General features: G+C 45.9%; 43 protein-coding genes and 2 pseudogenes (1 of these 45 running past the window's edge). 16 read left to right on the top strand and 29 right to left on the bottom strand.

The window, feature by feature from the left end:
- The 6 genes and pseudogenes from yfcE to ACL9RM_RS23960 form a co-directional block, all read right to left on the bottom strand.
- Positions 1 to 336 carry the 5' portion of a phosphodiesterase gene (yfcE, locus tag ACL9RM_RS23985; RefSeq protein ID WP_061830162.1) on the bottom strand. 216 nt of this gene lie to the left of the window's left edge, so only the first 336 of its 552 coding nucleotides appear in the window; the start codon lies at positions 334 to 336; the stop codon falls past the left edge of the window.
- Positions 337 to 489: 153 nt separating this feature from the next.
- Positions 490 to 911 (bottom strand): annotated as a pseudogene (locus tag ACL9RM_RS23980) (sugar O-acetyltransferase).
- A gap of 22 nt (positions 912 to 933) precedes the next feature.
- Positions 934 to 1,314 (bottom strand): VOC family protein, encoded by a 381-nt coding sequence (locus ACL9RM_RS23975; protein ID WP_023988486.1) that lies wholly within the window; start codon positions 1,312 to 1,314, stop codon positions 934 to 936.
- A 317-nt stretch (positions 1,315 to 1,631) separates the two neighbouring features.
- Positions 1,632 to 3,047, bottom strand: a complete 1,416-nt coding sequence (locus ACL9RM_RS23970) for a glycoside hydrolase family 1 protein (protein WP_025721091.1) — start codon at positions 3,045 to 3,047, stop codon at positions 1,632 to 1,634.
- 202 nt (positions 3,048 to 3,249) lie between these two features.
- Positions 3,250 to 3,858 (bottom strand): DUF1349 domain-containing protein, encoded by a 609-nt coding sequence (locus tag ACL9RM_RS23965; protein ID WP_069291866.1) that lies wholly within the window; start codon positions 3,856 to 3,858, stop codon positions 3,250 to 3,252.
- 35 nt (positions 3,859 to 3,893) lie between these two features.
- Complete coding sequence (locus ACL9RM_RS23960; RefSeq protein WP_081330751.1) at positions 3,894 to 4,802, bottom strand: ROK family protein; 909 nt, start codon at positions 4,800 to 4,802, stop codon at positions 3,894 to 3,896.
- A gap of 313 nt (positions 4,803 to 5,115) precedes the next feature.
- Here ACL9RM_RS23960 and ACL9RM_RS23955 point away from each other — a divergent pair, with 313 nt between their 5' ends.
- The 3 genes from ACL9RM_RS23955 to ACL9RM_RS23945 all read left to right on the top strand — a co-directional run bounded on the left by ACL9RM_RS23955 (position 5,116) and on the right by ACL9RM_RS23945 (position 7,226).
- A complete protein-coding gene (locus ACL9RM_RS23955; protein WP_069291864.1) occupies positions 5,116 to 5,451 on the top strand; it encodes a ribosomal protein L7/L12 in 336 nt (111 codons plus the stop codon).
- Positions 5,452 to 5,467: 16 nt separating this feature from the next.
- Positions 5,468 to 5,947, top strand: coding sequence for a Cys-tRNA(Pro) deacylase (ybaK, locus tag ACL9RM_RS23950; RefSeq protein WP_250268915.1), 480 nt, complete (start codon positions 5,468 to 5,470; stop codon positions 5,945 to 5,947).
- 88 nt (positions 5,948 to 6,035) lie between these two features.
- Positions 6,036 to 7,226, top strand: coding sequence for an oxalate decarboxylase family bicupin (locus ACL9RM_RS23945; RefSeq protein WP_250268914.1), 1,191 nt, complete (start codon positions 6,036 to 6,038; stop codon positions 7,224 to 7,226).
- Positions 7,227 to 7,246: 20 nt separating this feature from the next.
- On the opposite strand, the gene ACL9RM_RS23940 is transcribed toward ACL9RM_RS23945, so the two are convergent.
- The 4 genes from ACL9RM_RS23940 to ACL9RM_RS23925 all read right to left on the bottom strand — a co-directional run bounded on the left by ACL9RM_RS23940 (position 7,247) and on the right by ACL9RM_RS23925 (position 10,244).
- Positions 7,247 to 8,101, bottom strand: a complete 855-nt coding sequence (locus ACL9RM_RS23940; RefSeq protein ID WP_235306298.1) for an NAD(P)H-binding protein — start codon at positions 8,099 to 8,101, stop codon at positions 7,247 to 7,249.
- A gap of 74 nt (positions 8,102 to 8,175) precedes the next feature.
- Positions 8,176 to 8,604: a nuclear transport factor 2 family protein gene (locus ACL9RM_RS23935; protein ID WP_250268234.1), complete on the bottom strand. Its 429-nt coding sequence runs from the start codon at positions 8,602 to 8,604 to the stop codon at positions 8,176 to 8,178.
- 165 nt (positions 8,605 to 8,769) lie between these two features.
- A complete protein-coding gene (locus ACL9RM_RS23930) occupies positions 8,770 to 9,354 on the bottom strand; it encodes a TetR/AcrR family transcriptional regulator (RefSeq protein WP_250268233.1) in 585 nt (194 codons plus the stop codon).
- Positions 9,355 to 9,524: 170 nt separating this feature from the next.
- Positions 9,525 to 10,244 (bottom strand): YebC/PmpR family DNA-binding transcriptional regulator, encoded by a 720-nt coding sequence (locus ACL9RM_RS23925; RefSeq protein ID WP_013310214.1) that lies wholly within the window; start codon positions 10,242 to 10,244, stop codon positions 9,525 to 9,527.
- 236 nt (positions 10,245 to 10,480) lie between these two features.
- Here ACL9RM_RS23925 and ACL9RM_RS23920 point away from each other — a divergent pair, with 236 nt between their 5' ends.
- Positions 10,481 to 11,227, top strand: a complete 747-nt coding sequence (locus tag ACL9RM_RS23920) for a spermidine synthase (protein WP_250268232.1) — start codon at positions 10,481 to 10,483, stop codon at positions 11,225 to 11,227.
- On the opposite strand, the gene ACL9RM_RS23915 is transcribed toward ACL9RM_RS23920, so the two are convergent.
- The 3 genes from ACL9RM_RS23915 to ACL9RM_RS23905 form a co-directional block, all read right to left on the bottom strand.
- Positions 11,224 to 12,963, bottom strand: a complete 1,740-nt coding sequence (locus ACL9RM_RS23915) for a proline--tRNA ligase (protein ID WP_250268231.1) — start codon at positions 12,961 to 12,963, stop codon at positions 11,224 to 11,226. The two genes, ACL9RM_RS23920 and ACL9RM_RS23915, sit on opposite strands and share 4 nt — an antisense overlap.
- Positions 12,964 to 13,611: 648 nt before the next feature.
- On the bottom strand, positions 13,612 to 14,655 hold the full coding sequence (locus ACL9RM_RS23910) for a carbohydrate kinase family protein (protein WP_250268230.1): 1,044 nt from the start codon (positions 14,653 to 14,655) through the stop codon (positions 13,612 to 13,614).
- A 257-nt stretch (positions 14,656 to 14,912) separates the two neighbouring features.
- A complete protein-coding gene (locus tag ACL9RM_RS23905; RefSeq protein ID WP_250268229.1) occupies positions 14,913 to 16,202 on the bottom strand; it encodes a glycoside hydrolase family 27 protein in 1,290 nt (429 codons plus the stop codon).
- A 210-nt stretch (positions 16,203 to 16,412) separates the two neighbouring features.
- On the opposite strand from ACL9RM_RS23905, the gene ACL9RM_RS23900 reads away from it, so the two are divergent.
- A complete protein-coding gene (locus ACL9RM_RS23900; RefSeq protein WP_250268228.1) occupies positions 16,413 to 17,306 on the top strand; it encodes a rhodanese-related sulfurtransferase in 894 nt (297 codons plus the stop codon).
- 209 nt (positions 17,307 to 17,515) lie between these two features.
- A complete protein-coding gene (locus ACL9RM_RS23895) occupies positions 17,516 to 18,442 on the top strand; it encodes an AEC family transporter (RefSeq protein WP_250268227.1) in 927 nt (308 codons plus the stop codon).
- A gap of 18 nt (positions 18,443 to 18,460) precedes the next feature.
- On the opposite strand, the gene ACL9RM_RS23890 is transcribed toward ACL9RM_RS23895, so the two are convergent.
- Both ACL9RM_RS23890 and ACL9RM_RS23885 read right to left on the bottom strand, forming a co-directional pair.
- Positions 18,461 to 19,240 (bottom strand): ABC transporter ATP-binding protein, encoded by a 780-nt coding sequence (locus ACL9RM_RS23890; protein ID WP_250268226.1) that lies wholly within the window; start codon positions 19,238 to 19,240, stop codon positions 18,461 to 18,463.
- 195 nt (positions 19,241 to 19,435) lie between these two features.
- Positions 19,436 to 19,984, bottom strand: coding sequence for a CGNR zinc finger domain-containing protein (locus tag ACL9RM_RS23885; RefSeq protein ID WP_250268225.1), 549 nt, complete (start codon positions 19,982 to 19,984; stop codon positions 19,436 to 19,438).
- Between the two features lie 137 nt (positions 19,985 to 20,121).
- Here ACL9RM_RS23885 and ACL9RM_RS23880 point away from each other — a divergent pair, with 137 nt between their 5' ends.
- Entirely contained in the window at positions 20,122 to 20,604 is a 483-nt protein-coding gene (locus ACL9RM_RS23880) for a DinB family protein (RefSeq protein WP_250268224.1), read from the top strand.
- Positions 20,605 to 20,884: 280 nt separating this feature from the next.
- On the opposite strand, the gene ACL9RM_RS23875 is transcribed toward ACL9RM_RS23880, so the two are convergent.
- The gene (locus ACL9RM_RS23875; protein ID WP_250268223.1) at positions 20,885 to 21,754 is read right to left on the bottom strand and encodes a YheC/YheD family protein; all 870 of its coding nucleotides are present in this window, start codon (positions 21,752 to 21,754) and stop codon (positions 20,885 to 20,887) included.
- A 208-nt stretch (positions 21,755 to 21,962) separates the two neighbouring features.
- Here ACL9RM_RS23875 and ACL9RM_RS23870 point away from each other — a divergent pair, with 208 nt between their 5' ends.
- Both ACL9RM_RS23870 and ACL9RM_RS23865 read left to right on the top strand, forming a co-directional pair.
- Positions 21,963 to 22,799: a DUF6492 family protein gene (locus ACL9RM_RS23870; protein ID WP_250268222.1), complete on the top strand. Its 837-nt coding sequence runs from the start codon at positions 21,963 to 21,965 to the stop codon at positions 22,797 to 22,799.
- A 62-nt stretch (positions 22,800 to 22,861) separates the two neighbouring features.
- Positions 22,862 to 24,205 carry a sugar phosphate nucleotidyltransferase gene (locus ACL9RM_RS23865; RefSeq protein ID WP_250268221.1) on the top strand — a complete coding sequence of 448 codons (1,344 nt, stop codon included), beginning with the start codon at positions 22,862 to 22,864 and terminating at the stop codon, positions 24,203 to 24,205.
- Between the two features lie 104 nt (positions 24,206 to 24,309).
- On the opposite strand, the gene ACL9RM_RS23860 is transcribed toward ACL9RM_RS23865, so the two are convergent.
- Both ACL9RM_RS23860 and ACL9RM_RS23855 read right to left on the bottom strand, forming a co-directional pair.
- Entirely contained in the window at positions 24,310 to 25,053 is a 744-nt protein-coding gene (locus tag ACL9RM_RS23860) for a succinylglutamate desuccinylase/aspartoacylase family protein (protein WP_250268220.1), read from the bottom strand.
- A gap of 5 nt (positions 25,054 to 25,058) precedes the next feature.
- Positions 25,059 to 26,093, bottom strand: a complete 1,035-nt coding sequence (locus ACL9RM_RS23855; protein ID WP_250268219.1) for a glycosyltransferase family 4 protein — start codon at positions 26,091 to 26,093, stop codon at positions 25,059 to 25,061.
- Between the two features lie 353 nt (positions 26,094 to 26,446).
- Between ACL9RM_RS23855 and ACL9RM_RS23850 the strand changes: the two genes are divergently transcribed.
- A complete protein-coding gene (locus ACL9RM_RS23850; protein ID WP_061830140.1) occupies positions 26,447 to 26,920 on the top strand; it encodes a C40 family peptidase in 474 nt (157 codons plus the stop codon).
- A gap of 80 nt (positions 26,921 to 27,000) precedes the next feature.
- On the opposite strand, the gene ACL9RM_RS23845 is transcribed toward ACL9RM_RS23850, so the two are convergent.
- Both ACL9RM_RS23845 and ACL9RM_RS23840 read right to left on the bottom strand, forming a co-directional pair.
- Complete coding sequence (locus ACL9RM_RS23845) at positions 27,001 to 28,377, bottom strand: sensor histidine kinase (protein ID WP_250268218.1); 1,377 nt, start codon at positions 28,375 to 28,377, stop codon at positions 27,001 to 27,003.
- Positions 28,377 to 29,087: a response regulator transcription factor gene (locus ACL9RM_RS23840; RefSeq protein ID WP_235306313.1), complete on the bottom strand. Its 711-nt coding sequence runs from the start codon at positions 29,085 to 29,087 to the stop codon at positions 28,377 to 28,379. The genes ACL9RM_RS23845 and ACL9RM_RS23840 overlap by 1 nt, the downstream gene beginning before the upstream one ends.
- Before the next feature lie 147 nt (positions 29,088 to 29,234).
- Here ACL9RM_RS23840 and ACL9RM_RS23835 point away from each other — a divergent pair, with 147 nt between their 5' ends.
- Positions 29,235 to 29,885, top strand: coding sequence for an undecaprenyl-diphosphatase (locus tag ACL9RM_RS23835; RefSeq protein ID WP_250268217.1), 651 nt, complete (start codon positions 29,235 to 29,237; stop codon positions 29,883 to 29,885).
- 232 nt (positions 29,886 to 30,117) lie between these two features.
- Here ACL9RM_RS23835 and ACL9RM_RS23830 read toward each other — a convergent pair.
- The 3 genes and pseudogenes from ACL9RM_RS23830 to ACL9RM_RS23820 form a co-directional block, all read right to left on the bottom strand.
- A pseudogene (locus ACL9RM_RS23830) lies at positions 30,118 to 30,791 on the bottom strand (phosphatase PAP2 family protein).
- A gap of 297 nt (positions 30,792 to 31,088) precedes the next feature.
- Positions 31,089 to 31,922: a membrane protein insertase YidC gene (gene yidC, locus ACL9RM_RS23825; RefSeq protein ID WP_250268216.1), complete on the bottom strand. Its 834-nt coding sequence runs from the start codon at positions 31,920 to 31,922 to the stop codon at positions 31,089 to 31,091.
- Complete coding sequence (locus ACL9RM_RS23820) at positions 31,888 to 32,217, bottom strand: hypothetical protein (protein WP_223830783.1); 330 nt, start codon at positions 32,215 to 32,217, stop codon at positions 31,888 to 31,890. The genes yidC and ACL9RM_RS23820 overlap by 35 nt, the downstream gene beginning before the upstream one ends.
- A gap of 221 nt (positions 32,218 to 32,438) precedes the next feature.
- Between ACL9RM_RS23820 and ACL9RM_RS23815 the strand changes: the two genes are divergently transcribed.
- Both ACL9RM_RS23815 and ACL9RM_RS23810 read left to right on the top strand, forming a co-directional pair.
- Positions 32,439 to 33,392, top strand: coding sequence for a PQQ-binding-like beta-propeller repeat protein (locus ACL9RM_RS23815; protein WP_414126586.1), 954 nt, complete (start codon positions 32,439 to 32,441; stop codon positions 33,390 to 33,392).
- The gene (locus tag ACL9RM_RS23810) at positions 33,334 to 33,786 is read left to right on the top strand and encodes a hypothetical protein (protein WP_414126585.1); all 453 of its coding nucleotides are present in this window, start codon (positions 33,334 to 33,336) and stop codon (positions 33,784 to 33,786) included. The genes ACL9RM_RS23815 and ACL9RM_RS23810 overlap by 59 nt, the downstream gene beginning before the upstream one ends.
- Before the next feature lie 43 nt (positions 33,787 to 33,829).
- On the opposite strand, the gene nadA is transcribed toward ACL9RM_RS23810, so the two are convergent.
- Positions 33,830 to 34,936, bottom strand: a complete 1,107-nt coding sequence (nadA, locus tag ACL9RM_RS23805) for a quinolinate synthase NadA (RefSeq protein ID WP_250261465.1) — start codon at positions 34,934 to 34,936, stop codon at positions 33,830 to 33,832.
- Between the two features lie 166 nt (positions 34,937 to 35,102).
- On the opposite strand from nadA, the gene ACL9RM_RS23800 reads away from it, so the two are divergent.
- Positions 35,103 to 36,257, top strand: a complete 1,155-nt coding sequence (locus ACL9RM_RS23800; protein WP_250261466.1) for an IscS subfamily cysteine desulfurase — start codon at positions 35,103 to 35,105, stop codon at positions 36,255 to 36,257.
- On the top strand, positions 36,254 to 36,793 hold the full coding sequence (locus tag ACL9RM_RS23795; RefSeq protein WP_039274627.1) for a transcription repressor NadR: 540 nt from the start codon (positions 36,254 to 36,256) through the stop codon (positions 36,791 to 36,793). Before ACL9RM_RS23800 ends, ACL9RM_RS23795 begins: the two co-directional genes overlap by 4 nt.
- Positions 36,794 to 36,924: 131 nt before the next feature.
- Here ACL9RM_RS23795 and greA read toward each other — a convergent pair whose 3' ends face one another.
- On the bottom strand, positions 36,925 to 37,404 hold the full coding sequence (gene greA, locus ACL9RM_RS23790; RefSeq protein WP_013310174.1) for a transcription elongation factor GreA: 480 nt from the start codon (positions 37,402 to 37,404) through the stop codon (positions 36,925 to 36,927).
- A gap of 366 nt (positions 37,405 to 37,770) precedes the next feature.
- Between greA and ACL9RM_RS23785 the strand changes: the two genes are divergently transcribed.
- Positions 37,771 to 38,118 carry a hypothetical protein gene (locus tag ACL9RM_RS23785; RefSeq protein WP_025721144.1) on the top strand — a complete coding sequence of 116 codons (348 nt, stop codon included), beginning with the start codon at positions 37,771 to 37,773 and terminating at the stop codon, positions 38,116 to 38,118.
- A gap of 241 nt (positions 38,119 to 38,359) precedes the next feature.
- Here ACL9RM_RS23785 and ACL9RM_RS23780 read toward each other — a convergent pair whose 3' ends face one another.
- From ACL9RM_RS23780 to ACL9RM_RS23765, 4 genes are all read right to left on the bottom strand, one after another.
- Positions 38,360 to 41,395 (bottom strand): endonuclease, encoded by a 3,036-nt coding sequence (locus ACL9RM_RS23780; RefSeq protein WP_250268212.1) that lies wholly within the window; start codon positions 41,393 to 41,395, stop codon positions 38,360 to 38,362.
- A gap of 99 nt (positions 41,396 to 41,494) precedes the next feature.
- Entirely contained in the window at positions 41,495 to 43,396 is a 1,902-nt protein-coding gene (locus ACL9RM_RS23775) for a serine hydrolase domain-containing protein (RefSeq protein WP_250268211.1), read from the bottom strand.
- A 264-nt stretch (positions 43,397 to 43,660) separates the two neighbouring features.
- The gene (locus ACL9RM_RS23770; protein ID WP_250268210.1) at positions 43,661 to 54,874 is read right to left on the bottom strand and encodes a non-ribosomal peptide synthetase; all 11,214 of its coding nucleotides are present in this window, start codon (positions 54,872 to 54,874) and stop codon (positions 43,661 to 43,663) included.
- Between the two features lie 164 nt (positions 54,875 to 55,038).
- Positions 55,039 to 57,671: condensation domain-containing protein (locus ACL9RM_RS23765; RefSeq protein WP_414126584.1), on the bottom strand; the 2,633-nt coding region annotated here is incomplete at its 5' end.

Raw genomic sequence — 57,671 nt, 5'->3', positions numbered from 1 at the left:
TCCGATACTAAAGCCATGTCCGTGCGTGACATAGATTCTCCGTCCTTCATGGTGCAACAAAGCATAATCACCCATCATAGGAAACTCCAGTAGCATCTGGTCCACCTCTGCATCACAATTTCCGCGCACAGAAACCGCAATATGGGACTTGTACTTATTCAGCAGAGCTGCCACTTCTGCCGGATTATACCCTTCTGGTAACGGATTACGTGGTCCGTGGTACATATAATCTCCGAGCAGAACAAGACGATCGGCTTTCTCCTCCCTGTACTTTTCCAGTGCCAATTGCAACCAGTGTAATGAGCCGTGAATATCTGATATAAACATCAACTTCATGATTGTTCTTTCCTTTCTGAATAGGCTAAAAATATTCCACTTAAGTACATTATTGCATTATTCCCTGAACAAATCTGTGCAAAAATGTTCTTTTGTTTGGTAACACTCTTTTAAGACAATAAACTACAGCTCCGAGTGAGCTGTAGTTTATTATTAGTTCCCTTTGTACTTGGTCTTATCATCTTCGGTGATTTCACGGATTACCTTACATGGGTTTCCAGCAGCGATCACACCAGAAGGGATATCTTTGGTAACAACACTTCCTGCACCGATACGTTGTTCTACATCAAGAGGATGACCCGCAGTATAAAATCCGCAGTTAGGAGCAATAAACACATGATCACCGAAAACGATTTTGCCCCATCAAGCATGATCGTATTATGGTTACTATAGAAATTTTCACCGATTTCAATGTTATAGCCATAGTCACACACAAAAGGTTGCTCAATCAAGAATCTATCAGTTGTCTTCCCAAGTAAAGTTTTGATGAGTGTTTCTCGTTCTTCGATATTTCTAGGATGAAGCTGATTATATTCGTGGCAGAGACTTTTGGCGTATAAACGTTCTTCAATCAACTCTTCAGAACTGGAAAGCTACTCACATTGAAATTTCCACCAAATTACCTTCTGGATCTTTAATTACGCTTTCATAATAGCCGTCACCTGTCAATCTTGGCTGACCCACAACTTCATATCCTGCATGCATGAGCTGCTCTGTCTTTTCATTCACCCGTGCTTTACTTCCAACGGAAAATGCCACATGAGCCCAGCCCGTAATATTTATCTGTGGTGAATGATCTACTCCCGTTTTACGCATAACCTCTAACCTTGCTCCATCCTCAAAGGTGATAAAATAGGACTCAAATCCTTTTGTAGCGTTATAATATTTATCGTTAGATTTTCCATCAAAATATTGCTCGTAAAAGCTTTTCATCTTTTCTAAGTCTCTCACCCAGATCGCTACATGCTCAATCTTCATTATTTTCCTCCTTCTGCAGCCCTCATCATTAAAAAATCATTAATTTATACTGGACTCAATTTTTAGCATAGTTATTATTAACGTTTTAATAAGTCTCAATATATCTCAGTAATTCATTTTTGTCCAATCTATTTATCATCAAATATCAATAAATAACGCTTACGAATCATTCATGAAAGCCCTTTCGTCTTCAGCTTGTAACTCGGTTGCTAATACCCCTTAAAAAATTAGCGACCGCTTCGTAAAAGAGAAGAAGCGGTCGCTATCTTTAAGCCTTGATTGTATATTTAATACTTAATCACAGGTTTATTTATAAATTAACGTTTCAAGCTTTCACCGTTCGTAGCAATAACTTCTTTGTACCAATGGAACGATTTCTTCGGATATCTCTCAAGTGTACCGCTGCCATCATCATGACGGTCTACGTAAATGTAGCCATAACGTTTTTTAAGCTGAGCGGTCGAAGCGCTGACAAGGTCAATACATCCCCAAGACGTATAGCCCAAAACCTCTACTCCGTCCTCAATAGCTTCTCCAACTTGAACCAAATGATCATTCAGGTAGTTGATTCGGTAGTCATCCTCAACCGTTTTTTCGCCTTTTTCATTCGTGATTAGTTCATCAACGGCGCCCAGGCCATTTTCAACGATGAACAGTGGTTTTTGGAAGCGATCATAGAACGTATTCAGTACATAACGCAGACCTTGCGGATCAATTTGCCAGCCCCACTCACTTGCCTCGAGATGCGGATTGCTGACACCACCAAGGATGTTACCTTCACCTTTGACTTTTTTAGCTTCGTCAGCTGTCTCACAAGTACTCATATAATAGCTGAACGAGATAAAATCAACGGTATGCTTCAAATCTTCGGCATCACCTGGTTCAAAGTGAATAGAAATTCCGTTTTCTTTAAAGAATCGTTTCATGTAACCAGGGTATTGACCTCTTGCGTGAATATCGGCAAATGCCATGTTTCTGTGATCAAATTCCATCGCAGCAATCACATCGTCTGGATTAGGTGTCAGCGGATAAGTAGGCATACTCAGCACCATACAGCCAATTTTGAAATCAGGGTTGATCTGATGACCGATTTTTACCGCTCTTGCACTCGCTACAAGCTCATGGTGAATAGCTTGATAAAGATCTTGCTCACTAAGTTGATCTTTTGGTGTGCTAATTCCTCCACTCATGAATGGTGCTTCAAGAATGGAATTGATTTCATTGAAAGTCAACCAGTATTTAACTTTATCTTTGTAGCGATTAAATACAGTTGTAGCATAGCGCTCATAAAAATCAACAAGCTTACGGTTTACCCAACCATCGTATTCTCTGGACAAATGTAAAGGTGTTTCATAGTGAGATAATGTAACGAGTGGCTCAATTCCATATTTGTGAAGTTCATCAAACAAATCATCATAAAATTGCAAGCCCTTTTCGTTAGGCTCCAGTTCGTCACCTTTTGGGAAGATACGTGACCATGCAATAGAAGTACGGAATACTTTGAAGCCCATTTCCGCAAAAAGTTTGATATCTTCTTTATAATGATGATAAAAATCAATACCGATCAACTTCATGTTATCTTCTGTTGGTACATCCGTAACGGGCCCCCAGCCACCACGAGGAGTTACATCCTGAATGGACCAGCCTTTTCCATCTTCTTGATAAGCGCCTTCGAGCTGATTAGCAGCAACTGCTCCGCCCCACAGGAAATCTTTTGGAAACTGTGTACTCATATTTTCTCCGCCTTTGCTGATGTTTTTCATTAACTAGATAGAAATACGTTACCTCTATGCTAATGTGTTATAAGTACTTCTAAATGAATCTTAAGGTTTGTAACGCGTTTCATGTCAAGTATTATTTTAAAAACTTCTATAACTGTATTATTTCCAATAAGTACTCCCATATTTATAACTCTTCTATTATTGAGTAAAATGACTATTCTTTAATTGGCGGATCTACATGAATATCTCTATCTGGTTCAGTGCTTACCCAACGTGTAAAGATAACCTGAAAGCCGGCTCGAGTCGGCGCGCAGGCAAAAGGACCCGCCTGTTGTCCCGTTTCATAAGGAAAGCGTGCTACACGTACGGTGCGCCAGTTTTGATTTTCGGTTCGAGCTCTAATGATAACTGCATCCTGTAGCTGTGAAGCACGAATCGTGACATTTTTCCCTACCCATTCAGGTACAGGAGCTAATGACCAATCGGAATAGCCATCTGTGACTACGACAGCTAATTGAGGAATTCCGTCATTTAATTCAATCCCAGCTTTAATCCACTTTTGCTGTCCTTGATACAGCATAATACCGGCCTGATCATAGAGCTCCGTAAATGAGCCTAATTGAAACGTGACTTCGATGGCTGAGCCTTCTTCCCAGTCTGTAAGCAGGGAATGTCCGCTACTGCGTTCAAATCCATACAAAGTTTTTTCCCAGTAGTCGCTTCCTTCTCTGGTTTCAACTTTAAGAAACTGGTCTTCTTCTATGGATGATACAGGGTGATTAGTCCATGTTCCTGTAGTCCATGCAATTGATTTTTGAGTCATTGATCTCATCCTCTCATGCTTTATTGAACGATGTCCTATTTCCTTTTCTCCACCAATTGCAAATTGTACGTCAGACTTTCAAGGGTCACCGAAATCAACCCATACATGTATTCATCATGCGTATCGTTTTTCACAAAAATCTCGGGCATATGTTCTTTGGGTACATCTTTTAGACAGCCGTTATAAATATCATCCAACAGAGTCGGCTTGGATAACTCTCCAGTCAAAGCGATAGATACAGGGTCTATAATTGCAATAATGGAAGTAATCGTTTGGATCGCCAGAGGAACAAATCCCTCTGTGCTATTTAACTGTTTAAGCTGTTCCTCTCTTGTTAAATCAAAGGGTAAGAAGGACACCTCCCCCGCAAACTTGGTATTTCCTTTTAACAAATGTCCGTCGACAATAAAACCCGCTCCGGGGAAATTGTCTTTGGGAAACGAAACAATAGCAAAGGTTTTATCCTCATCATAATTCTGCATGTTATAAAATCCGTAGACTGTCAAATGCATATCATTTTCAATGGTAACTTCTAATCCGTATTTATCTTGAAGCCGTGGACCTACAGGGACTCCTATGAGCAGGTCGAGATCGCAAACATCGATAATCCCTTGATGAACAACCCCAGGGATGCCAATCCCAATGGCTTTGACGTTTCCATAGTTATTAATCAGCTCTCCAATTTGGGTTTCTATGACCTCATAATCAATATGGGGCACTATGGAAGTATTCTCGATGATGATATCACCAAGCAAATTAGCAACAGCATAAGTAAGAGAATGTATACCGCCTTCCGTTTTCACATTTAAACAGATAATATATGAATAATCAGCGTTATATTTGTACCGTCTAGCCGGACGTCCGCCGTTCGATTCTTCCAATTCCGTCTCTAATACTTCCCCGGTTTGAAGAAGCTCATTCAGAATATTTCCGCAGGTTGCCACACTAAGACCTGTGATACTGGCTATGGATGACTTGGTTGCATATTCCTTGGATTTCAGTGTGTTTTTAACTAACTCTACATTAATTTGTTTAACCCGAATGGTATTATTGGAGACTGGTTGTATTTGAATACACTCCTTTTCCAGTATTTATTAAAAGGTTTATAATAAGTTGTAATATACCGCTCTGCCTGCAAAAAGTCAATTTGAACGCGTCTTCCTCTTCTCCTCCATCATCATGCTATACTATAAATAAGAAACAAATTTTTAGTGCGGTATCTTTGCGATGAAACTAAGTGAAATAGGAGGGATTCTGTTGTCAACTATTGAGTATATAGCAATAATCGCGTTGCTCCTCTCCGTCATACTTTTAATTAAGGTCTATAGCCTTCAATCGCGTCTTAATGACCTGAAATCCGACGTGGAGCGTCTTGAAAATCGTTCAGGAATACAAGGAACATCACTGTCAGGTACCATCGCTGCCACTCCTTCACATGTTCTAGATGCAGGAGCTTCAGAAGATATCAATGAAAAGTTGCTCCTGCTAATTAGGGAAGGAAAAAAGATTCAAGCCATAAAAGAGCTGAGAACTGCTAAGGATCTTTCCCTTAAGGATGCAAAAGATTATGTCGATCAATTGGAAAAACTCTAAGAAAGGAAGAAATAAGATGAGTGCCAGCAAAACAAACGCCATGCGCATATTGGATGGGCAACACATACAATACAATATTTTGAGTTATGATCATCAAGACGGAAAAATAGACGGGATGAATGTGGCTGAGAAAATAGAGAGAGCCCCAGAAATGGTTTTCAAAACTTTGATTGCACACAGCAAACAAAATCTGTTTGTTTTTGTAATCCCTGTACATAAAGAGCTTGATCTCAAAAAAGCAGCCAAATGCGCGGGAGAGAAAAAAATTGAAATGCTTCCAGTTAAGGATTTGCAAAAGTATACGGGATATATTCGCGGTGGCTGCTCCCCCATAGGAATGAAAAAGCTCTACCCCACTTTTATCGACCAGCCTGCATTGGAACTGGAAGCCATCGTTGTGAGCGGTGGGAAAATTGGGACCCAACTGGAGTTGAGTCCACACGATTTAGCTCAAATCATTCAAGCACAGTTTGCAGATCTGACGCATACAGCATAAAACTCACCACATGATCATAAAATCTTTATGCATATTTTCTCTAATTCCTTGCTTCATCAAGCTTCAACCTGGAAAGGAAGATCTAATGATGCATAATGATTGCCCGAAAAATGTAAGAATCCCCCAACCCATCAGAAGCGATGGTGCTGGGGGCATCGACAAGGGCCCACGTGATGTGATGAGGGATCTACAAAATCCCGATATGCTGGTTCCCCCCGTAACGGACAATGGTCTCATTCCGAATATGAGATTTTCTTTTTCTGACGCCCATATGCAGCTTAATCATGGTGGGTGGTCAAGAGAAGTAACGGTAAGAGAATTACCTATTGCCACAACCCTTGCCGGGGTGAATATGAGTTTGACGCCGGGAGGTGTACGTGAGCTTCACTGGCATCAGCAGGCGGAATGGTCTTATATGCTGTTGGGAAGTGCTCGTATTACGGCAGTTGACCAAAATGGACGTAATTTTATTGCTGATGTGGGTCCCGGGGATCTCTGGTACTTTCCTCCTGGCATTCCCCACTCTATACAGGGGCTTGAGGATGGCTGTGAATTTTTGCTGGTTTTTGATGATGGCAGCTTTTCCGATCTGAACACCCTATCCATCTCGGATTGGTTCGCACATACTCCCAAAGACGTACTTTCTGCAAATTTTGGTGTATCAGAAGCTGATTTTGCAGCAATTCCTCAAGAACAAGTATACATCTATCAGGATTCAATTCCTGGTTCAATTCAAAGCCAAGCGGTTCCCTCTCCTTACGGGACGTTGCCCCAATCCTTCAAGCATGAATTACTAGCCCAGCCCCCAATCAAAACACCGGGCGGAAGCGTACGCATCGTTGACTCCTCTAATTTTCCGATTTCCAAAACCATCGCAGCCGCCCTTGTTGAGATTGAGCCCGGAGCCATGCGAGAAATGCACTGGCATCCCAATAATGACGAATGGCAATACTATCTTACAGGGCAAGGACGGATGACTGTCTTTGGTGGTAATGGCGCTGCCCGCACATTTGATTTTAGAGCCGGAGATGTCGGATATGTGCCCTTTGCTTATGGTCATTACATTCAAAATACTGGCTCTAGCTCATTATGGTTTCTTGAAATGTTTAAGAGTGACCGTTTTGCGGATGTTTCACTAAATCAATGGATGGCTCTTACCCCCACAGAACTGATTCAGAGTAATTTACATGTAGGTGTTGATGTAATCTCTAATTTACGAAAGGTAAAATGGCCCGTCGTCAAATATCCTGGTTATTCTTATGACCCTAAAAAGAAATAACGGGAACAACTTTGTCATGATTATTTCCAGCTATCCCCATGGCTCAGAACAAACTGCTCGAATGATATCGGACGGCGCCCAGTGACACGCTCTACGGTATGAGTAACTTGATCTTCACTTCCATTTTCACGTATCCTTCTATCCAATCCCGCCAGCATATCTGCATATTCTTCAGGCATTCCAGCTCGAACCATGCCCGCTTTTAGCTCTTCATCAGGCAACGAGATATGCTGGATTGCTTGGCCTGTTAACTTCCCAATAATCTTACCGACTTCGCCATAGGTTAGTGACTGAGGTCCAGTGATGACATGAGCTATGTTATGTGGTTTATCGTCAATCAGAGCTCGTACTCCCACTTCTGCAATGTCATCTGCACTGACAAAACCTACTCTCCCTTCTCCTGTCGCACTATAAATCGTGCTGGTGTTTTTGATGGTACTTACATGCTGACCTTCTGTAAAATTCTCCATAAAGTAGGATGGCTGCAATACAGCCCACTCTGGAGCTAATCTACGTAGTGCTTGATGCACAGGTCCAAATACTGGTCCGTCCTCAGGCACAGATGCGCTCCCTAACAGCACAAACCTTTGCACTCCTTCTCTCAAGGCCCTCTCAATAAAAGGAATCATCACTTTGGCGGGATTGACATCCAGCACAGGTACTACCAAATAAATTTTATCTACATTCATCAGCGCCTGTGCATGTGTTGATTCATCATACCAATCAAAATATACATAATCTTTCCCTTCCCATTCGGCAGGATGAGCACGTCCTGCCAAACGTACCGGATGCTGAAGTTGCGTAAGTCTGGCGGCTACACGGCTACCTGTTTTGCCGTTTGCTCCTGTAATCAACGCTATATTTCTGTCTTTCATGAAATTCAACTCCTATTTAAATTTTTTGTTTTCCCCTAGATATCCATATCCCTATGAGGCTTGAACTCTTTCATTTATGATTCTAGGGCTTCAAGAGCTACTAAAGGGTTCCAGTAATCTTTGTAGTGAATAATTTTTCCGTTCTTCAGCTTAATAACAGAAATGTAGGTTTGATTATACGGTTTACCTGTGCTCACAGCCTGCGCCTCACAGGCGAACTCGGCCACGAATAAATCCCGGTCCGTTGTCGTATGGATAATTGGTGAAGAGAAATGCTGAATCCGAAGTATATTAGGAAACTCCTTAATGTACTCGTAAATTGCTGCTTTGCCCTGAAGCATTTGTGCAAAATGCTTAGGTGCATAAGGGAACTCGAAAACAGCGTTATCATCAAATAATGAAATCCATTGCTCCATATTTTCTTCTAACAGGTTGTTCGTAAATTTATGCATGACTGCTTGCGCTTGCTGTTTTACTTCGTCAGTATTCGGATTGATTGTCATGGTAGACACCTCGCAAATATATTTTTAGTTCCTGCTTAAAAAACGAATTCAAGACGCTAAAATAAACATAAGCATTCTAGATTGAACAGTCTATAATACTCAAAAAAATTTGACCAATCAGTCTGGAATGTTCAAAAAATAAACGCTATTAAGCGTTCATAAAGATCAATTTAAAATCGACAGCGTTGTACGCACAATATCTCTAAGCACCTCAGTGCTCGCGCCTGTCTTGGCGGTAAATGTCAACGATAGTCGGGCATGATTTAGAAATCTGGCGATTGACAATAGCTCAGATTCCGTAGCATGAATCTCCCCCTCTTTTTGGGCGCGGACTAGGGCGTCGTAAAAAGCAAGTTCAAGCTTTTCAGTGTTTTCAGAAATAAAAGCTTTGATCTCATGATGATGCGGAGCCTGTTCAATAGCACTGTTCATAATAAAGCATTCCTTGGACAGCCTCTTATCCGTCAACACTCTAACAGATTCATTAAAAATCATCGCTATTGCATCCTTAATGCTCCCAGGTTGACTGAGCAGATGAACTACAGCTTCGGTCTTGTCACGTATATAAAGCTGAATAGCCGAAAAAAACAAATCATATTTCGTTCCGTAGGTATCATAAAGACTCTGCCGCGCTATACCCAGCTGATCCAGTAAAATTGTCAGAGAAGTTCCCTCATAGCCATGCTCTCCAAATACAGCCATAGCTTTTCGTAGAACACTTTCAGTATCAAATTCTTTAGCTCTTCCCAAACCTTATGTTCACCTCCTTGCCTATGATTATAATTTTTGCAGACTGATCAGTCAAGAAAATAAAATTGATTTTTTATAAGTTTATTTACAAAAAAACCATCGTACCGAAATACGATGGTTTAGGAATGTTTATTTTATACAAACGCTCAGATGTAAATGATGCAATCCGACTATTCCTCAGAGTCTACATTGTGGTAAACCTGCTGAACATCCTCCAAATCTTCTAATGCATCAATCAATTTATCGAATTGAACTTGTGCATCTTCTGGAAGTGAAATATCATTTTGGGCAAGCATGGTGAGCTCCGCAACGGTAAACTCAGTCACTCCTGCTTGTTTGAAAGCTTCCTGCACAGCATGGAATTGATCAGGCTCTGCATATACGATGACGGCTTCATCTTCTTCAATGATGTCACGCACCTCTACATCTGCCTCCATCAGCAGCTCCAGCACTTCATCTGCGGTTTTACCCACCAGACCAATAACTGCTGTGGAATCAAACATGTAGGCTACAGATCCGCTCACGCCCAGGCTACCGCCATTTTTAGTAAAAGCAGAACGCACATCCGATGCTGTACGATTAACGTTATTGGTCAGTGCATCTACAATGACCATGGAACCGTTCGGTCCGAAACCTTCATAACGAAGCTCTACGTAGTTTTCATCGCCAGCACCTTTTGCTTTTTCAATAGCACGGTCAATGATTGCTTTGGGTACATTGTACGTTTTTGCACGTTCTAAAACGACTCTTAATACCCGATTGGATTCAGGATCAGGTTCGCCCTGTTTGGCTGCCACATAAATTTCCACGCCAAATTTAGCATATATACGACTCGTATTAGCATCCTTGGATGCCTTCTTTTCTTTAATGTTATTCCACTTACGTCCCATAATATCCCGCTCTCTTCCTGTATGAATATACACAACGAACTTCATTATATCCTTGTATATTATATCTCCTAAAGGACATACGAACAAGTTCAAACAACTCCGTTATGGAAAAATAAACAATTCTACCTAATTAGGGATGCTTGGAAATATGAACTTCCAATTCTCCTCATCTATGGACAATCCCCCTATCCATGTCTAAGATGAGGAGGAAGTCTGACTTGAAGGAGATCATTTAATTGGATGTCTTGTACAAAAAGTTGAGCCATAATCATGAAATCACAGTATACGAAACCACCGAGCTGTACGGTGAAAAAGGCTTATTTCGAGTGATGCAGTTTTCAAATACAGCCATCCAAGGCGCGGTGGATTTGAATCATCCGCAACGCATTTTGTTCGAATATCCTAGAGCAATCATCCATCTCATGGAACTGAACGATCCGTCATTTGAAGACGTGTTTGTTATTGGGCACGGTATAGGTACAATAGCGGGTCATTTTACAGATAAACGCTTTAAGATTGCCGAGCTGGATGCACAAGTCGTAGAGTTCAGCCGAACATTCTTTGGATACGATCAGGATAATGTAACTGTTGGCGATGGACGACGCATTCTGGAGAAGGAAGCGTCTGATGCTTATGACTATATTATTCTGGACGCCTTTACAGAGCAGGGTACACCTTTGCATTTAGTATCCTGGGAATTTTTCAAGATGGCCAAAGAAAAGCTGGATTCCGAAGGCTCCCTGATCATGAATTTAATGGGTAAAAGTGAACACGACCACCTGATCAATGCCATTCACACAACGTTGCGTGAAGAATTCGCCTATGTCACAACTTTCTCGCTCCCCTCGGATGGTGCTGCCGACATTCAAAATATCATTATGGTAGGTCGGGACAAGCCAATCCGGTTTCAGGCACGTCAGATGGCGGACTTTCATGAGACTACACTTGGAGAAGGCCATATTCTACGGGATACAGATGCTTAGCGTAGTTCCAATATCCGTCTCTCTACATCTTCGATATGAATCGTCTCTTTGTTGCAGCTTTTTCGTTCCACTAACTCTACTTTCCCGTGTTCGGCATCTTTACCAACGACGATGCGCACGGGAATACCTACTAAATCAGAGTCTTTGAATTTAACCCCGGGCCGTTCCTCCCGATCGTCCAGCAGCACCTCCACACCGTGATCCTGCAGTTGGTTGTATAATTTCTCGGCTAATTGCATCTGAAGCCTGTCTTTCACAGAAATCGGAATGATATGAACTTGAAACGGGGCCAGCGCATGAGGCCATATCATTCCGTTCTGATCATGATTTTGCTCTACAATGGCAGAAAGGATTCGGGAAACCCCAATACCGTAGCAGCCCATAATCATCGTTTGCTCCGTTCCAGATGTATCCAGAAAAGTCGCACCCAGCTTCTCACTATATTTGGTGCCCAGTTTAAATACGTGTCCGATCTCAATCCCACGATAAAGTTTCAATTCCCCTTCGTCACATCGAGGACATCTATCCCCTTCTATGACATTCCGCAAGTCAGCCACATGCCGAAGATCTATATCGCGCCTTGGATTCACATGTCGATAATGATAATCCAGCTCGTTCGCGCCTGCGATACCGCTGGACATTTGGACAACGGCGTAATCTACCCACACAGGGATCGTCAATCCGCATGGGCCTATGAACCCCGAGGGGGTTCCGGTCGCCTTTGACACGGTGTCTGCACTTGCTATTTCGAATTTTTCACTACCTAAAATATGTTTAAATTTCACTTCGTTAACCTCATGATCACCCCTGACAACTACAGCAACAGGTTGATCGTCAGCCATATAAATCAGTGTTTTGATGATTTCTTCAGGTTCTATGTGAAGCGATTCAACCAGTTGATCTATTGTACGTAGGCCAGGAGTATGGAATTTTTCCATTTTAGCTGTATCAAAAGAAGGATGGCTGACATGTTCATTTTCATCTGAGACTGGAGCTATTTCTATTTTCTCCGTCGACCGCGCCACGGCTTTTTCAAGATTAGCTGCATATTCACAGCAGGTGCATGCTACAATGGTGTCCTCTCCAATATCAGCTAGAGCCATAAATTCATGAGTTTCACCTTCGCCACCAATGGCACCCGCATCTGCTTCTACTGCACGAAAATTCAGACCACAGCGGGTAAAAATGCGCTGATATGTCTGGAACATAGTCCAATAGGTATGATCTAGTCCTTCCCAATGTGCATCAAACGAATAGGCATCCTTCATCAAGAATTCTCTGCTGCGAAGCAGGCCAAATCGAGGACGTCGTTCATCCCGAAATTTGGTTTGAATTTGATACAGGGTTACAGGCAATTTGCGATAAGAATTCACTTCATTTTGTATTAAAGACGTAATGACCTCTTCATGTGTAGGCCCCAATGCAAACTCTCGACCATGTCGATCTTGCAGACGCATCAGCTCAGGACCGTAAACATCGTATCTCCCTGATTCTTGCCATAGCTCCATTGGCTGCAATACAGGCATCAGCAGCTCCCCAGCCCCTGCGCGATCCATTTCATCTCGTATGATTTGCTCTACTTTTCTGAGCACCCGTCTGCCCAATGGCATGTAGGTGTACATTCCAGCCGCCAGTTGGCGGATAAATCCTCCCCGCAGCATAAGCTGATGACTGATCACTTCGGCATCTGCGGGTGCTTCACGCAAGGTTGTCAGTAATAATTGGCTTTGGCGCATGTGTAGCTACCTCCTTGTATGGACGATAAAATGTACGCAAAAAGACACATCCGTCAGGGACGAATGTGTCGTGGTACCACCCTTAATTTGACCGTAGCCATACACGGAACGGTCCTTCATCAGATAACGGCGTCTAGCCGGTAACGGTTTATCTTACAAACCGCTACAGCTCGCAAGGCAGGGAAACGTTCATTCGCGGCGAGAAACCTTTCAGCCCATGAGTTTCTTCTCTGTACAGCGGGTATTGAACCTTTGATCCTTGGTCTACACTATTCCTATATATTACAATTTTCACCACTTTACACGAAATGTAATTTCTAGTCAAGGAGATAATCGTCTATCTGAGATCAGCCAGGGACATAAACGGTATTTAGATTTCAAGATAATCAAATTCCGTTGGTTACCCTATTGCATAATGAGCGGCCAGACTTTAGGACAGATACGCCTACGAAAACCCAGAACAAAGCGGATACTACCAAAGAACCTCCCTTTAAAAGCAAATAAAGGAGGCACTGTGGCAGAAAAACAATTACGTATTTCACGCTGTCCATCAGACAACATGCTCCTTTTACCAATTAATTGATTGAGGCCATTACGTACGTGAAGCTCCCAATACGCGCTGTTGTAGGGTAGAGTTCTCTTGATTACTTATGTATCTTCCTTTTTAAAATACACACCCTTGAAAAACACAAAATTTTGCGAATGTGTGCCATACAGCTCTTGAAACCTAGAATGGAGTTTATTCATAGAAAGGATCTCTGAAACCGTCCGATCCGTTTGCAGGGTCAAGTCGACACAGCTAATTCCAAATTGGCACACTTGCTCCATAGGATAACCTTGGGTGATTCCATAAATCATCCCGGCAATAAAAGCATCATCTGCGCCTGTGACATCAATGACCTCTTGAACGGGATGCATAGGAATTTGTCCATGAGTTCCATCCTGAGAGGCGTACAAAACTCGATCAGCACCGCAGATAAAAATGACATTTTGAACCCCAAGTTTGTGAAAAATCCGGGTGGCATCCAACATATGCTGATCATCTGTAAGTTCTAGCCCCAAATAAGCTTCAGCCTCCACCGGTTTACATACCAGCCATTCCACCCCATGCAAATTCCGGGGAAGCTTTCTCATCTTGGAGGCCGATACCGAAGAAACGATAATCGGAACCCGATGTTCATGGCAGACATGTATGGTGGCTGCAATTACGTTCATAGAGAAATTAGTGTCCAGCAGAACGAGTCGGGACGAGGCGATTAAAGGAGTATTTTCATAAATTACTGAAGGACGAATCTGATCATAAATCTCCATTTCTGCTGTCGCTACAATCAGTTCACCACGCTCATTCAGCAAGGCAGTATAAACCCCAGTTGACGGCTCACCTTTGACTTGCAGAGGAACCACGTGCATGTAACGGCCGGACTGTTCAATAATAAATTCACCTTCCGCATCGTCCCCAACCGCAGTTAGCAGGCTGACCCGTTGGCTCAACCTCCCTAAATTTTCGGCTACATTTCGTGCTACCCCACCGCAAGATTGCAGCCTTGTACTGCTTGGATTGGAGGTATGAAGCTGAAATGTACCTTTAATCATGATTTTACGATCCAGATTGGCCCCCCCGATACATAGTATTGGTTTGCTAGAGGGCCAAGGCTCGTCCTGTTCATTATTGTGGATTTTTTTTAATTTCATGATTTGACTCCTTTCTCGAGTCTATTCGCTAGAATGATTTAAATTTGTATAGAAATAGGCACCCTATAAAATTAACACGTTCCAAATGTCAAATTCCCAAGAATCATGTCGAGTTCGTTAAAATATCCTAAAGTGACACATGCAAAAAAATCACCCTATCGTAAAGTTTACCTTCCACTTTTACGATAGGGTGATTGGGTTGGAATTGCAGCATAGTTCTTCCTTACATTATGTTATTCAGGATTTTGCAAAATCCTCTATTTCAAAATAAATAGAGCTGCTCCGTGAGGAGGTAAATCTGCGGACAGTTCTTGTGTTAAAACACCTAAATTCACATGGTTCCACAAATCTCTGGCATTTGCCTGTCCTTCAATACCAAGGTCTTTTAAGGATACACGCACCTTTGAAGCTTCATCTCCAGCATTAAACAAAGCTGCGTATACATGACCTTCCCCGTTATGTGAAGTCCAAACGATATGTTCATCCTTTCTGTACACCTGCCGCGCATTCAAACCGTTGCGATGAGCATTTAATACTTCTTCATTCGTTAGCAAGGAAAGGGTCCATGCATCATTATCCCGCAGTTCTCCCCCGAACATCAGTGGAGACCGGAAAATGCTCCACAAGGTCATCATCGTTAGCTGCTCATCCTTCGTAAAACGTGTCCATCGGTCATGGCTGCCGGAATTCACCGAATCTACCGAACGAATACCCAGATGACCTAGTGGCAGCATGTCGCAATCCGGCCAGTGACCCGGACCTACATGTTCCGCCCATTTCTCGCAGCGCTCAAACATACCATACAGTAAAGGCCATACATCCCAGAAGTCATCAGTCATACGCCACATATTCGCGTTTGCGATTAAATCAGATGCATGCTCCAGCGGCGCAGGGCCAGGTGATAGACTCAGCACCATCGGACGTCTGCATTGGGCGATAGCCCGCCTAATCAATTCAATTTCCGCCAAATGAATACCATAGAGACGTGATGCAGCAATGTCATCTACTTTGACAAAATCCACACCCCATTCCGCATACAGGTCAAACAACGAATTATAGTACTCCTGTGCGCCTTCCTTGGATGCATCTACCCCATACATATCTGTGTTCCAGGGACAAATAGAGTTGGGATGCGCAATTTGTCTCGCCGTGGCTGTGGTTCCCAAAATCGGGGTATCCTGGTGCACTGCCTGACGGGAGATGCCTCTCATCATATGTATACCAAATTTCAATCCTAGACCGTGTACATATTCCGCAAGAGCTTGGAAGCCTCGTCCATCTGCTGCCGAAGGAAAACGATTCACCGCTGGAATAAGACGTGAAAATGAATCCATTTCCAATGGGACGAACGGGCGATACTGTGAAGAAACTGCTCCTGACTCATACCACTGAATATCCACCACGACATATTCCCAACCATATTCCTTCAGGTGCTCCGCCATATATTGAGCATTTCCCCGTACTTCCTCTTCCCGTACTGCTGCACCGTAGCAATCCCAGCTATTCCACCCCATAGGTGGTGTATGCGCTGTCAAATGATGTTTCATTTCATTCATCCTTTCACCTAGTAAAACTCATCCTGCTACCAGAAATCCCCTCATTACTACGTTACTATTATAATGTAAACCCTTACTTTTGTCGCTCGTCATCTTTTCCATTTCCACTTTTTATACATTTAAGTTGACTAACTTAAAGAATGTGGTACATTTAAAATTGCTTGTTAAAAAACTTTGACTTGAATCAGAGGGTGATTTTACGTGTGTGAACATGCTTATCGAATTTTGTTGTTTTACAAATATGTCAACATAGAAGACCCTGCCACCTTTACGGCAGAGCATCTGGCTTACTGCAAGGAGCTGGGCGTCAAGGGAAGAATCTTGATTGCTGCAGAAGGAATCAACGGAACACTGTCTGGTACAGTAGAGCAAACGGAGCAATATATGCGTGATTTGCGCGCCAATCCGAAATTCCACGATATTGTTATTAAAATAGATGAGTCTGACGGTCATGCGTTCAAGAAAATATTTGTACGCCATCGTCAGGAGCTAGTTACGCTGCGTCATGAGGATGAACTGGACCCTAATGTAATTAGCGGTAAGCGGCTGTCACCAAAGGAGTTTTATGAACAGCTTCAAGATGAAGATGTAGTTGTTCTGGACGGACGTAATGATTATGAATATGACATCGGTCATTTCCGCGGGGCTATTCGCCCTGAAGTCGAATCGTTCCGTGAATTTCCACAATGGATTCGCGACAATATGACTCAGTTCAAAGACAAAAAAATCCTGACATACTGCACCGGAGGTATCCGTTGCGAAAAGTTGTCCGGTCTTCTGATCAAAGAAGGGTTTAACGATGTAGGCCAGTTGGATGGCGGCATTGTGACTTACAGCAAGGACCCGGAAGTACAAGGACGTTTGTTTGACGGTAAATGCTACGTATTTGACGAACGAATCTCCATTCCGATCAATCATACGGATGAAGACGTCATTGTCGGCAAGTGCTTTCATTGTGAAACGTCAAGCGATCATTATATCAACTGCCCGGTGTGCAATCTCCAGCATATCGTATGTCCGGATTGCGAAGAACAGCATCAGCACTATTGCTCTGATGATTGCCGAACCAAAGCGGAAACCGTCGCTACTGCATAAATCGGCAGTATCATTGGTTCATTATAATAAAAGGGATGCCCACAGCCATGATAAACGGCTAATAGGGCATCCCTTTTATTGTTTTCATAATAAGTGTCGAAGGCTTCATAGTATATACCTATGACCTTGATTGTGTTTTCATCTTGGACGGGCTCGAAAGTAGCGCCTTATAATGGAAAATGTCATTACAGAAAGGATGGGTGGAATTCATGATACAAATCGTACTTTCAACTCTATTATCCGTTATCGTTCCGCTGTCCATTCCAGTGATCGCCGGATTTTTACTCGGAAAATTCATGAAGCTGGAAACGAAACCGCTCTCGACTTTGTATTTATATTTTTTAAGCCCCGCCATGATTCTGGACACGCTACTCAAAGCACAGCTTTCTTGGCATGATGTAGCGCAGACTGCCGCTTTTTCAATACTGAACCTGCTGCTGTTGTGGGGAATTGCACAATTAGCGGGGAAAATCTTTAGACTGAGCACTCCGGAAACGGCTGGACTTACCTTAATCTCCACGCTGACCAATAGTGCAAATTATGGCCTGCCCCTTATTTTACTTGCCTTTGGGCAGCTCGGTCTGGATAAAGCCTCCGTGTATGTCGTCATCCAGATAATCATGGTCAATACCATTGGCGTTTACTTTGCAGCCCGCTCTGAATTTTCTGTTCAAAGTGCTGTTAATTCGGTGTTTTCACTTCCTGCGATCTATGCAGCTCTACTCGCCATGGGACTGCGGCTGCTGGACTGGCATCTTCCCTCTGGCATTCAGTCGGGCGTCTCGATGATTGCTGCCGCCTATTCTCCAGTCGTGCTGGCGATCCTTGGTACCCAGATGGCTTATGTAAAAATATTCAAACTGGAGTCGTCTATTAAAAAAGCCAGCTACGCCGGACTAACAATTCGCCTTTTGCTCTCTCCGCTTGCGGCTTGTCTTGCTATGCTGATACTGGGAATTTCAGGCCTTTTGTTCTCCGTTCTCTTCATTCTGGCCTCGATGCCGGTTGCTGTGAATGCTGTCATTTTAGCAGAAAAATTTAATGCATCGCCAAAACTGGTTTCCACCTGCATCCTGTGGAGCACGCTTGCCTCATTCCTGATATTGCCTATTCTGATTATGTTGGTAGCAGGTTAGCGAGAAAAAAAAGACTCTCTACACCATAGAGAGCCATGCACGATCCTGTCTCCATTCTACTTGTACAGGCGTTTCAAAAAAAGCACTAAGTGTGTCACTGCTCAGAATATCAGTCGTTTTACCTTTGGCAAATACCGTGCCCCGGCGGATTAAAATCGTATGCGTGTACATCGGTAGAATTTCTTCGATATGATGTGTAACATACAGTAAATTCGGCGAAGCCTGCGACTCCGATAACTGGCGAATGCTATCTAGCAATGCTTCCCGGGAGAAAAAGTCCAAACCATTACACGCCTCGTCCAAAATCAGTAGCTTGGGCGAGGCCATTAATGCGCGGGCGATAAGCACTTTTTGCTTTTCTCCCTGTGAGCATCCCTGATACAACCGATCCACGAGATGAGCACACCCCAGTTGCGTCATAAGCTGAACGGCCTGTTCATACTCTGTATCCGTCGTCTGATCATAAAGTCCAATGGAGGCAAATTTGCCGCTAATGACAACATCCTGCGTACGATGACTCCCATTAATTCTTTCCTGTAAAGAGGAACTGACCCAACCAATAGATTTGCGCAGCTCCCTCAGATCCACATCCCCAAAGGTATGACCCAATACACCGACACTACCTGTGGTTGGCCATATATAACCGTTAATCATATTGAGCATCGTTGTTTTACCTGACCCATTCAAGCCGAGTACAGCCCAGTGCTCTCCCTCAGCTACCTGCCAATTGATTTGGTCCAATATGGTGCGGTTATCTCTCTTCCAGCTTACATTATTAAGTTCAATGACAGAATTCATGGCTGTACATCCTTTCTATTCGTCGTATCATCAGATGTTTATACGCATAGTAAAGATCATCGTTAGTACGTCTAGCTTCTCTTTCATGTAAGCATAGCACAGGGTCACAGGTTGTTCAATTTTAAATAACCCACTCCATTGTTCATATAGGAGTGGGCTCAACATGTACTGCTCATGTAAATTCTCTTGCTACATCTAATTTTTCTTACGCTCGCGAAAACGGCGTACCTTCATCAAATTACCACACATCTTATCGTCGCAAAATCGCTTTGACCGATTTCGGGTATCATCGTAAAATACCCATCGACAATCGGTATTATCGCAAATACGAATTCTGGAGCCGCCGCTATTGACAAGTGCCTGGGCAAAATCGGCTACAACCTCTGCCAGCACTTTTTTCCAACCATTTGCCACGGGTTCCAGCACAATGCTGAAATGCTCATCCTGTTGCTTTAATAAGCGAGTGACCGGCCCCCCTTCCATCATCTTTCGGTTAATCATATCCACCAGATCAGTTGTCATTTGTCCGCCAGAAGTCAGGTGCTCAGCGAAGCTACGTAATTCCCGCCGGAGAATTTGCATTTCTTCAATATCTTCCGCACTGGCTGGGACCGAAGCGGTAAATTGCCACCGCATAAGAAATTCATTTTGCCATTCGGGCTTCAACAAACGATCTTCTGAACGTCCGCTCCCTCTCCAATCGTGCCATTCGCTGTTTACAAGATCAGTCCAAAGTGTATTCAAAAGAGTTCCTCCACCGTCTGTAACCACTAAAATCATTTTAACTGGTTGCAAATCTTAATTTGTCATGCTACATTGTTAATTGTAACGATTTATCCTATATTTAGCTAGTTACATCCCTACAAAAGGAGTTGGGTTAGGTGAGCCGAGATCGAGTAAATATGCTGGTATTGCAAAGAGAAAATTCATGGGATAAGGAAGAATGGATTGTTCCTCTTGCCGCAGCACTTCACGGTGTGAATACACAGGAGGCCACTTGGACACCACCAGGTGGAGGAAACACGATTTGGCAAACGGTTCATCACATTAATTATTACAATGAGCGTATTTTGAGACGTTTAACTGACCGCCCTATAAGTTCAACTGGAATAAGCAATGATGAGACATTCGGCCCGCCAGGGGATGCTGAAGACCATGAAGGATGGCAGGAGACGCTGAAAGAAGCGGAAGCTCTTGTAAACCAACTGCTTGTCGCCATTACTGCTCTGAATGATGCTGATCTGGATAAGCCTCTCGGCTCCGACACTCTCGGTGCTGAATTATCGCGGTGGACGCTGCACGATGCATATCATAGTGGACAAATCGTACTTATACGCAAACAATTGGGGACTTGGCGAGTTTAAAATGTAATCCTAAATAAAAAGGATGAATTATGAAAAATTCATCCTCAGAGTGTCGAGAAAGTCCAGAGGACTTTTCGACACTTCTATTTTTATATGGGGAGACGCATATTTTAAAACAAAAATCGATTTAAAACGATCTGAGGACCCTAGTTTTTAGACCACTAAGACAGTTTTAAACCCCCTGCAAAAAAACAGGGGGTTTCTCGACAGCCTGAGGATGAATTATGAAAAATTCATCCTTTTTTCTGTATTAGCTGCTGGCAATGAAGCAATCTACTGGTCAAGATATTTTTTGTTTTTTAGAATCTTTAATTACATTCTTATCTTTATTTTTACCTTTATTCTTGTCTTTATTTTTATCTTTATTTGTATCTTTGCTTGGGACGGTGACCTTCCTTTTTTCATTAGCTAGTCGCCAATAGCTTAACACTTTACGGTACATGGACTTATCTGTTAATTGGTTAAAAATATATGGGTCCGGCTTCGTATTCACCTCAATAATCCACGGGATAAAGCGATGATCCAGTCCAATGTCCACACCAATTTGCCGGAATTTCGGATATGTTTTTTGCAGTTGTTTGGCGATAGTAAGACCCAGTTCATTTAGTTTCTTAACCAGCTCCGCCTGCTTGCTTTGCGATAAATGGGATTTTAGTAACTGCTCCAAGGCCATCGGCTTACCACCACTATGATAGTTGGTCACGATTTTACGGGGATGACCAAGACGTCCAATAATTCCGGTAGACTCCCATAGCCCTTTTTCATTACGCTGCACCATGACCCGAATATCAAAATAACGCATTTGATGGCGTAGTAAATGGATTCCCTTTTGAATGAGATAACTTTTCTTCCCCGTATGTTTCGATAGGCTGATATATAGTGCATCCAAATGTTTAAATTCTTGACGCGTTTCCTCATATTGATAGGCGAAACGCTGGCCGGCCTCCTGCTCTACTCTCATTACACCTTTACCAAAGGTACCTCGCTCGGGTTTTACATAGACCATACCGTACTTCTCCAGCATTGATTTCAAATTTGCTTTATTATATTTGCGAGTTTCTGGTACATAAGGTTTGATGCTGCCGTGCTGGAGCAACAATTGGGTTTTATGCCACTTGCTGCGCAACGCCTGCGCTTGTGAAGAATTCACTTGCCCCTCTCCTCTCTACTCTCAGGTAGAACGCTCCTGTTAAAAAAGATCAATCTATCGTATGCGCTAACTCCCCTTTCGAAGCTTCATCAGCCCTGTCCTGCATAGAAATGGACGTTTGACCTTGCCCGGTCGAAAGCGCCTGTCCAAGCATACGATATTGAGAGACGCTGGGAGCGTATATTTGCACATATAGGGAGTGAATGACATGTCAGCGCAATCGGATGGGCCACGGAAGGGTTCCCTTACAATCGATGTTCTGATTCCAGCAATTGATAAAGATATTGCCACACTACCGCTGGTGATTGACAGTCTGCGCCGTCACGTGCAGCACCGAATTGGAACTATTTATATCATCTCACCGCAAAGCACCGGGATTCGCCGTCTGTGCGCAAACAAGAAATGTACATTTATTGACGAAAAAACGGTGCTGCCCATCACCAAAAAACATATTCATTACGGGACAACGCGCTGGGACCGCTCAGGCTGGCTGTATCAACAATTACTCAAAATGAATGGCGACAAAATCAGTAAAGCCTCTTTTTTTCTCGTCATTGACGCGGACACGATTTTGATTCGTCCACATACGTTCCGTAAAGACGGAAAAACGATTTTTTACTACCGCAGCTGGAGCCAGCCTGAGTATTTTCGCACCTATCACAAGTTGATGGGCGTTAAAGCGCCCTCACCAAAGTCCTTTGTTACTCACTATATGCTTTTTGAAAAAGCGCGGCTTACCCAGCTCAAGCAAGTTATCGAGGCACGACATGGGAAACCTTGGTACAACGCAATTATCCACAGCATAGACCGGACAAAGCAGTTTGGTTTTTCCGAATATGAAACGTATGCCAACTATTTATACAGCAATCAACCCTCTCGGATGATTTTGCGCAAGTCATTGAATAAAGCGCTTCATAGTCGGGCTTCTTCCCTGTCGCAAAAACAATTGGATGTCTTGGCCAAGAGCTATCGTTCCTTATCTTTTCATCAACGCAAGGTGTACCAGCTTGCTCCAAAAACAAAGATTGAATCATCGCTAAAATAGTTCTTAAAATCCTGCAAAATGATGCAGTCAAAAATGGATCTGCATTGAAGGAGGAAACGTCCGTGCGCATCGTATTGTTATGCGGTGGTGCTGGAAAACGGCTATGGCCACTATCCAACGAAATCCGGTCGAAGCTGTTTCTCCAGTTGTTGCCCGCCCCTGACGGGCGAAAGGAATCTATGCTCGGCCGGGTGTACCGTCAGCTTACCTTAGCCGGGCTGGATTCCTCTGCCCTGCTTCTGGCTCATCGAAGCCAGGTAAATCTAGCCTTTAGCCATACAGAAGGTCGTCTGCCCGTTCTGGGTGAGCCTGCCAAACGGGGAACCTTCACCGCTGCTGCACTGGCGGCTGCTTATTTTCACACCAGAGGCATGGGGCTGGATGAAGTTCTCTGCATTGCTCCAGCGGACATGTTTGCAGGGGAGGATTTCTTCCATAGCATAGCAGCGCTCTCCGGCTTATTGCTTGAGAGCGGAGCCGATTTGGCTATGCTTGGGACAAGGCCCACTCATCCCTCCGACCAATACGGCTATGTCGTTCCGGGTCTGCAAATGATACGGGAAGGGAAACCTTCTTATGCGCAAGTTGCTCGCTTCACAGAAAAGCCGGATCATTCCGGGGCACAGCAGCTTATTCATCAGGGTGCGCTGTGGAACTGTGGTATTTACGCTTTTACATTACGGTATATGCTCTCCTGTATGGAGCGAAGTTATTTGCCGCTGAACGATAAAGCATTATGCGCAATGTATGATGGCCTCCCGGTTCGCAGTTTCGACGAGGAGATTGCAGAGCGTGCCGAACATGCCATCGTCCTGCCATACGATGGCGAATGGCACGACATCGGCAACTGGCAGGCTCTAACAGAGCAGCTAAATAGCCAAGTGATCGGACGTGGACAGATCAGTGGCCAAACTCATGGCACGTACATCGTCAATGAGTTGCCCTATCCACTTCATGTCATTGGTGTAGAAGATATTATTGCAGCTGCGAGCCCCGACGGCATTCTCATCGCTTCCAAGAGCCATGCTCACGCGATCAAGGACCAGCTAGGTAAACTTCAACTTCACCCCAAGCATGGCGAAACCTCTTGGGGCAGTTACCGGGTGTTGGACGAATTTGATCATCGGAGTCTGAACGATATACTGGCCATACGGCTGACGGTACTGCCAGATCACCGCTTGAATGGCCGTATTCACGGCAGTGGACTTAAAGTATGGACGATCGTGTCCGGCCGAGGAGAGGTCATGCTGAACGGAGAACGTTTTGCTGCGGCAAGCGGTTCTGTATTTAGCATTCCGGTCGATACGTATCACACGATCCGTGCCGATCTGGATACATCACTGGAGCTAATTGAGGTACGTCTGGGGAACAGCTTAGTGAACGCCTTCTATAAATCCGAAGCCTGACAACACATAGATATAATATCAGCACGCCACGGATTCTGAACGAAGGTCGCACATAAAAAATCGCTCCTGAGCAAGGTGCAAAAATCCTTGCTCCAGAAGCGATTTTATTTTGTGGTGCCATATTTTCTTGAGGTAACCGTTCTAACCTTGGCAGATAAATAAACCTCGTTGCCTTTGACTATTCCGGCTTCTTTTAAAAAATGCTGGACGATCTCCAACTGATAGTGTATGCGTACTTTCTTGGGCAGGCTCCAACCCGTTTCCACGGTAACCGCGCGTGCACCTAAAATACGGGCTGCAGCAGTGCGGGAGGAACCTGGAAGCTCATGCAACCGAATGTTGAAATGTCGGTCGCTCATCTGGATGGAGCGATTCATTCGCTTAATAATCCGACGAACCGTAGGTACCACCGGATTGGCCTTATTGGAGATTAGCGTTTGACCAAGCACCTTGGCATCCTTTTGTGACAATCCGTTGGCCTCATGCAAGTCGAGATACCATTCAGGTTGATGCTTTTGTGTTAATTTGAATAGAGCAGCGGAAAGTGGTTGTGTTGCCAGCTGCTTTTTTTTGCGCGGAAAGGTTCGATTAAGATCAGGTATTCCTCTAATCCGTTTGCGGTAAGCCTCTTGATTTACAATCGGTACAATTATAAGCTTACCATGGCTAAATCGCAGTTTTTGCTGATTCAAAAGCTTTACCAATTTCTCAGCAGCTCGTATGCTTGCTATTTCTTTACCATGTATTCCCGCCACTACCATCACACACGGACCTTTCTGTCCCCCTGTAGCTATATAATAAGGAGTTGCCCAAGAGCCCTTTCCGAGCATATATCGTTTGACCTGCATCTCCTTCACCTCCGTATAGGCTGCCGTTGTCCTCTCTTCTGTTCTCGCCGACGGATGATTTCACGGTATAGTCTTAAGTAGTTACTGGTCATCTGTTTGTTGGTAAATCTTTGAGTCACATACAAACGTAGCTGCGCTGGTGACGGGTAATTTTTTTGCTGTGCTTTTCGTGCCATTTGGCTAACCGATTTGCAGATCAACTGTGGAAAGCCCGATAGTACCTCGGGAACGGAGCCATTTTTTAATGCCAGCACCGGTGTTCCACAAGCCATGGCCTCAACCATGACAAGTCCGAATGGCTCTTCCCACAGTGTCGGAAACAACAGACACTCTGCATGTTTCAGCAACTTCTGTTTCTGATCGCCTCCAACTGCGCCTACATAGCGTATATTCGGATTGCGCTGAATTCGTTTCTGAATCTCTTTACGGAAAAATTCTGGTGCTTTGATAGGACCTGCAATAAGCAGTCTTTTTCCTGTTCGTTCTGCAACCTGAATGGCCTCCAATACACCTTTATCTCGTATGATTCTGCCCATGAACAGCAAATAGCCACGCTTCTCACTGCTGAACTCGTATTCATGTGTGTTGATACCGTTATAGATATAAAAACCTTTGCCCCTGCCCATCAGCTGGCGCGCTCGTTTACTTACATATACTGGGTTTTTACCATGTCTCTTCACTGGAAGATGAACGGTGCATACCGATGGACAAGGCAGCTTCCTACGCCCCACAGCAGAACGAAAGGTATGATCATGAATGATATGTGTGTCGGAAGGCATATGCCGGAGTACATATTGGGGGATCTGACTATGTTTCAAACCCTTGGGATAGGGAATCAACCGCGCGCTGCTCCTGCTCCCACGGGCGGCAAAAAGAGATACATGATGCCCTCGTCTCACCAATTCCTCCGTTAATTCATACACGACCTTTTCCGTTCCGCCCTTGTTGGAGGGTACCGGCTGTGCATCGGGATAGTTGGAAATGACCTGAACAATGGTTAAACGTGGTTTTTTGAGTGCTTTATTCTGCTTTGAAGCCATACAAATTCCCCTTCCTGACCGGAAATACGGTGTGATCCTTACGATGTAAACGGGAATCAGAGCATACTCCCGTACAGGTTATAAATTGTAGTATATAGGTATGTATATTTTGCGTGATTGCTTGTGCCAATCGACTGCAAGTCGATTTTTATCATACGAGCCTATCTATAAGTGGAATCTATACATTTTGTCAAGCCAAAATTAAGGAGGAAATTCTCATCGTTTTCTAATAAATGAGGACAAAGCGTTGGGGTAACAGGTTTGTAACCACGAGTGGTAAATTCCGGACATTTTATTTGTGTTATTGTCATTTCAGGACATCAACACAATACGAATAACGGAGGAATTTATATATGAAACGTACTTCTAAAAAATTGTGGATGGGTATTTGCTTTACTATGACTTTGGCATTGAGCGCGGGGAGCTTCGTCGTTGGACCAGCCACCACTCATGCCGCTTCGGCAAGTAAAGCTGATCGGATTATTTCTAAAGGCTCCCAGTATATGGGCGTGCGTTATCAACATGGAGCCCCAGCTGGCAGTACAAGCTCTTTTGACTGCTCTTCATTCACTCAATATGTATTTGCACAAAATGGCATCAAGCTTCCGCGATCTTCCAGACAGCAATCAACTGTTGGCACTTTCGTACCGCGTAGCCAGCTGAAAAAAGGCGATTTGGTCTTTTTCTATGCGCCAATTCATCATGTAGCCATTTACATGGGGAACGGCAAAATTCTGCATACGTATGGTAAAGGCGGCGTAACGGTTACAGATCTAAATTCGGGATGGTGGAGTCGCAATTACACAACAGCACGTCGTGTCCTTTAGCATAAATTTTAGATGATTTCCATCCACCGAATGCTTAACTTACAAGTAACAATAAAAAGGCTGTTCCGCGAGTAGATATTCTACTGGAGGGACAGCCTTTCCTGTTGTCTTTGGGGCAGCGTGACGATGACTACCGTTCCTTCTCCTTCTACGCTCTCCATACGTATCGTACCCTGATGGGCGTCTGTAATTGCCTTGGCAATCGGCAACCCCAGCCCGGTTCCTCCGGTTTTACGATGTCTGGAGCTATCTACCCGATAAAATCGTTCAAAGACCCGCTTGATCTCGCCCTCAGGTATTCCGATCCCATAATCCTTAACCTGGATATAGACATCCTTTTCATCAGTAGATAACCCTATTTCGATCTCATCCGAACTGTATTTTAATGCATTATCCAGCAGGATCACTAGCAACTGCTTCATTTTTGTCAGGTTGGCATCCAGCCAAATTTCGTTCTCTTCTGTTAAAATAGAAATTTGACGATCATGTACAGGCTTGAGATGCGCTACTACCTGTTGACAACAACCGATCATTTCGATCCGCTCATGCGGCTCAGGGTCTTTCTGCTGTGAGGAGGCAAGAGTCAGCAACTGCTGTGTCATCGTACGCATTCGCTGAGTTTCTTCATAGATCGACTCAATGGATTCCTTACGAATCTCCTCATCACGCGTACCCCACCGCCGCAGCATGTTGGCATAGCCCTCAATAATCATAAGTGTCGTATTCAGCTCATGTGAGGCATCTGAAACAAACTGCTGCTGACTCTGAAAGCTTTCTTCTAATCTCTCCATCATTCGGTTAAAAGTAGCGGTCATTTGGGACAATTCATCTTGATTGTGACCACCAACGGGGATTTTTTTGAATTTCAAGCTTCTTTCAATTTCCTGCATCGTTTGAATACTACTTGAAATCGGCAGCAATATCGCATTCGCCAAAATCGTGCTCCCTACCAAACTTAGCAACATAGCCCCTACAGTGGATGTGATGAGGATCGTATTTAAAATATCGAGATTGGTTTCGAGTGCATCCCATTTTTCTACAATCTCCAGGGTCCCCTTCTGATTACCCTCTGGAGAAAGCACAGGGAGATGGATTACCAGAATTTTATGACCCTGTACATCTGTCAGTTGAGAACTTTGTGAAGTGTTAAAACGTATACCGCCCAGCTTAAATCGGGACTGGCGACTTACTTCATACAGAAGTCGGGATTGCTGATCAAACACTCTCAGAGCGGTGTCTCCAGAAAGCTCATCTTTTAGTTTGGAGCCCCATGCATTCTTTAGAATCATCGTGGGTCCTGTTTCGGCAATGATTTCAGTCCATTTATTTTGCAGCACTTCTCTTTCGTTTCGCGTAGCGATTTTGACGAACAATAGGTGAACTGTAACATCCACAAACAGGAGTATCGACATCACTAAAATAGAACTGAGCAGGGTGATTTTGGTCCGAAGCTTCACTAGTCTTCCTCCCGGATGCAGTACCCAACGCCGCGCACGGTTTTTATCAATTTCTTTTTGTATCCATGATCAATTTTTTTGCGAACATACCGGATATACACATCTACGACATTCGTATCACCGACAAAATCAAATCCCCACACGTCCTGAATCATTTGATCCCGCTGCAATACCTGATTTTTGTGCTCCATCAGATAGAGAAGCAGATCATATTCTTTTGGCGTCAGTTCGATTCGATTGCCCTCCCGCACCACTAACCGTGTCTTGCGTTCCAACACCAAGCTGTCCACTTGGAGCCTAGACGGCGGCTTATCCTCTTCTTGTAAAGCGGTAGCTGTTGGCTCCATTTGATGCCTCATACTGGCCCGCATCCGCGCTAATAACTCCTCGATCTCAAAAGGCTTCGTAATGTAATCATTGGCACCTTCATCCAGACCTGAAACCTTATCAGGAGTCGTGTTACGTGCAGTGACCATAATTACTGGTGTATGATTGTCCACTTTTCGAATCTGCTTTAGCACCTCGACCCCGTTCATCTCCGGCAGCATTACATCCAGAATGATGATATCCCATTTACCAGCTAGAGCTTTTTCCAATCCTTCTCTGCCCGTCTGTGCGATTTCAACTGCATATCCTTCATGGGATAACTCCAACTGAAGCAATCTGGATATCTTCTCTTCATCATCAATAACCAGCACCGACTTTTCCATTGCAAAACCACCTATTTTCTATAGAAAAAACAAATGAGTAATGGAAATGACATTCATTTTTTATTTGATTTTAAGCTTTTATCCGTGTAGTCGCTCTATAATATAACTTTGTTATTCAATTTTTTGATGTTAAGGAGTAATTTATTCATGATAATTAATGTAGACTATGCTTTATTTCACTGGATCAATGAACTGGCTAATTCCCTCGCCTTTTTGAATGGAACCATGCTTTTCTTGGCGCAATATGCACCGTATTTATTCGGAGTGGCTTTGCTGATGTACTGGTTCACTTTTAAAATGCCGCATCGGATGATGGTTTTAGAAGCCGTCATAACGGTTTGTATCGGCTTTGTAATTAGTTGGTGCCTTGGACATTTGTTTTACAGAGATCGGCCTTTTGTCGGACATTCAGTCATTCAGCTTATTCATCATGATCCTAATGCTTCATTCCCGAGTAACCATGCCCTTGGATCGTTTGCTCTGGCTACAATTTTATGGCTTCATCATCAAAAATTTCGTGTTCTCTGGGTTATCTTGGCTGTACTCATCGCAGTATCCCGCGTGTGGACCGGAGTGCATTATCCCTCGGATATTTTGGCAGGTGCGCTTATTGGTGCAGTTTGTGCCGTCGGCGTTCATCATTTCATTCGTAGCCGGAAGCTTCCTGGCATCTTCATGCAGGCGGCTATTATATTTTATGAAAAATGGGAGCAGAAGCTGGGGCTCAAGCCTGGTGAACAGGCCAGAACTAAGATGACTGAGCACACTTCCTCTGTCCAAATGAAAAGCAGACGCTAAAGCGTCTGCTCAGGCTGTCGAGAAACCCCCTGTTTTTTTGCAGGGGGTTTAAAACTGTCTTAGTGGTCTAAAAACTAGGGTCCTCAGATCGTTTTAAATCGATTTTTGTTTTAAAAGATGCGTCTCCCCATATAAAAATAGAAGTGTCGAAAAGTCCTCTAGACTTTCTCGACACTCTGAGCAGACGCTAAAGCGTCTGCTTTTTTATAAGCTTTATTATTTCTGCTACCCGTTATGCTGTCGATTTGGAGCGAAGTGGCAGCATTCGTCGTTCTTCGTACCGCTGATAAAACCAAATACAAGCCGCCATCCAGCAGCCACTCATAAAATAGCCACCCACAACGTCGCTCGGATAATGTACGCCCAAATAAATGCGGCTCGTCCCGATTGCTACAATCAGCAGGCTGCTGAGTACAATAAGAAGGATACGCCCCAGCCTAGAAGGAACATGCTTCCACACTAAAAATGTCAGCGCCGCATACATGCTGAAAGCTGTCATGGAATGCCCGCTTGGAAAGCTGTATCCATTCTCTTCAATAATACGGTTAATCTCCGGTCTCGCACGCTGAAAAAGCAATTTAGTATCGTATTCAGCATTACCGATCCCAATACACCAGCCGCCAAAAAAAGCAGTTCTCTGCGGTGTCCCAATACTCTATAGAGCACGAACATGGCAATTAAAATGATGATCACAACTGGAATCCCACTGCCGATCATGGTAAAAAATTTCATTAGACGGGTCATGGCGGGCGACTCTAGTTGTCCAATAGCCGAAATAATTTCCTGGTCAAAATGCCGAACTTGATGGTCACTCACCCATAATGCGACCAAGCCAAAACCGAATGCACATACTATACATGTGAGCAGAGCCAAGGAAATGGGCAGCTTTGTTGATGTTTGCTTCATTTTCTATAGTTCCTCCATAATATTCATTGCGTGATAAAACAAAGTTCAGCATTAGCTTACATATAGGTCTTACTTTGCCCACTTTTCTCTTATCATTTCATTAAAAGAATTAGGTGCGTCACTTTATAATATAAGGATTTCATATTGACTACAAAATCGCAAGCGGAGTGTATCGAAAAAAAGCAGCATCAAAAAAGGACGCCATTCAAGCCTTATAAACGGCTCGAATGACATCCTATGATTACACGTGGCATACTACAAGTGCAATTCCCAAGTTAAACAAACGTCATCTTCTATTTAGGTTGGTGTGACTTCTCCAAGTTTAACCTTACTCTCTGCTTCCTCTATTGGATAGCGTCTGCGGAACCACAGCGACTGAAGCAGCAAAAAGGTGCCGCTTACTGTCCAATATAATGGCATGGCAGCAGGGGCATTAAAGGAAAAGATCGCCATCATAATCGGTGAAAGATAGCCCATGATCGCAAATTGCTTGCGCTGGTCAGGCGTCATCTGAAGCTGAGAAAGCTTGGCCTGTGCCAAGTATACGACTGCGACGACGATTGCCAAAATCCAGTCCGGCTGTCCGAGCCGGAACCATAGGAAGGAGTGAGACGCCAGCTCCGGGGTTAAGCGGATTGCAGTGTACATACCGCTCAAGATCGGGAGCTGAATGAGAATAGGCAGACAACCGATATTAAGCGGATTGAATTGATGCTCTTTGTAAAGCGACATCATTTCCTGCTGCATACTCTGCTGACTGGTGGTATCTTTTTTGTTTTCATACTTCTTCTTAATTCGGTCCAAATCGGGCTGCATGGCGCTCATCTTGCGCTTCATCCCCTGCTGGGCACGCGTTTGACGCATCATAAGAGGAAGTAAGGCCAGCCGAACAATAAATGTCAAAGTCATAATCGCCAGCCCAAAGCTTCCACCAAACCATTGCGCCAATTGCTGAATAAGCCAAGAAAGCGGGAACACCACGTAATGATTAAAAAATCCCGGTGTCTGTGCATTTATCTCCGCAGCATTCGCACCACAACCAGACAGCAGCATGACCACCGCCAACGCTACCATTAATCCAAATATCCGTTCTTTTTTACCCCAAAAGGTGAATCCCTTGAATCGTTTCATATGTTCCTCCTCGTTGATTGGCTGTGCCATCGTTCAACGAGGGAGAACAATCGGATGCATCTTCATCCGGCGCTTCCTTACGCCGGATATGTCGGGCCAGCCGGACAGGCATGTCCTGTCCACGGGCAGACATCGGCATCTGTGGAGAAGCATGAGACCTTACGGGCCCGCCTTCGACCCAGCATTCGGGTACATTGCCATGCAAATGAGCGAGATACGTATAAGTCACTGTGCACAGTAAGCCGATTGTAAATAAATAAGGGAGTAGGTCCTGAAGCTCAAACAAGGGATTCACCTCCTTCGGTTTGTTGCCACAATTATAGCACGAAAACCGGACAAGCGACTAATCTTTAATTAGAGATACAGGTTCGACACAAGCAACTGAATTTAAATATTTATGCTCAAAACAACCAAAATGCAAATACAACATGAAACTTTTGGTTTTTTTACAGTCTAATCAAAGGTGACTTTCTGAAATCCTTACTCCCCTATTAACCATTAAAGGAGCCAGCGCGTATGAGAAAAACGATACATAACACTTTGTTTACAGGATTGGCGGTAGCCAGCATTGGGTTGCCCTTGATCAGCGGTGGATTCGCTGAAAAGGCAAGTGCAGAGCCGTCTGCGGTCTCTATGAGTAACGGCGCTTATAGCACCTCAATCCAAGCACCTGTGATCAAACCTTCCTGGTCTTTTCCCGTTATCCCAATCGATAGAAACCAGTATTCAAATCAGGCGGTTGCAGTAGCAGAAAACGGTAAGGTGTTCGCTGTTGATCCTAACCACAGACTGGTTGCCCTTGAGGCCAACTCGGGACGGAAATTGTGGCAATATGGTGATCAGCTAACCCCTATTTTGATTCATAGCAACGGCATCATTTACGGGATGACACAAAGCGGCTCTATCTATGCTGTTACAGAATCAGGCAAGAAAGTATGGACCACACCGTTAGGATTTACGAAGGCAGATCAAATTCATCGAATCGGCTCAACAGTATACATTACACAGTCGGAGCAGACCGCTGCCATTGATGCTGCTAGCGGCAAACTCAAATGGAAAATTAGTGAGGATAAGAACTCATACAGTGGTTTGGGCGAAATAATGGAAACTGACGGTGTGCTTATCCGCAACTATAATGTACAAGGCAGCCTGACCTTTGAACAGATCAATGCCTATGACGCTAAAACCGGCAAAAAGCTTTGGGACAGCTTTAGAACTTCCTTTCCACTGGCGGTTAAAGACGGAATCGTATACTCTGTAGCCAACACGTTTATGATTGATGATGACCCGGTAAACCATAAAGTTACGATCGCACAGTACGACCTCAAGACAGGTAAATCCAAAGGAGATCGTCAGTATCGCTGGACCGAGCCTGAAAATAAAGACGGTGTCTACCGATCTGGAGGTGTATATGGTTCTGCTTTTTTGTACGGCAAAGATCTTTCAGGGAGAGACACTAGCTTCCTATGATTTTTGGAACTACAAGCCAGACAGCAAACCTGCTCGCAAGTGGGCGCAAAATGGCTATGATCAACTTGTTCCTTTATTGTCTATTCATGAAGGTCGCATGTTCTACCAAGATTTTAGTACATCCAGACTGACTGCTATGAAGCTGTCCTCAGGTCAATTCATTCATTACGACGGCGATAATCCGACCGTTCAAGCTGACGTATTCGGTAAAGGAGTCTATGTCGGGCAATCAGATGGCGTATTTCATGGCTATGATTTGATGAGCTTAAAGCCCGTGTTTGCTGACAACACAGGCTCACGCTCCTTCGGTCCAACGCTCAAATCCGGTGGAATGATATTTATTCAAAGCGGAAACCGTCTGCTTGGCGTCAAGCTCCCTGCTTCTTTAAAATAAGGCCAAAGATTTCAAGCAGCATTCTCGCTGGAACAGCAAAAGGTTAACGGATAGCAAGCATACGATTCAATGCTAGTACAGCATCCTGTCTGATCTGAGCATCCACACGAATCACACCCACAGGCTCACCCCGATCAAACTGCTCCATTGCCCACAGCAAATGGGGAAGATCGATCCGGTTCATGGTCAGACAGGGACACATATCGGGATTGAGCGATTCAATCTGCTGTTCAGGGTACTGCTGTTTGATTCGTTGCACGAGATTCATTTCTGTGCCAACAGCCCATTGGGTTCCCGGCTCTGCCGCGCAAATGGTATCGATGATGAATTTTGTGGAGCCCGCGCAATCTGCGAGCTGTACGACCTCATAAGAGCATTCGGGGTGAACGATGACCCGGATGTTCTTATCACGCTCGCGGACATTGCGAATGTGATCTACTGTAAACTTTTCATGAACAGAGCAATGTCCTTTCCATAAAATAATTTTTACAGTTGCCGGGTCCTGTTCAGTCTCAAGCTGATCGGTCATTGGATTCCACACGGCCATTTCATTTAGCGGAATTCCAAGATCGTAAGCTGTATTGCGACCTAAATGCTGATCCGGCAGAAACAAAATACGTTCCTTTTGCTTCAGCGCCCACTCCAGCACTTGCTTAGCATTCGAAGAAGTCACAGTAGCCCCGCCATGCCGTCCTACAAAGGCTTTGATCTCTGCTGTGGAATTTACATACGTTAACGGAATGATCGTATCTCCTACCAACTCCTGTAAATTCTTCCATGCTCGTTCTGTCTGCTCCACATTCGCCATATCTGCCATCGAGCAGCCTGCACGCATATCCGGCAGGACAACAGTCTGTCGATCAGTAGTCAGCATATCCGCTGTCTCCGCCATAAAATGTACCCCACAAAATACAATAAACTCCGCTTCCTGATTTTGTGCAGCCAATTGAGCAAGCTGTAGAGAATCTCCTGTTATATCAGCAAACTGAATAACCTCGTCCTTCTGATAGTGATGGCCCGGTATGAGCAGCTTGGGTCCCCATTTTTGTTTCAGCTCGGCCACTCGCTGCTCCATGTCAGCAACCGTCAGTGTCTTATAATGCTCTGGCATAAGCCCTCGATTTCCTTGTAAAACGTCAAGCATAGACATTAGAATCCCTCCATATCGATGCGGCTGATCGTTCCCGCTCTCACGAACAGATAACCGCTCTGTGTACATACATGTTTACAAGTGTCTTGACACTTATATTTACACATGCCTACAATAATCTCAAGAGTTTTTGAATGGAATTATTTTTAAGTAGGGAGGATTTGGTGTGATTTATCTGGACTATGCCGCTTCCACACCTATGTGTGGCGAAGCTCTAAATATGTATAACGTATTAAATAAGGAAATGTTCGGAAATGCCAGCAGTCTCCATGATGCGGGCGGTCAAGCAGCCTATACGCTAGATTACAGCAGGCAACGAATAGCAAATATGATTGGCGGGCAAAAGGAAGGCATCTATTTTACAACAGGGGGAACAGAATCCAATATGTTGGTTGTGCAATCGATCCTGAACGGGTTGCCGCAGCATAAAAAGCATTGGATCATGAGCGCTTTGGAACACCACTCGATGTACAACCTCGCTACTTTGCTGGAACGTCAGGGCTATGAACTGACCATTGTGCAACCGGATCGGGAAGGACGGATGACTCGCGAAACTCTTTTACCTCACCTGAGAGAAGACACCGGACTTGTCTCCGTACAACACGCTAATTCGGAAACGGGACTGGTTCAGGACCTTGCTGCCTTATCTCCCCTGCTACGCGAACGGGGTATTTTGCTGCACAGTGATGCGGTACAGACATTTGGGAATATTCGCGTAGATGTAGAATCCATGGGAGTAGATGCACTCTCTGTATCAAGCCATAAAGTGTATGGCCCCAAAGGTGTCGGTGCTGCATATCTCAAACCCGGAACCCCGTGGCGTCCCGTGTACCCTGATACACTACATGAAAACGGATTTCGTCCTGGAACGGTTAATGTTCCCGGGATTGCAGCCTTTGTCGCGGCGGCAGAAATGATGACCGAACAGATGGAGTCGCATCAGGAGCGATATACTACCCTGAGAAGACACTTTATTACGAAAATCCAGGAAAGATCCATTCCGTTACGTTGGGCCGTACAGGAAAGCGAGAATAAAGCAGTGCTTCATCATATAGTAGGATGTTTTTTTCACGGTTACGAGGGACAATATGTTATGCTGGAATGTAATCGCAAAGGTGTCTGTATATCAACTGGAAGCGCATGTGCTGCCGGACACCACGATCCTTCGCCTGCTTTACAGGCGCTTGGAGCATCCGGCCGTGAAGCGTTACAATTTATCCGTGTTTCTTTCGGAAGAACGACCACCATCGAGGAATTGAATGTATTGGTAGATATTTTGACAGACCTGACGCATCGAAAAGAAAGGAGCTTATCCCGTTGACTGAATCTTTAAAACGGTCAGGTACGGATCGTCGCGAACAGCTACTGTTGTGGCTCAAGAGCGAATCACCACTGACCGGGAGCGAACTGGCGCGCAGATCCTCCGTCTCCCGACAAGTAATTGTACAGGATATTTCCCTGTTAAAAGCAAGCCAAGAGCCTATCCTTGCAACAAGTCAAGGATACATTTATATGGAGCCTGCGAGTCAGGCAACTCCTTTAGCCTCACGTATTATTGTGTGTAAACATCGACCTGAACAGACAGAAGAGGAACTAAAGCTGATTGTGGACTACGGTGTAAGTGTGCAGGATGTTATTGTTGAGCATCCGGTATACGGAGATCTGACTGCTCCGATACGGGTTGGAACTCGCAAGGAAGTGGACGATTTTATCCGTAAAATCAGCTCCACCCAGGCCACTTATTTGTCCCAGCTGACGGGAGGCATCCACCTGCACACCTTGAATGCCTCGGACGAAGATAAAATTAATGATGCCTGCGCTGCATTGGAGCAAGCAGGCTTCCTAATGACGGACTAACTTAGTGCGCTAGCGGAGTAAAGAAAATCCTGTCCAGTATGTGGAGTGCAACTGTGCTCCACATGGACGGTATTGTAGGCAGCGAGAAATAAAAAATCCCGGCCCCCTCATATAAGGGAATCGGGAATGAACTATGTGAGCTTAATTTCAAGCAGCTCATATTTAATTACAGCCATGGGTGCATCCACATGAATGATACTGCCCACTTCTTTTCCCAAAAGTGCCTTGCCTAAAGGACTTTCATAGGAAATTTTGTTATCAAGAACATCCGCCTCAGCAGGACTTACAATTTTGTATTCCATCTTCTCTGAAAATTCGATGTCATTCAGAATGACAGTCGATCCGATACTAACGGTTCTAAGGTCTAAATTACTCTCATCCACGACCCGGGCTTTGGTCAGCATCTTCTCCAATATGAGAATACGGGTTTCCATAAACGCTTGGTCGTCCTTGGCTGAGTGATACTCACTATTTTCTTTCAAATCGCCGTAGCTGATAGCCAACTTAAGGCGTTCGGCTAGCTCCTTGCGTTTTACGGTCTTCAGTTCCTTAAGCTCATCCTCCAGCTTGGCCAATCCCTCTTTAGTTAACAATACTTCTTCATTCGACATATTTTATCTACAACTCCTATTTCAGCATTTTGCTTAAGTCCAATTCAACGCTCAAAAATACAATAAACGAACTAAACCGTTTCAGTCTAAACATTGCTGATTGAAAACGCTCCTGGGATTTATGCAAATGCTCATTTGGCTTGCTTTATTGTAGTTTACTCTAAATCGGACCAACATGCGAAATAAATTACTGGATAACAGTAGCCAACTGCCTTCAGCCAGAGTGATTCTTATAGTAACCAATGCTCTCTTATTCGCATATCGTATGATCATAACGTATATTGATGAGCACATGGAGTGCCGCTGTCCTTGTCTCGAATTTTGTGAAAACCAGGCAGGAGCAGTATATGGCGGGAGGAAGATTCAATGGCTTCCTTAGGAAAGAATGGTAATGGGAACGGGAATCGTAAATCCAAATCCCCCCTCAACGGTCAAAAGAAAAATGGATTAAACAGTAATTCGGCTATCTTTTCTGCGCTTCAAGGAAAAAATGTGGAGGTCCTCGTGGCAGCCCTCCTACTAACAGGAAAACTAAACGTCGATTCCGTGACTTTATACAGACAAGCAACATTGTTTTTAGGACTCACAGGAAAATACAAAACACTAGCATCCACTCCATCCAATGTCGATAATATGGTGAAATTTTTAAATGATAACGGGAATATGACACTGGACCAGGTGATACAAGCCTTTTCACAGAAAATAAATAATTAACAAGTGGCGAAAGGAGACTTATGCGGTGAGTGAGTTTGATGGAGAATATTTTGCAGAGGTTGTCATTATTGTGATTCTAGTTGCCATGTTCTTCTATGGCTCCTCAGATATAGATGGACTTTCCGCTTCGCCAACCCAATCCTAAAATGATAATTCCCGCTTCGAAAAAAATAAAAAAACATCTATAGACTCTCACGAGGTCAATAGATGCTCTTACTTTTTAACGGCCCATCATTCCTACTTAATGGCCCTTTACTTCTACACTTATCGTTTGACTAGAAACTTTTCCTGAAGCATTGACTAACTCGGCCCGATACTCATATGTACCCGGCTTTTGATTTTGGATGTTGGTGACTGCACTTTGGGCCTGCGGGCTTTGGCTTGGAAAATCCTGGGCATCGATCAGTTCTCCATTTTCATATAAGTTGTATTTTGTCGCATTCGTGCCCCACCACATGTTCATTGTAAGGGTGTAGGTGCCGTCACCGTCCCAATTGTCATGAGACAGCACTGGAATGCCAGGGGAAGCATCGGTCACTTCGACAGTTAACGGATCGCTGGTCGTTTTACCAGAAGCGTTGATCAGTTCTGCAGTATACGTGTAGATACCATTGGTCTTGCCTGTAACAGGAATGACTGCATGCTGTGCTCCAGGGGAAGCGGCTTGCAACGATTGGGTGCCAATCAGCTTGTCGTTTTCGTACAACTTGAGTTCATCACCATTCGTACCCCACCACAGATTCATGGTGATGTTGTAGTTGCCATCCTTCAGCCCGGTGTCCTGCCCGTTATCATGCGACAGCACAGGCTTACCCGGCACTTCACCTACAGCAGTCTTTTCGACTCTAACGGTTACAGGATTGGATACGACCGTTTTACCGTCCAAGGTGACGCTGGCTGTAATCTCCGCGCTCCCCTCTTTTAGGGCCTTAAGTTCTCCATACGTATCCAGCGAAACGGATTCATGACTGCTGATATACTGAACAGAAGCGGGGCTTAAATCAGCTTCGCTGCCATCTGTCAGCGTACCCTTGAGATGTGTCGCTGCCGTATCCCCAATGTTGAGGGTCGTTTGATCCATTGAAAGCTCTACTTCCTGCAAAGCTGCGCCTGCCTGAGCTGAAAAATCATCCAGTCCACGCGGTTTTAACTGATAAATCCCTTTGAAAATCGCCGAAATTCCCTTTAGCTTCACTTGCTGTCCTTCTTGATATGGAAAAGATGTTCGAGTTAAGCCTGTCCGTGCATCGACGCGCACATGGTGACTTACTTCACCAGATACTGCATCAAATTCAAACGAACCTACGGGAGTGGCGTCTATCACATTACGAATCATTGCCGTAGGAAGCTCAACCAACTGCCCTTGGTTCGCATCACTGAGTTCGGTGACTTGTACAGCTTCCGGAAGTTGTCCTTCTCCCGTTTTTTCAATTGCCACTGGATCGGTTAACTCTAGCTCACTATTATACAGTGCCAAGCTTGCTGTAAGCTTTACTCGATCCCCTTGGTGAAAGCCGCTTTGGTTCTGATATACATAAATACCGCCACTTTCATCCTGCATGTAAAAGGCTTGACCACCGAATGCACCTGGTTCTGTCGTCACAACACCCTCTAAGGTCACGACTTTGCCAGCCGGGAGATTCCGTGCTTCTGCGACACTGATACGAGCTGGAACCGTATTGCCTTCCTCAGGCAACGGCTGGGCCGGGACATCAGCCAGCACGACGGATTGGGTCAGCAGATTGCTGCCGTTTTGCCTCAGTCTAAGATTAGCTGAACCACTGGTTCCCGGCTTGATCCGCACCGTCAAGTCCTTATAGGCATGGCCTTTGCCGTTGGACTCCAGGCTAAATGTTCCGCTATAGCCGTAAGAGGTTGGCCAGCTTCCATCCGGATTTTGAATTTGAGCTACTTGATTGCCGCCTGCAACATAAATACCTGTGCTGAATCCGCTAATCGTGCTGTTAGGAGCCAGTTGGTCGGCAGTAACCCGAATTTGAAAAGGCTGTGCATTGGGCAGCTGCTCTTGACGAACGATGCTGTACACTGGTTGCGCACTGGCTGTAGATCCGCCATAGGACCCTGCTTTGAATGTTCGCTGATCCCACCATTTGTAGCCGGCTGCGGGAGCGGACCAAGGCTCGGCTTGTGGTTCCGTGGAAGTCTGCGGCTCTTCAAAAGGCAGTAATGCCGTCGGCTGGTCCAGCTGTAAGCTTTTCACTTCCGTCAGGCTGGTATACTCCTCCTTCTTGGACAACCAGTCTACGATATTAACCAATAACACAGCGTCATCCTGCTCCTTAAAGCCGTCATACGTTGTCTTCTTGGTTCCTGTCTCTTCGCGCAAATATTTTGGCGTTGCATCTTCGACAGGAGACGAGTCCCCAATGAAAGCAGCTTTGCCTTGCCCTAATTTCGATACAGCTGCATAAGGTCCTTCCGGAATGCCGCCTCCGTTATAAACGCCCTGATCTACCGCGTTGCCCCAAGCCTGATTGGTTTTAGGAAGATATACGATTCCCTTGGCTTTCGCTGGGTCGATAATCGCGAGTGTTGATCCTGCATGCATTGCCACATTGCTCACTCCAGCTGTAATGCCGAACGCCTGCGCTGGCTCGACAATCTGATTGGCCGTGATATCGCCTAATGCATTGTAGCGAAAGCGCACACCAAACTGGCTGCCCAGCCAATCTGAGCTGACTACGCCCTGCATTGCTGCCGAGCTTTTTTCTTCCGCACTCATTCCCTTCGCAGGGTCTTCCCATGCACCACGACGATAGCCATTAATGCTCTCCGATCCGTCCCAGCGATTCTTGTTGCGGTCCGCGTTATAATGATCTCCAATGAAAAAAATACTATTGCCTGCTTTTACATACTGCTCCATTGCAGCCTGTTCGCTCTGTTTAAAAGGAATATTCGGCTCTGCCGTAACAAATACATCATAATTTTTTAGATCATTGTAAGTAATAGGCGTAGATTGGCGAAGCTCGTGTACATCATAGCCATTACTCGCGAGGGCTTGGCCGAAGTCTGAAAATCCACCATCAATCACCCAATCTGCTGCGCCAGCTGTCTGTCCATGTGTATTATCAAACAGCACTTTTTTACCAGCGTTCTCATTGACCACTTTCGCTGCAATGAAGGGGGCTGGGTCCGCCGGACCTTCTGCCCGTGCCGGTTGCATGCTGCCCGCAACACCAGCGTACAACGATAAAGTGAAAACCATAGCAGTTGCGTATTTGAAGCTACGGGATGTAAAACGACGAAAGATTCCCATTCTTTTCCTCCTGTTTGTTGGTTTAAAGCCCTTCTGGGGGGCATCAGATACAAATTTTAGCATTCATTTATGTTCGAATATGCATTGTTTTGTAAATCTTTAGGAATAATGAATAGGAAGGAAATTCCAATAAAAAAGATACACCGTATGCAGCAATGTGAGTACCGCAAATAGGACTTTCCCGGCAGCCCGGGTTCTTCTTTCCCCTGTAATCAGCTTTGCGCCATTCACGATTAATACCCACACGGCAATGAGTGCTGAAATGAGTGGCAGCGTGCAAATTCCCCAGATATACCACGCGGAATAGCCATACACGATCTGATTGTTACCATAGATGACCTGCACCCCGAGAAAAATCGTATTTAGTGACGCAATGAATGCAAGGTTGGACGAAATGTGACTATTCGTTTTACGGATATCTCTGATCACATATCTTACGATCCAAATCAGCAAGGTCGTGATGAAAAATAAGGAGGCGGCAGCGTAGCTGACAAGCAGAGTCCAGGTACGGTGCCAAAGTGTCGTCTGCTTCATGGTCTTACTATCCGGGGCAACCATCATCCACGTACCGTTTTCCTGATACAGCAAAATTTTAAGCTGGCCCCCCTTTTCCACAAACAATCCATCGCCTGCTGCTTGAAAAACTTTGTCTGTTGCTTCATTCTCATTTGGGTATTTCCCTTTAACAATTAACGTATGATCATCTTGAATTCGCACGGTGTATGTAATGTTTCCCAGTATCCGAATCCATTTTCCCCACCCATGAACAGGATTAGAATCCACCTGATATACGCCCTCAATCTCTGGCGAAAGCTTCACTTGGGTGGAAGAACGAGCTAGTGACTGCGAAACGGCCTGCGGCTCTGAGGGCAGCATTTGGGCTATCGCATGGATAACTTTTCCATGAAGCAGGGTGTCCGTGTCAGCTGAATTAATGATCACAAAAATACCGATCTTTTGCGACGGAATCAGTACCATTTCCGAAATAAAATCATCAATTTCCCCGGTAGCCCACAGCATAGGTACTCCCGTCTCCAAATGACCACGGAAAAATCCGTAGCCTACGCCATCCAGGCGTGCATCGACTGCAAATTGCTGCGCATGCATCACTTTTACCGTATGTGGCTGGAGCACCACTTTGCCCTCATACTTGCCCTGGTTTAAATGAGTGATCAGATAATGGGAAAACTCGTTGGGTGTGACGTTCAACGCTCCTGCTCCCGGCAGATTGATATATGACAAAGGTTGTTTCAAATACCCTCCATCCTTCCACTGATACGATTGGGCCAGTGCCGGATGATTTAACGGCAATTCCAGCGTCGCGCTGGGCATATTCATCGGCTGGAACAGATGTGTACGGAGGTAATCGTTCAGTCTCTGACCGCTTACTTGCTCCACGATATTACCGATCAGACCGTAGGCGACATTGCTGTAATCATACTGAATTCCAGGTTTGCGGATGGGAGGCTGATTTTGAAAATACGTGCTGAGATACTGCTCTGTGGGCAAAACGTCTGCCCGTGTCGAGCTGTTAATGTCGTACAGCGCTTCATCCAATCCTGAGGTATGTGTCAAAAGCTGATGCAAATTGAAAGGCTGATTTTGGTATTGCGTAGTTTTATAGCTGTGGAGATAGCTGTTCACGTCTTCATTCAAATCAAGCTTGTTTTGCTCAACCAGCTGCATCGTGGCGCTTGCACTAAATGATTTGGTTAGAGAGCCGACACGAACAATGGTCTTCGCTGGATCGAATGCCACTTTCCGCTCCAGATTTGCATATCCATAGCCTTTACTAAAAAGGATTTGGTTTTCTTGGGTCACGACGACCGCAGCCCCCGGAATATGCAATTTTTCCAATTCTGTACCCATGATATCGTCCACTGTTTTTTCCAATGAATCAGGTGTTATGCTGTCTGTTGCCCATGCCGAAGCAATGAGCAGGTTCCAGAGAAACAACGCTGCTAAAAATGCGGATAGGTAGCAAATGCCTTTATTCTTCATATGAAGTACCATCCTTACGTATGAAGTTGATTTAATGATTTGAACCGTGCGGTGATTGCATAGCGAGCAGATATTTATACTCCGTATGGAAGCCATCAGCATGGCGCTATGGAATCATCGCACTTCCCATCGCGGGAGTGCACATGATAAAGCGAATCCTGATCGAATCGTGTAAGCAGAAGGCTTCTTACCTGTCGATCAGGATTCATGTGTTACAGATTAAAAATTAGTGATTCCGTTCGTTACATCACCGACCATAGATTTTCAAGATTTATGTTGTGCCAAATCTTGTGTCATGTCTTTGTCCGTGTTCCGAGTTATCTTTTGTATTGTGGCACGGATACTTTTTACATTTTCCTCGATAAATCCGGGTTCCAATAGTTCATAATGATTACCAATCAAGCTATGCTCTTCATAGCTACCTTGTGTAGCGTCTTTCCATAAAAGTCGATTATCTCCTGTACCCCTCACCGTTTCCGATCCAACGGCGACAAAGCCGTGAATATTCGCCTGAACGCTCTCTGTATTCACAAGCTGGTTGCCATACACCGCGTAAGCGATCATTTTACGTTGGTACGTTTCATTCAACAGCTCACGGTAGGAGTCGGGAACCTGTTCCAGCATGTCATGAATTTCATGCTCTGTTTCTTCAGCTGTGAAGGGCAGGGCTTCCGCCCTTTTGACCGAATCGAGCATAAAAATATCGGATACAGCATGGCCTTGACGTTCCAGTATGTCAGCAACCTTATGCGCCAGATTACCACCTATGGAATAACCAAGCAGCACATACGGACCTTGCGCTTGCGTGCTGACGATCAAATCAACGTAACGTGCCAGCATGGCCTGCTCATCCGCAGCATCATCCACGAACTCCAATCCATACACGACTGCGTCCTGATCCAGTTGTTTCGCCAGCTCCGCGAACGACAGCCCGTATCCAAGCATAGGAGGAAAGCAGAAGATGGAGATCGGACCGTGTTCATTCAACCGAATGATTGGACTATCGGCCTTGTATTCCAGATCGGCTTTCAATAATGTGAGCGCCTGCTCTTCTATAGTCGGGAAGTCCATTACACTACGGATGGGAAGCTCAATGTCTGTGGCAAGGTGAACTTTGCGTATAAGCTCTAGTACTTTCAAGGAATGTCCACCCAACGTGAAAAAGTCATCATGGATACCCACTTGTGGAATTTCAAGCACTTCCTGCCAAATGGATGCCAGCAACTGCTCCACATCGGTTCGCGGTGCGACATATTCTATACCCGTGTGCAGCCCTTTGTCCGGCACAGGTAAAGCTTTGCGGTCGATTTTGCCGTTTGTCGTCAGCGGAAACCGATCCAGCTGTACAAATGCGGATGGAATCATATAGCTCGGCAGACTGGCCGACATCGCAGCTCGAATCTCACGGATGGTCAGCTGTTCATCAGCAGTAAAGTAAGCACATAATTGCTGCTGACCTGCTCCATCCCGCAAAGCAATAACCACGCTATCCCGCACGGACGGTACACTTGCCAGCCGCGCCTCCACCTCACCCAGCTCAATCCGGTAACCGCGAATTTTAACCTGTTGATCAATCCGTCCAGCGTATTCCAGTATGCCGTCTTCACGCCAGCGAACAAGGTCTCCCGTGCAGTACAGGCGATCTCCGTCCCTCCACGGGTTAGTAAGAAATCTCTCAGCCGTCAGCTCAGGACGATTTAGATAACCACGTGCAACTCCGTCTCCGCCGACGACCAGCTCACCCCAAGCTCCGACCGGTTGCAGGTTAAATGATGAATCTACAACATACGCCGTCGAATTGCAGATGGGCCGTCCGATCGGCACAGAATCCAGCTGTTCTTCCGTAATGTGATACGTCGTCGAAAAGGTTGTGTTTTCCGTTGGCCCATAGCCGTTAATGATGTTCATGTCCGGATTATCGCGCAGGACCCGGTTAATATGGGGTGCAGACAAAACATCACCACCAACCAACAAATACTTCACATCGCCGAAAAGTTTACTATCCTGCTGTGAAAGCTGATTAAACAACGGTGTGGTCAGCCACATCATGGTGACGCGATGATCCCGTATCGTCTCTTTAAGCTTGGCCGCGTCCAATAGATCATCCTTATGCACAAGAACAAGCTGACCACCATTCAGTAGCGCACCCCAAATTTCAAACGTAGATACATCAAATACAAACGCGCAAGTCTGCAGCATTCGGGTCGATTCATCAAATGGCACATAATCCGTATTGCGGACAAGGCGCACGACACTTTGATGCTCAACTACGACACCCTTAGGCTTACCTGTTGAACCTGAGGTATAAATGACATAAGCAGCATGATTACCCGCTCCATCTATACCCAGATTGGAAGCATCTGCACTGTAGGACGTATCCTCATTCAGATTGACAATCTGTCCGTCGAAATAGCAACGATCCAGTAAATCCTGCTGAGCCAGCAGCAGCTTAGCTCCCGAGTCCTCCAGCATATAACGGATACGGTCCTCCGGATATTGAGGGTCTACCGGCACATACGCGCCTCCAGCCTTCAAAATAGCGAGTGTTCCCGTAATCATGTCCAGTGAGCGCTCCGTCAAAATGCCAACAGGTTCATCGGATTTCACCCCTGCATCACGTAGCGTATGCGCTAAACGGTTGGCTGTCTCATTGAGTTCCCGATAGGTCAATGATTGATGACCCAAAGCTACAGCAATATGATCCGGCGTGCGCTGTGCCTGCTCCTCAAACAGTTTTTGGATCGTGTGATTGCTTGGATATGCAGAGACAGTGTCATTAAACTCTCCTGTAATTTGTTGTTTTTCCGCCGCTGTAACCAGTTCCAGCTCTTCTACGCAAACATTCGGGTTAAGCAAAACTTGCTCCAACAGATTCACAAAATGCCCATGCAGACGCTTAATGCCTGTTTGATCATAACTTAACGCATTATACATAAAACGAATCTTGATGCATTCTCCCGGCATAACGACTAAGCTCAGATCATAGTTAGTCTGCTCTGCAGCCACCACGTTGGAAATCGGGAAAGTATCCTGCCCGTCACTTCCCAGTTCTTCGACCTGCTCATCTACCGGATAATTTTCAAACACCATAATATGGTTAATTAAATCCTGTTTCTGGTCGGTCAATGCCTGAATCTCAAACAGTGGATACGTATCATACGCATGAGAAGCCAGCGCCTGCTCCTGTGTTTTCTTCATAACTTCTGCAAAAGATTCCCCTGCCTCACTAAGAATGCGAACTGGAATGGTATTAATGAACAAGCCGATAATATCCTCTACCCCGATAATATCCGATGGACGGCCTGAGACGACACTACCAAATACGACATCACTGTGGTTGTTATATTTTTGCAGCACGATCCCCCAGACGGTTTGTAATAACGTATTCATGGTCACCTGATATCGCTTAGCCGTCTCCTCCACCCGGAGGGTCAACTCACGTTCCAAAACCGTCACCCAATCACTAGCCGTGTTGCCTCCACTCTTGCGACCGGATTTTACAGCTGGTAATGCTGTTTGCTGCTCATATCCGGATAAATAGCTGCTCCAGTAGTCGGTTGCCGCCTTGGCATCCTGTGCTTCCAGCCATTCAATAAAGCGGCTGTACGGCACTGCCGGTGCCAGCTCTGGTACTCTGCCCTCCTGAAGTGCTGCATAGCTTTCAAACACTTCTTTATTTATAAGGGACAGGCACCAGCCGTCCATGACGATATGATGGAAGCTCCATACAAAATGATAGCTGTCTTCTCCGGTACGTAAAATCGCTACACGCAGCAGGACATCCCGACGCAGATCAAAGCCCCGTGCTTTATCTTGTAGCTTGAAATTTTTCACCCTGGTATCTATTTCTTCCTCATCCAGATGGTGTAAATCTTCATATTGAAAGCCGCAATCCCGATTTCGATACACCACCTGCAACGGTTCCGTATCTCTGCCAAAATAAAAATGTGTACGCAGCGCCTCATGTCGCCGAACCAGAATATTCAGGCTTTCTGCAAAAGCCCGAATGTCCATCTGACCTCGCATATCATAAGAAACCTGCTCAAAATATGCGTCATTCGCAGCTGCTTGACTATCTAGCTGGCTGTGAAACAGCATCCCTTTCTGCATGGGGGTCAGTGCATATACATTGTCGATCTCACCTGCAGCACCCATTTCAGATAAGAGGCTGTTCAAGCCCTCCACACTCATTCCTTTATAAGAAATATCACTTGGGGTAAGCTCCGGGAGTTCTTTATGGATGCAATGCGCCAAAATTTCACGCAGGCTCGATTCCAGGAATTTCGCCAATCGCTCGATGGTCTCCGGTCTATAGCTGGTACGACTATAGCTAATCGTCAGACCCAGTTGGCCTCCCGAAATAATGCCGCCAAAATCCAGCGTATACGTTCGAGCCATGGTCGGGCTCAGCGGCATCCCACCCTCATATGAGGATGATTGCAAGTCGTTCCCTTTCATATCCTGATCGAACTGTCCCAAATAGTTAAAGCTGATTTCGGGATCTGTCGTAAATATGGCTGGAGATGCCTCCGGTGCCTGTGTCTGACGGTCGGATAAATATTTCAGTACACCGTAGCCAATCCCTTTTTGCGGAATGCCGCGCAGTCCTTCCTTCACACGCTTAATCCGTTGAGAAAGTGCCAGTTCTTCCGGCATATCGAGCAAAACAGGATATTGGCTTGTAAACCACCCTATCGTTCGAGTAATGTCCACCTCTGGTAAAATGGCTTCACGTCCATGTCCCTCTAGATTTATCAGGAAACGATCATTTCCACTCCATGCTTGCAATGCCATTCCTACCGCCGTCAACAACAGGTCATTAATTTCTGTACGGTAGGCACGATTGGCCTGCTTGAGCAACTGCTCTGTCTCTGCATGTGTCCACAAAGCAGTAACCGACTCACTATCGCCAATCGATGGCTTTTCGTGCTCGTTATGCCCATAATCCTGCGGCAAAGAAGCCAGTTCCGCTTGTGCAAGTTTCCCCCAATACGCTCGCTCATGTTCCATAGCTGGACTGTTGGCATAAGCGTGCAGCTGCTCGGCCCATGTTTGGAACGAATCTGTTTTATGAGGCAGCTGAATCACCTGTTCACCCTTGGAGGCTTGATCATAAGCAGTCGCCAAATCCTCGAATAAAATGCGCCAGGATACCCCGTCCACCGCCAAATGATGAATCACGATCAGCAGATGATCTCCATCCGGGCAACGGAACAGCCCCAGTCTCATCAGCGGACCTTCGCTTAGGGAAATACCAGATTGAATTTCATTGCATTTCGCTTCAATTATCTTCGCCAAATCTTGCTTGTTTACATCGCTGTCATTATAGTCAAAGCATTCCAGATGGTACGGTTCGCCTTCCTCTACACTGCGGTTCCATGCTGTACATCCGTTCTCCGACAAACTAAAAACCATACGCAATGCATCATGGTGCGAAGTAATCTGATGGAGCGCCCGCCGTAGTGCCTGTTCGTCATAGCCTTCCTGACGATAGAGCATGACAGATTGGTTAAAATAGTGTGGTTCTTCCGTTGGCTGTTCAAAAAACCAGCGCTGAATCGGTGTAAGCACTACATTTCCTGTAACCTCGCCCTGCTCGGCTATTCGGTTAACAGGCTGAATATGTGTGCTTAGTCCCGCAATTGTCGGGTATTTGAACAAATCCTTCATTTCCAGCTTGTATCCAGCCTGAAACAAGCGGGACGATACTTGGATGGCCTTGATGGAGTCACCACCCAAATGGAAAAAGTTATCCTGTATTCCGACTTTCGGGATACCAAGAATGGCTCCCCAAGCCGTAGCCAGTGCCTGTTGGACATCCGTCTCGGGTGCCACATAATCCATACCTGTATCGAGATTGTGCTCAGGTGCGGGCAGTGCCCTGCGGTCTACTTTGCCATTCAGCGTCAAAGGCAGTCTGGAGAGCTGCACAAAGTAAGACGGCACCATATAGCCAGGCAGATCCTGCGACAAAATGTTACGTAAGTCGCTGGCGCTCAATTCACTGTCTGTTGCAAAATAGGCACACAGCTGTTTTTGTCCGTGATCGTCCTGCCGCACGGTAACAACCGATTCCTTCACACCTGGAATCGTGGACAAACGGGTTTCAATTTCACCCAGTTCGATGCGGTAGCCGCGAATTTTGACCTGTTCATCCATTCTTCCCTTGTACTCCAGTACACCATCAGCACGCCAACGCACTAAATCCCCTGTACGATAGCAATATTCTCCAGACCGGAATGGACTTTCAATAAATTTTTCCGCCGTAAGCTCGGGCCGATTCAGATATCCTCGCCCAACACCGTCGCCACCGACGATCAGCTCTCCCCAGGCTCCGATAGGTTGCAGCTTCAACGAACGATTGACCACATAAGCGGTCGAGTGATCAATTGGACGTCCAATGGGAATAGCCTGGGTTTGCGGTTCTGTAATGTCATAGATGGTGGAAAAGGTGGTGTTCTCCGTCGGACCATAAATATTGGCCAGGCGAAGCTGCGGGTACTCCTTCAACACACGATTGACGTGTGGTACAGACAACACATCACCACCCACGAGCAACTCCTTCAGGGACGCAAACACTCCGATTTCTTGCTGCGAATACTGATTGAATAAAGCCGTGGTCATGAACATCGTATTAACACGATACTTGTCAATTGCCTGTTTGAGCTTGGAGGCATCGAGAATAGTGTCATGGCTTACCACATACAGTTGTCCCCCGTTCAGCAGCGTTCCCCAGATTTCAAATGTGGAGGCATCGAACACAACTGCGCCCAATTGCAGCATACGTGTATTTTCATCAAGCATGGCATAGCTTTTGTTTTTCACTAGGCGCACGACATTACGGTGCTCAATCATCACGCCCTTCGGCTTGCCTGTCGTACCAGAGGTGTAGATCACATACGCAAGATCGGAGGAAGATCCCCCTGTTGTAATCGCAATTGTTCCATCCGTCTGAGCGTCACATTCAGATTTGCTATCGCATCGCTGTTCATCACTCAAATCGATGACCGGAATGCCGGGTTCAAAAGGCATCTGCTCACGTCGCTGTAACAGTAACAGCCCCGCACTGGAATCCTCCAGTAAATAACGGATACGCTCCTCAGGATAATCGGGATCAATGGGAACGTAAGCCCCTCCGACCTTCAAAATCGCCAGCATACCGACGACCATTTCAATGGAGCGTTCAGCCATAATCCCTACTCGCTGTGTCTCTGGCTCGGACCCGCGCTGTATCCCATGGGAAGCGAGTATGCGTGCCAGACGGTCGGCACGTTCATTCAGCTCGCGGTAGGTAAGCTGCATGTCCGCAAAGGTGATGGCCAGCCGATCTGGTGATTGCGCTACCTGTTCCTCGAACAGCACATGCAGTGCTTGATCTCGTGGATACGGATAGTCTGCTACCGTATCATTGAATCTCTGCACAAGCAGCTCTTTTTCTTGGGCCGAAACCATTTCTATAGCCGAAAGAGCGATATCCGGCTGTTTTATAACCGCATTGATAAGCTGCTGCAAATGTTCAGTCAGTCGTTCAATGGTTTCCCGTTTGTACAGCCGAGTTCCATATTGAAGAGCACAGGAAATTTGTTCTCCATCCTCCACTGCGAACAGACTCAAATCAAATTTGGCCGTCGTTTGCTCACTTGGATAAGATGCCAATTGCAGCCCCGCCAGTTGCTGCTCTTTTTGCTCTATGTTTTGTAGTGCAAACATGGTATCAAATAACGGATTACGGCTTAAATCTCGATCTACGCCCAGCTTCTCCACCAGCTCTTCAAACGGATAATCCTGATGTTCAAAAGCCTTTAACGCGTTTTCCTTGACCTCCAACACATAATCGCGGAACGTTTTCCCGCCTTCTGGATAATTACGGATTGCCAGTGTATTCACGAACATCCCGATCAGACTGCCAAGATCCGCATGGGGCCGCCCTGCAATTGGCGAACCGACAATAATATCTTCCTGCCCGCTATAGTGGCTAAGCAAAGCCGAATAGGCAGCCAACAGCACCATATATAATGTCGATTCCGTCTGCACCGCAATGCTTTTTAAGCCTTCGCTTTGTCGTTGGTCAAGCGTAAATTCCAGCACATCTCCTTCAAAGCTTCTCACCGCTGGGCGTGGATAATCAGTCGGTAGATCAAGCACAGGTAGCTCTCCTGCGAAGGTATTGAGCCAGTAGTTTTCCTGTTCCCGGTAGCGTTCACTTTGCTGCTGCTTCTGTTGCCAAGCGGCGTAGTCTTTATACTGAATGCGTAGCGATGGCAGCGTGTCGCCTGCATATAAATGAATGAAGTCCTGAATTAGTACATTTATAGAGGTGCCGTCCGAAATGATATGATGCATGTCCATGAGCAAAATATGATGCTCTGGGTCTGTTTCAATCAAACCAACTCGGAATAACGGGGCCTGCCCCAGATCGAATGGTTTGACAAAGTTACGTACCAGCTCATCCGTTTCCTTTGGGGCAGCTCCGTGAGCATAGGTCAATTCCATGCAAAAAGGAACCTCGTCATGTACTCGCTGGACAGGTTCACCGTTCATGGTCTCAAAACTTGTGCGCAATGTTTCATGGCGGTCAATAAGCTGACGGAACGCGTTATCCAGTGCCTTGTGATCAAGTGAACCGGTCAGAGTCAGGGCACCAGGTATGTTATAGCTAATTCCCGCTCCATCAAGCTGATTGAGGATATACATCCGTTTCTGAGCTGAAGAAACCGCATAAAATGGCTTATTCTCCGTAACAGGGATGGATTCATAGGTGGTTTGCTCCAGTGCTTCAATAACCTGCGCCAGCTGTTCAATTGTCGGATGCTGGAACAGATCCTTTAGCTGCACATTTTTATGCAATTCCTTATAGATGAGTGATATGACATGTGTCGCCCGCAGGGAATGTCCTCCTGCCTCAAAAAAGTTATCCTTAATCCCAATGCGCTCAAGCTCCAGCACATCTTTCCAGATGCTAGCCAATTGTGCTTGTAATTGATTTTGAGGAGGTACATATTCTGCGCCTGAGCTTACACCTCCCTCTGGTTGTGGCAACGCTCGGCGATCCACCTTGCCATTGGGCGTCAGTGGCAATTGCTCCAGCTGCACAAAATACGACGGTACCATGTAGCCCGGTAGCTCCTGGCTCAAAGCACTACGCAGCTCACTTGTCGCTACTTCCGCATGGGTGACCACATATGCGCAGAGCAGCTTTTGCCCCTGCTCATCTTCATGTGCAATTACAACAGCTTCTCGGACTGCCTCCAGCTTCAACAGCTGTGCTTCCACCTCGCCCAGCTCAATCCGGTAGCCTCGAATTTTCACCTGCGCGTCGATTCGTCCCTTATATTCCAGCGTCCCGTCCGCATTCCAACGCACCAGGTCCCCTGTTCGATAGCAGCGTTCGCCGCCACGGAACGGACTGTCAATGAACTTTTCGGTCGTCAGTTCTGGGCGGTTGCGGTATCCGCGAGCCACCCCGTCACCACCGACGATCAGTTCTCCCCACGCGCCAACAGGCTGGAGCTGCATCGAACCGTCCACGACATATGCCGTCGAGTTATGGATCGGGCTACCAATGGGCACAGATGCCGATTGAACGCCGGTAATGGCATGTGTGGTGGAAAAGGTCGTATTTTCCGTCGGACCGTAGCCGTTAATGATATGTAGATTCGGATGGGCCTCCAATACCCGGTTAATATGCGGTACGGACAGCACATCACCACCAACCAATAGCTCCCGCATCCCCTCAAATAGTTCCAAGTCCTGCTGGGATACCTGATTAAAGAGTGGTGCGGTCAGCCACATCGTGGTAATGCCGTGATTGCGAACAACTTCCTTGAGCTTGGGCGCGTCCAAAATAACATCCTGACTCACCAGCACCAGCTGTCCACCGTTCAATAACGCACCCCAAATTTCGAAGGTGGACGCGTCAAAGACAACAGACCCGGTCTGCAAAATGCGCGTGTCGGCATTCAAGCGTGCATAATTTGTGTTTGTCACCAAACGCACGACATTACGGTGCTCCACCATAACCCCTTTGGGCTGGCCTGTAGTCCCTGAGGTGTACATAATATAGGCCAAGCGACCAGCTGCGCTCGCTTTCGGTTGTTCTTCAGCAGCATTAGCGTGCTGTATTTGTTTTGCTTGTTCTGATTGCGTAGCTTTGGGTTGCATGTTTTCTGGTTGTATGGTTGTCGTAGAAGCAAGTTCGGGACTGGCGGAAATGGAGTAGAACGGATCTAGGCAGTCCACGTATCCCGGATCAGTATTCGTTCCGTGATCATTCGGCAAAATGGGATCGTAACGATCAGCATCATCCGTTCCATAAATTACAGCATCGCTAAGGTCAAGCACCCTTCCCTTAAAATCAGTGGGCCGATGTTCCATTCGCTGCACGAGCAGTATGTCCGCACCGGAATCCTTCAACAAATAGCGTACACGCTCATCCGGGTAATCAGAATCAATGGGTACATATGCTCCACCTGCTTTGAGAATTCCGAGCATACCGACAATCATCTCAATCGAGCGTTCAGCTACAATGCCGACCGTCTGCTCGGTGCGGATTCCCTGCTTACGTAAAGAATGAGCCAGTCGGTTGGCCTTTTCATTCAATTCTGCATAGGTTAGGCTATCTTGCCCACACACTACCGCCACCTGCTGTGGTGTCTGCTTCACCTGTTTCTCGAACAATTCATGAATAGACGCATGACGTGGATAATCCACATTTGTATCGTTGAACGTATGGACCAGCTGCTCTACTTCTTGCTCTGACAGCACTTGTGCTGTGGAAATCGCCAACTCTGGCTGCTGCAAAACAATAGTGTACAGCCGCAGAAGCTGCTCAACAAAGTGCTCAATCGTCGTCTCGCTATAACGGTCGCTATTATACTTTACGTTCAGGGAGACCGCTTCATGTTCCCATTGAAACTGGAAATCTAGTTCAGATTGTAGGTGACTCAAAAAATCAGAAATATGAATGTTTTGCAAGGATACTGTGGTGTGAATAAGAGGCTTTCCATCCTCATTACGTTGAATGTCAAGTAATTCAGAATAGTTCCAAAAAGGAATGTTTTGATGTTCAATTGCTTCGCCGACAGAGGTTTTGATTTGAGACAGCAAGGCTTTGAAGGTTGTGCTGGAATCCAGCGTATTTTTCAATAAAAGCAGATGGTTGATCGGCTTTGTAGCACCGTTGCTAGACTTGGCTACCGGAATGCCCAGCAGCACGCGTTCCTCACATGTGTATTTATGCAATAAGCTCTCTACTCCAGCAAGCAGGACCATAAACACAGCCCATGGAGCGCCACCTGTTATAGATGATATTCTTTGGGAAATTTCAGTTGGAAATGTGAGCGTGTACGTATGGGAATTTAAACTCGTTACAGTTGTACTTCTGGACACATGGTTGGTGTATGGTAGGCAGATGATATGATCCTCAGATTCCAATTTATGACTCCAGTAATTTTTTTCCTTCTCAAATAAGGCTTTCAATGACATCCCTCCTGCTTCTCGGGGCCTGTTCCCCCGGTTGGATGGTGCGTTGTTACGTACATGAGCGTTGTGTCAGAAAAAGAATACTTTGCAGGCAAGGGCAGTCGGACAAGCCGCCGCCCTCTGCACACGCAAAGTGAATTCATTGCATTTAGAAAACGGATTTAGAAAACAAAGTCGATGGAATCCGGCGAGAAGCCTTCCGGTTGCTCGTCCGAGTTCACCTGAATATCGCTTAACAGCAAATCTGGATTGATCCCAACCTGGGACAGGATCGCTATCAAATCTCTGGTTAATCTCTCAATAGCGTCGGCTCCAAACAGCTTCGTGCAATATTCAAAGGAACCCTTGATTTCCCCGTCTTCATCACTCATAGACAAGGTCAAATCGAATTTGGAGATGCTGTGCTCCTGAACATATGGACTGAAGGACAGCGTTTCTAGCTTCGCTTCCTGTGACTCCGTATTTTGCAGTACAAACATAGTGTCAAATAATGGGTTACGGCTTGCATCCCGTGCTACATCCAGCTTTTCCACCAACTCTTCCAGTGGATAATCCTGATGCTCGAAGGCTTGCAGCGTACGATCTCTGGCTTCTAGCAAGTAGTTGTGGAACGTTTGGTTGCCCTTCGGCTGATGCCGGATGGCTAGCGTATTGACGAACATTCCGATCAGTGGCTCCAGCTCCGGCAACAAGCGGCCTGCTACCGGCGTACCGATGATCAAATCGTCCTGACCGCTGTATTTGGACAGCAGAACGGTGTAGGCGCTCAACAGCACCATGTACAGCGTGCTTCCGGTCTGTGCCGCAATTCGGTGCAGTTGCTCGGATACATTCGTGTCCACTGTAAATTCATACATCGCACCCTCGAAGCTGCGAACAGCAGGTCTAGGATAAGCAATTGGCAAATCCAGTACCGGTAATTCTCCGGCTAAATGCTCCAGCCAGAAGTGTTCCCGGCGTTGGTATGATTCACGCTGCATCTCCTGCTGCTGCCACACGGCGTAGTCTTTGTACTGAATTTGCAACGGCTCCAATTCCTGTCCCTCGTACAGTTGTACCAGCTCCTGCACGATATTGTTAGACGATACACCGTCTGAAATAATATGGTGCATGTCGTACATCAGGAGATGGCGCTCTGGTTCAGTTTGAATGAGACGGACACGCAGCAGTGGTGCCTGGCGAAGATCAAAGCTGCCTACAAAGGACTCGATATAGGCTTCGGCTTCGGACCCCCTGGCCTGCAGGCGCTCTACTGCAAACTCCACTTGATCGTAAACCCGCTGAACGACCTCGCCTTCCACCATTTCAAAGGAAGTCCGCAGCGTTTCATGGCGGGCTATTAACTGACGGAACGCATCTTCCAGCCGATCGGCCTGAAGCGGCCCCTCCACGGTTAATACACCCGGCATATTGTAGCTGAGATCCCCACCTTCCAGATGGCTCAAAATGTACAGTCGTTTTTGAGCCGAGGAAACCGGGTAGTACGCCTGTTGCGCCGCCGCAGGGATCACCGTATAGGTGTCTGTACCGTGCGTAGCTATGAGCTGGGCTTGCTGCTCAATCGTAAAGTGTTGGAACACCTCACGCAGCGTAATCCGGCTGTCCAGTTCCTGATGGATTTTGGCCACCAGCGTCGTTGCCCGCAGGGAGTGCCCACCCACGTCAAAGAATGAGTCGGTGACTCCTACGCTGGACAGTTTCAAGACATCCTGCCAGATTTGGGCTAGTTTAGCTTCCAGCGGCGTCCGCGGTGCAACGTACTCCAGGCCTCCTTCGAGACGTGCTTCTGGTGCCGGCAACGCCTTGCGGTCGATTTTCCCGTTCGGTGTCAGCGGGAAACGATCCAGTTGTACCACATACGTCGGGATCATGTAATCCGGCAGCTTCGGCTGCAGCGCATTGCGCAGCTCCGGCAAACTCAGGGACTCTGAAGCTATGATGTAGGCACACAGGTCCTTGTGTCCGTCTTCGTTTTCCCATGCTGTGACCACGGCTTTCTGAATGCCATCCACGGTCAGCAGCTGTGCTTCCACCTCGCCCAGCTCGATCCGGTAACCCCGGATTTTCACCTGGTGGTCGATCCGGCCCAAATACTCAATGCTGCCGTCTGGCAACCACCGGGCCAGATCGCCCGTCCGGTACATCCGGTTTGCGTGAGTGCTGTCCGCTTGATCGGCTGCTGCCGCATCTGCGAACGGATTTGGGACGAACTTCTCTGCCGTCAGCTCCGGCAGGTTCAGGTATCCTCGTCCGACACCTGCACCTCCGATATAAAGCTCACCTGCGATCCCGATCGGCACCAGCTGTTGCTGGCTGTTCAAGATGTACACGGACTGGTTCGCTATCGGCGTTCCGATGGATACCGTATGCTCCCCTTTTTCCAGCAGTGCGTTCAGGGACTCTACATCTTCAATCGTATAAGCAGTCGCATCTACCGTGGTTTCGGTCGGACCGTACACGTTGGTAATGACCGGACGATACCCGGACCACTTGTGCAGGAACACATTTACCAGCTGCACGGATAATGCTTCGCCACCGATCAGGTAATGCTTCACCTCCGGCGCTTCCGTCACATTGACGCTTTCGTTCAAAATATGCAGATGCGCAGGTGTGCCGTCCGACAGATCAATCCGGTGCGTGCGGTAGTAGGCGATCAAATGCTCTCCGCTCAGACTGACGTCACGGGACACCACGTGCAGGGTGTGGCCTAACAGCAGGCTGGCAAAGATTTGCTTCACTGAAGCGTCAAATACAAATGCCGACAGCCATGCGACATGAAGCGGCTGTTCATAAC

It is taken from the genome of Paenibacillus sp. S29, assembly GCF_049319765.1.
Classification (GTDB): Bacteria; Bacillota; Bacilli; order Paenibacillales; family Paenibacillaceae; genus Paenibacillus; species Paenibacillus polymyxa_B.
The sequence above is the reverse complement of the archived record's forward strand: the minus strand, read 5'-3'. Positions and strand labels throughout refer to the sequence as shown.

Bases quoted from the DNA above. Each gene is read 5' to 3' on its own strand.
- ACL9RM_RS23975 (WP_023988486.1), bottom strand. From the start codon at position 1,314: ATGAAGATTGAGCATGTAGCGATCTGGGTGAGAGACTTAGAAAAGATG.
- ACL9RM_RS23970 (WP_025721091.1), bottom strand. From the start codon at position 3,047: ATGAGTACACAGTTTCCAAAAGATTTCCTGTGGGGCGGAGCAGTTGCT.
- ACL9RM_RS23965 (WP_069291866.1), bottom strand. From the start codon at position 3,858: ATGACTCAAAAATCAATTGCATGGACTACAGGAACATGGACTAATCAC.
- ybaK (WP_250268915.1), top strand. From the start codon at position 5,468: ATGAGTGCCAGCAAAACAAACGCCATGCGCATATTGGATGGGCAACAC.
- ACL9RM_RS23945 (WP_250268914.1), top strand. From the start codon at position 6,036: ATGCATAATGATTGCCCGAAAAATGTAAGAATCCCCCAACCCATCAGA.
- ACL9RM_RS23940 (WP_235306298.1), bottom strand. From the start codon at position 8,101: ATGAAAGACAGAAATATAGCGTTGATTACAGGAGCAAACGGCAAAACA.
- ACL9RM_RS23935 (WP_250268234.1), bottom strand. From the start codon at position 8,604: ATGACAATCAATCCGAATACTGACGAAGTAAAACAGCAAGCGCAAGCA.
- ACL9RM_RS23925 (WP_013310214.1), bottom strand. From the start codon at position 10,244: ATGGGACGTAAGTGGAATAACATTAAAGAAAAGAAGGCATCCAAGGAT.
- ACL9RM_RS23915 (WP_250268231.1), bottom strand. From the start codon at position 12,963: ATGCGCCAAAGCCAATTATTACTGACAACCTTGCGTGAAGCACCCGCA.
- ACL9RM_RS23910 (WP_250268230.1), bottom strand. From the start codon at position 14,655: ATGAAATTAAAAAAAATCCACAATAATGAACAGGACGAGCCTTGGCCC.
- ACL9RM_RS23905 (WP_250268229.1), bottom strand. From the start codon at position 16,202: ATGAAACATCATTTGACAGCGCATACACCACCTATGGGGTGGAATAGC.
- ACL9RM_RS23895 (WP_250268227.1), top strand. From the start codon at position 17,516: ATGATACAAATCGTACTTTCAACTCTATTATCCGTTATCGTTCCGCTG.
- ACL9RM_RS23890 (WP_250268226.1), bottom strand. From the start codon at position 19,240: ATGAATTCTGTCATTGAACTTAATAATGTAAGCTGGAAGAGAGATAAC.
- ACL9RM_RS23870 (WP_250268222.1), top strand. From the start codon at position 21,963: ATGTCAGCGCAATCGGATGGGCCACGGAAGGGTTCCCTTACAATCGAT.
- ACL9RM_RS23860 (WP_250268220.1), bottom strand. From the start codon at position 25,053: ATGCAGGTCAAACGATATATGCTCGGAAAGGGCTCTTGGGCAACTCCT.
- ACL9RM_RS23855 (WP_250268219.1), bottom strand. From the start codon at position 26,093: ATGGCTTCAAAGCAGAATAAAGCACTCAAAAAACCACGTTTAACCATT.
- ACL9RM_RS23850 (WP_061830140.1), top strand. From the start codon at position 26,447: ATGAAACGTACTTCTAAAAAATTGTGGATGGGTATTTGCTTTACTATG.
- ACL9RM_RS23840 (WP_235306313.1), bottom strand. From the start codon at position 29,087: ATGGAAAAGTCGGTGCTGGTTATTGATGATGAAGAGAAGATATCCAGA.
- ACL9RM_RS23835 (WP_250268217.1), top strand. From the start codon at position 29,235: ATGATAATTAATGTAGACTATGCTTTATTTCACTGGATCAATGAACTG.
- yidC (WP_250268216.1), bottom strand. From the start codon at position 31,922: ATGAAACGATTCAAGGGATTCACCTTTTGGGGTAAAAAAGAACGGATA.
- ACL9RM_RS23815 (WP_414126586.1), top strand. From the start codon at position 32,439: ATGAGAAAAACGATACATAACACTTTGTTTACAGGATTGGCGGTAGCC.
- ACL9RM_RS23810 (WP_414126585.1), top strand. From the start codon at position 33,334: ATGGTTCTGCTTTTTTGTACGGCAAAGATCTTTCAGGGAGAGACACTA.
- nadA (WP_250261465.1), bottom strand. From the start codon at position 34,936: ATGTCTATGCTTGACGTTTTACAAGGAAATCGAGGGCTTATGCCAGAG.
- greA (WP_013310174.1), bottom strand. From the start codon at position 37,404: ATGTCGAATGAAGAAGTATTGTTAACTAAAGAGGGATTGGCCAAGCTG.
- ACL9RM_RS23785 (WP_025721144.1), top strand. From the start codon at position 37,771: ATGGCTTCCTTAGGAAAGAATGGTAATGGGAACGGGAATCGTAAATCC.
- ACL9RM_RS23780 (WP_250268212.1), bottom strand. From the start codon at position 41,395: ATGGGAATCTTTCGTCGTTTTACATCCCGTAGCTTCAAATACGCAACT.
- ACL9RM_RS23775 (WP_250268211.1), bottom strand. From the start codon at position 43,396: ATGAAGAATAAAGGCATTTGCTACCTATCCGCATTTTTAGCAGCGTTG.